The organism is Cupriavidus sp. GW823-FHT07B10 (genome assembly GCF_058794355.1).
In genome coordinates, this window is record NZ_JBXAGS010000002.1 from 56164 (window position 1) to 111795 (window position 55632).

Here is a 55632-nt window from a genome sequence, read left to right on the forward strand (position 1 = left end):
GCGTTGGATTCGAGGCCGCGTTGCGCACATCGGTATCGGGCCAGCCGCCGCCAAGCGCCTTGTACAGGGTGACGGTGTCGGCCAGGATCTGTTGGTGGACCGCCAACAACTGCAGTTGCGCGGCCAGCAGCGAGCGCTCGGTCTCAAACACTTCCAGCTGCGAGACCACGCCCTCCTTCAGTTGCGCCTCGATCTGCGCGGACACGACGCGCAGCTGCTCAACCTGCTGCTGCAACTCGATGCGCTGCTTCTTGTGCGCGTCGACGTTGACCAGCGCGCTCTCCACCTCTTCGAACGCGGTCATCACGGTGCGGCCATATTCGTTTTCCACCACGCCCACCTGCGCCTCGGTGGTCTTCACGCGCGCCCGCACGTTGGGATCGAGCATCGGCAGGTTGATGCTGGGCGCCAAGCCGAAGGTGAAGGACTTGAGCAGGGAGCTCAGCGCAAAGCTTGCGGTGCCGCCGCTCGCGGTCAGGCTGATGGTGGGCAGTTGCGCCAGGCGTGCCTGCCCGACGATGTTGTAGGCCGCCAGCACGCGGTATTCAGCGGCCACCACATCCGGACGGCGCGCCAGCAGCTGCGACGGCAGCCCGGCCGGCACCGCGGGCGGCTGCACGCGGTCCTGCAGGCGCCCTGCCGGAACCTTTAGATCGCCCGCGGGCACGCCGACCAGCGTCGCCAGCGCGTTTTCGGCGACATCGCGCGAACGGCGCAGCTCGAGCAGGTCCTTGTTGAGACGGTTGATTTCCGCCTGCTGCTGCATCACGCGGATCTTGGGCACCAGGCCGTTCTGGTACATCGCCTGAAAGGTGGACAGGATCTGCCCGTTCTTGGCGACGGTGCGCGATTGCTGCTCGATCTGCTCGTCGAACTGCAGGATCTGGAAGTAAGTGGTCGATACATTGGACACCAGCGTCAGGTAGCCGGCACGCCAGTCGGCCTCGGTCGCGTTGAACTCGGCGGTCTGCGCCTGCACGCCCTTCTCGACCTTGCCCCAGATATCGATGTCCCAGTTCAGCTGGGCGGCGGCGTTATAAATCGTAGTGGACTTCTGCCCGGTGGTCTTTTGGAAGTTCGCGCTGGCGCCGATACCGATCACGGGCAGCGCTCCCGCGCGGGCCTCGCCGATCTGCGCGTTGGCCACGCGGATGCGCGCCGCCAGCACCTTGATGTCATAGTTGCCGCCCAGTGCCTGTTCGATCAGCTTGTTCAGGTAGGGATCCTTGAAGCCGTGCCACCAGTTGGGCTGCACCGCTTCGGCCGGCGACACCGTAATCGAACCCTGGCGCGTCCATTCGGCCTTGGCCGGGGTTTCCGGGCGCTGGTACACCGGCGGCCGGAAGTCGGCGCAGCCTGCCAGCAGCGCCGTGCAGGCAGCCAGCGCGGTCAGCCAGGCAGTACGGTGCGGCGCGGCGGTCGACGTAACCCCGGGCGAGGCAATGATGGATTCGGGCACGATGGGTTCCTGCGTGCGACGGCGGCGGGCGGGATGCACTTGAGTTATCCATGGCATGCCGGGGCCGCGAAGTCTGTCTGTATTGTGGTGCGCGCGGACGCGCGCACCAACCCCGATATGCATGGGGTCAGCGGGAGGTGTTGTCTATGGGGTTGGTCTCGAGCATCGGGTTGGAAAGGACAACAGCAGGGAGCGTGCCAGCTCCAGCGCCATGCCCGCGCGGATCACGGAAGTGCCTGTAAACACGGGGGTTTTTCATTGCAGCCGGCGCCGGCCGCGGATGCGCGGCGAGCTGGCGTCACGGCGTACTGGCGGGGCGCAACCAACAGATCGCGCGTCGGTGTTGGATGGCACGCGACACTTGCGGAGCCGGCGCAAAAAAAACGGCGGCACACGCGCGCCGCCGTCACCGCAAGATCCGGGTCACTTCACGTAGATCGTGATCTTCTTCGAATAGACCGGCGGGTTGGTGGGAATGTGCTTGTCATCCCCCATCAAAAGCTGCAGCGTATGCTTGCCAGGCGGCAGCTCGATCATGGTCTCGGTCTCCCCCGCCCCGAAATGCAGGTGATTGCGGTCGTTGGGGATTTCCTTGTCCATCGGCGGCAGATCCGCATCGATCAGCAGATGATGGTGCCCGGTATTGGGATACTTCACATCCTTCGGCGCCACCCCCATATTGCGCAGCCCGAACCACACCTTGAATGGCTTGCCCGCGGGCATCGTCTGCCCGTCGTTGGGCCAGCCGATATACAGGTAGGCGTTGGGCGGCGCCGGCGTCGAACCACCCTGCACCACCGCTGACAGCAGCAGGCTGGCGGCAAAGACAGCCGCGGCAAGTAGTCTGGACATGGTGCTCTCCCCCTGTTTCCTGATCGACCTGGTTCGGCTTCCGCGGCGCGCGCTGCACCGCTATTTCACCGTGATCGTGATCTTCTTCGAATAGATCGGCGGCTCGAACGGCACGTGCTTGGCATCGCCCATCAGCAACTGCAGCGTATGCTTGCCGGGCGGCAACTCAATGCGCGCGTCGGTCTCGCCCGCCCCGAAGTGCAGGTGGTTCTTGTCCGAAGGGATTTCCTTGTCCAGCGGCGGCAGCTCGGTGTCGACCAGCAGGTGGTGGTGCCCGCAGCGCGGCGACTCGACGCCCTTGGGGCAGACGCCCATATTGCGCAGGCCCATGCGCACCCACAACTTGCCGCCGCTGATGACCGTGCCATCGTGCGGCCAGATGATGTAGGCCTCGGCATTGGGCGGGGCTGCCGTCGACAGCGAAAGCGACGGCGCAGCGGCCAGGGTGGCAGCCGCCAGCAGGCGGAACAGGAATCGTCTGGACATACGCGGCGCCTCCCGGAAACAGTCCGAAACCCGATCACGTTGTCCCGAAAGCCCATTCTTGTTGCTTGTTGGTCAGCGCTCGGCGATTCGTCATTCAGGTTAGGTCGCAAGCCCGGAAAAAGCGAACCCGGCGCGTCGCGGCGGCATGGCAATGCCCCGCCGGAGACACAAGCGCTGTGCTATCTTGAAGCAAGCCCGGTCGACGTCTCGGCAACACCACAATGCGCCCCCGACGCATGTGCCGGCAGCTACCGGCATGCAGCGGGATCGCCGCGGCTCCAGCGAGGTGTGAAGATGTGGCGCAATCTACCAGTCGTATGCGCGGCCGCCATGGCCGCCATGGCCGCGATACTCGCCGGCGCGCCGCTGCCTGCGCAGGCGGCCGCCGCTGCCGCAGGCCCCGCGGCCACGGAACCGCTGCTGCTCGCCGGCATCATGCCCAAGAACACCGACGAGCAGTACGAGCTGAGCTTCTGGGAATCGATCAAGAACAGCAATTACGCCGGCGACTACGAGGCCTACCTGAAGCAGTACCCCAACGGACGCTTCGCGGTGCTGGCCAGGGCGCGCCTGGAGCGGCTGGCGGCGTCCGCCTCCGCACCCAAGGCCCAGGCGCCCGCGCCCGCCCCGCCGCCCCGCTCCGGCACCTCTGCCGCGGGCCAGGTCACGCGGCCCCCAGCGCCCGCCGCGGCAGCGCGTCCGGCATCGCCGCCTGCTGCGCCACCGGCAACTGCATCGCCGCGCCCGGGCACGGCGGCGGGCGGCGCGGTCAGCCCCACATTGCGCACCGGCGAGATCCGCGATTGCCCGACCTGCCCGGTGCTGGTTTCCTTGCCGGCGGGCAGCTTCACCATGGGCAGCAGTGCCAGCGATCCCGCCGAGAAGCCCCCGCATCACGTCACCATCGGCCAGCCGTTTGCCATCGGCCGCTATGAGGTCACGGTCGAGCAATGGAATGCCTGCGCCGACGCCGGCGGCTGCCAGCGCGTCCCTACCGTCGCCGACAGCCCGAAGACCGCGCCGGTGCGTGATGTCAGCTGGGACGACGCGCAGCAGTACGTGGCCTGGCTCAGCAAGACCACCGGCAAGGCCTACCGGCTGCCCACCGAGGCGGAATGGGAATACGCAGCGCGCGGCGGCACCGCCAGTGCCTACTGGTGGGGCGACCAGATGCGCAAGGGCAATGCCAACTGCAAGGACTGCGGCGACCCGTGGAGCCAGGATGCGCCGGCCGCGGTCGGGACGTTCGCGGCCAACCCGTACGGCCTGCACGACGTCAACGGCAGCGTGTGGGAATGGGTGGCCGATTGCTGGCACAGCTCATACAAGGGCGCGCCCGCCGACGGGCGCGTGTGGAACGAGAACGCGTGCGGCGCACGCGTGATCCGCGGCGGCTCCTGGCGCGAGGGGGCGAGCTACATGGTGTCGTCGACGCGCTTCAAGTACAGCCCCAGCGTGCGGCAGTCGCAGAACGGCTTTCGCGTGGCGCGCGACATGAAGTAGCGGCTGGCGCAATTGGCAAGCGGCAATCAGCGCGCGCGCGTGGAGATCTGCACCAGGTCCGCGCTGATGCGGTCCCGCCCATAGGTGCGTGCCATCTGCGCCAGCGGCTTTTCCAGTGCCTTCAGGTAGTCCTTGTGCGACTCGACCTCTGCGCGCCGGCCATCGAACAGCGGCGCGGGCGTGGTCAGCAACACCACCAGCTCGGTGCCGAACGGCCCGGAGATGATCCAGTCGCCACCGTCGCCAACCGTGGCGCCATGGCCGGGCGGCGCCTGGTGGGCGGGCACGCGCGCGCTCGGCACCATGTGCGCCACCTTGCCGTCGGCCGCGAAGTAATCGACATAGACATAGGAGTCGCGCGCCGGCGTGCGCAGATCCAGCACCAGCGGTGACCCTTCGGTCAGCTGCGTGCCCTGGCCGCGCAGCCGCAGCGACGAAGCCGTGTCACCCTCGCGGTGGCCCGACCAGTACGGCGCGATCAGGGTGGCCACGTCGCACTTGTCGGCGGCCAGCGGCTGGGTGTCGATCGACACGCCCTTGAGCTCCTTGACGCCCGGCAACGCGCTGAGCTGCTCGCGCAGCCGCACGGCGCCGACGCTCTCGGCCAGGAAGCCGCGCACACGCAACGTCTGCGCCTGCTGGGTGGCGGTGAGCAGCGAGCACGGCACCGCAGCCAGCATCTTCGTGACGTCGGCCATCGACAGCACCGCCGGGCGGGCAGCCGGTGCGGGCGGGATGACCGGCGCTGCGGGCACAGGGGTAGCCGGGGCCTCGACGCGCGCATCGCCAGCCGGTGCTTCGGCCTGGCGCTGCGAATGCCAGGCGTAGTAGCCGATCGCCGACACGCCCGCCAGCACGGCCAGCGCGCCGCCTGCCATCAGCGGCGAGGGGCGCCGCGTGGACACCACCGGCACCGCGCTCATGCCATGCAGGAAGCGCGCGACGGTGGGCGTGCGTGTCTCGCGGTCGAGCGACAGCGCCTCGCGCAGGGTCTTCCACTGCGTGCGGCTCAACTGCGGCGGCTGCGCCGGCTTGAGCCCGGCATCGCGCGCCTGGTTGGCCGAGAGCCGCTGGTAGGGATGCTTGCCGGTCAGCAGTTCATAGGTCACGCAGGCCAGCGCAAAGATGTCGTCGCGCGGGTCGGGCTCGCAATGGTCGAACATCTCCGGGCTGGCGTAGGCTGGCGTCATGCCACCCAGCGAGCCGGGATCGAACACGGTCCGGTCGGACTCGTCGGCCGGCGGCAGGAAGCCGCGCGCGATGCCGAAGTCGATCACCTTGACCTCGCCGTTGGCGGTCAGGAAGACGTTGGCGGGCTTGAAGTCGCAGTGCACGAAGCCGCGCTCGTGCGCGTATGCCAGCGCATTGCCCATGCCGTTGATGATCGACATGGCGCGCGCCATCGGCATGCCGGTGAAGCCCGGGGCCTTGAGCACATGGTTGAGCGAAGAGCCTGACAGGTATTCCATGGTCAGGAAGACCACCGGCCCGTCGCGGTCGAAGTCATAGACGGTGACGATATTCCGGTGCGCCAGCGTCTGCGCCTTGCGCGCCTCGCGCTGCAGCGCCATCAGCGACTTGGGGTGCCCGCTGAACTGCAGGTTCAGCACCTTGATGGCGATATAGGGCTTGCGGTCCGAGGCTTCCAGCTTGCGCAGGTCGAGCGCCTTGTAGACCGTGCCCATGCCGCCCACGCCCAGGCATTCTTCCAGCACGAAGCGGCCGTTCAGCGTATCGCCCACGCCCTTGGTATGCGCCGCCTGCGGCAGCGTGCCCGGCTCGGGCGAGGTCGCATACAGCGAGCCCGTCTGCGTGCCGGCCAGGCGCGTGGCCTCGGTGGCGCCGTCGTACTGCGTGGCGCCGCGGCGCTCGATGCGCCGCATGACTTCGGCATAGACCGCGGGCGGGAACGGGAAGCGCGTGTTTTCCTCGATGACCACGCGCGCGGCCTGGCTGGGCGTGGTGGGATCCTGCGCCAGCGCCGTTTCGAACGACGCAACAAACTCGTCGTCGGAGAGACCGCCGTTCTGGAACTTGCGGATCAGTTCTTTGAGACTGGCCACGGGATGCCCCGACATGGTTGCTGGCACGGCCCATCCCACAGTGCAGATATGCCCTGCCTTCGAGATGGATACTAGTGCGCACCCATGGCATGCGCAAACCGCGCGAGGCCGGCGTGCAACGCGGCGCGCGGGCGCTCTTTGCGAATCGCGTCACCTGTAGCGCGCCACTGTCGCGGCCGCGCCAACACCAGCACGCCGGCTGTTGCCTGCGGCCCGTCACCCGCGGCATGCGGCAGGCCTTACAGCCAGCGGGCGCGAGCCGACATCGAAAATAAATCCCCCATGCTTTCAGGCAGTTGCGCGTGCCTGGCGGGGGCCGGCAACGGCGTTGGCACATTCCCTGCGTTAGTACCTCCCGATGGGCCGGCAATTGCGCCGCCATCTGAGCGCACCGCGCGGCGGTCCGGCGGGCAAGACCGCGGACCGCCTCGCCTATACTGAAGCGGTTCCGCGGCCGCATGGCCGTGGCGCCGCTTGACCGGAGACAGCCATGGCAGTGATCGTCATCAAGGATTTGCCCGACAGCATGGATCTCGACCGGCAGGCCATGACCGCCATCCTGGGCGGCGGGCGTACCGCCGGCGGCCAGGCATGGCATGGCTTGCGGCGCCAGGGCGCCGCGCGCATCGTCGACTACCCGGGCGGATTGCCGGGCAACCGCCATGTGATGCCGCAGGAGCAGCCGCTAGGGCGGCTGCCGCGCAAGGCCGCTGGCAAGGATGCAGAAGACTGAACCGCAACCACAACCGCCAAATGAAAAGCCCGCCATCGCTGGCGGGCTTTGGATGCGGACGGGCCCGGACCACCTGGGTCACGCGGTCAGCAGTTCGGTCATTCTGTTCCAGGCAGGCTTCCCATGATTCCGCCCATGATGCATGAAGCGGACGCCCATCCGGACCACCCGGAGAGTCGCAGGAAGTCTGGCGCGTGGAGTCAATGACCGCAGTGCTCGCCGCGAACAGCGGCCCAATGCCGCTGCAGGAGGTCAAGCGGGAGCGTTTTCGTCCGCCCCGTGCGGGCATCCTGTGTGCTCGCGCCTCCAGTATAGGCGGGGGTTTTCGGCTTTCAACCAGCGTGGCGCGGGGCGCGTCCGGAAGGTGACGAGCGCCTGACATATCCGGTTACGTTTTCGCAGTGCAACAAAAATTCCGTACTCTGCTATAATCCGCGCCGTGAGTTTCGCAACTGTGAGATCCGCCAAACGCCCGGCTTCCTGCCGCGGCGAATCCGCTGCCCTCCCAAGCTCTGTTTCCTCGCTGCCGGACGCCTAGTCATCACTTCATGGCCCCAGCCGCCCAGCAGAACGCACCGCTCACCTGACGTCGCCTCGTCTCCGATCCTGTTGAACAGCCTGAAACCTGAGCTGTTTGCCTGCCAGGGATACGGCCGGACCGCCTAGCGGGACCAGCCACCGCCCTGCCTGCCGCCGTACTGCCAGCTGTGTCTGTCGTAACGGCCTCACCGATTGGCGCCGAAGCCTTTTTAAGACTTTGCACTGCGCCCACCCCATTTTGCTTTGCCGGGGTGCCATGCATTTATTTGACCATTCCGACATGACCCAGCACGACATTCGTGCGGAGCAAGCTATTGCCTCCGCGACCGACGCTTCGATCACTTCCGACGCTGCCCAGAGCCCGCTCGACAAGCTCGACGCCCTGCTCAACCCCAGCCCGGCAGTTGAAGAAGCCCCGGCCGTGGAAAGCGGTTTCGCCACGCTTGGCCTCGATGCGGCCATCCTGCGCGCCCTCTCCGAACTGAACTACAACACGCCCACGCCGGTGCAGGCCCAGGCCATCCCGGCCTTCCTGGCCGGCCGCGACCTGCTGGTCTCGAGCCAGACCGGCTCGGGCAAGACCGCCGCGTTCATGCTGCCCGCGATCCAGCGCATCAGCGAAATGCCGGCGCCGCAGCGCGCGACCGAGCCCGCCAAGCGCATGAAGGGCAAGCGCCCGCGCCCGTCGCCGGCGCAGCCCGCACTGCTGGTGCTGACCCCGACGCGCGAACTGGCCCTGCAGGTGACCGAGGCCGCCGCCAAGTACGGCCGCAACCTGCGCCGCATCGTCTGCGCCAGCATCCTGGGCGGCATGCCCTACCCCAAGCAGCTGGCCGCGCTGGCCAAGATGCCTGACATCCTGGTGGCCACGCCGGGCCGCCTGCTCGACCATATCGACGCCGGCCGCATCGACCTGTCGGCCCTGCAGATGCTGGTGTTCGACGAAGCCGACCGCATGCTCGACATGGGCTTTGCCGACGACATCGACGCCATCGTCAATGCCACCCCGGCCACGCGCCAGACGCTGATGTTCTCGGCCACGCTGGATGCGCGCATTGCCCAGCTGGCCTCGCGCCAGCTGCGCGACCCGCAGCGCATCGAGATCGCCGCGGCCCGCGCCGACCAGAGCCATATCGAGCAGCGCCTGCACTTCACCGACGACATGTCGCACAAGGAACGCCTGCTGGACCACCTGCTGCGCGACGCGACGCTCAAGCAAGCCATCGTCTTCACCGCGACCAAGCGCGATGCCGATTCGCTGGCCGAGCGCCTGTCCGACACCGGCTTTTCGGCCGGCGCGCTGCACGGCGACATGACCCAGGGCGCGCGCAACCGCACCCTGACCGCGCTGCGCCGCGGCAACCTGCGCGTGCTGGTGGCCACCGACGTGGCCGCGCGCGGCATCGACGTGCCCGATATCACCCACGTGGTGAACTTCGACCTGCCCAAGCAGGCCGAGGACTACGTGCACCGCATCGGCCGTACCGGCCGCGCGGGCCGCTCGGGCACCGCCATCAACCTGGTGAACCACAACGACATGTTCCAGTGGAAGCGCATCGAGCGCTTCACCAACCAGCGCATCGACGCTTCGGTGATCGAAGGCCTGGAGCCGCGCCGTTCGCCCAAGCCGCGTTCCAACTTCGGCGGCAAGCCGGGTGGCGGCCGTGGTGACTTCCGCGGCAATGGCGGCGGCTACCGTGGCGGCGAACGCAGCTTCGGCGACCGCAAGTTCGGCGGCGGCGAAAGCCGCACCGGCTTCGGCGAGCGCAAGTTCAGCGGCGAGAGCCGCGGCTTCGGCAACCGCCCGGAAGGCGCACGCCCGTTCGGTGACGACAGCCGCGGCGGCTTCGGCAATCGTGAAGGCGGCTACCGTGGCCAGGGCCAGGGCGGCCAGGGCGCCGGCTACCGCGGCGCCAACGACGGTGCGCGTGGCTTCGGCAACCGCGAAGGTGGCCGCAGCTTCGGCGACGACAACCGCGGTGGTTTCGGCAACCGCGACGGCGCCGCCCCCCGCAGCTTTGGCGACAACAACCGTGGTGGCTTCGGCGACCGCACTGGCGGCGGCTATCGTGGCAACACCGGTGGCAACGGCGACGGCCGCAGCTTCGGCAACCGCGACGGCAACCGTGACGGCAATCGCAGTTTCGGCGGCAATGGCAGCGGCAACCGCAACAGCCGTTCGCGCTACGAGCGTTGATGCGGTGGTGCGCTAAGCGCACCTGCCAGGCAGAAGAAAGGGCACCCTCGGGTGCTCTTTTTTGTTGTCGCGTACAGCCCGCTACGGCGCGCAGGTGCGAAAGCCGATGAAGGACAGGTCGTCCTCCGGCAACCGCGCCCACCTTGCCCGCACATGGCGCAGCCGCGCGGGGCTGGCGAACGACACACCGCGCACCGCCTGGTGCGTGCCGAAGCGCCCCACCACCTCGCTGTCTGACGGCGCGGCGGCAAACCCGGCGTACGGCTCATAGGGCGTGGCAGTCCACTCACGCAGCGTCCCCCACTGCAGGCCGCGGTTCTGCGTCGCGGCAAGCTCCCATTCCGATTCCGCCGGCAGGCGCCGCCCCGCCCACACGCACCACGCCTGCGCCTCGTACAGCGTGACATGGCGCACCGCCTCATCCGGATTGAGCGTGCGCCGCGTTCCGAAGCGCTCCACCATCCAGGCGCGCGATTCCGGATGGCGCGACCAGTAGCGCGGCGCCGAGCGTTCCTGCGTCATCAGCCACTGGCGCCCCGCTGCCGACCACCACGCCGGGTGCTCGTAGCCGCCGTCCTCGACGAACTCGAGAAACTGCGCGTTGCTGACCGGCGCCATGTCCATTTCAAACGCGGGCACGTAGGTGGGCTGCGGCGGCAGCTCATCGGGCCAGGCAAAGCCGTCGGGATCGCTCCAGCCGAGTGTGAAGCGACCGCCCGGGAAATGCAGGGTGCCGCCATGCCCCGCAGGCTGCACCGGACCGGCGCCGATGGCCTCCGCGGGAGCCATGCCCAGCGCCTGCAACAGCGCGGCCACGCCTTCGCCCTGGGCATCCTCATGCAGCAGCGCGCGGCGGTACGGGTACAGGGTCAGGTCGCTGTCGTCGGCCAGCAGCGCAATCCGGCGCAGCACGCCGTCGAGCACGTGGCCGGCGTAGCGCTTGACCACCGCGACGTCGGGCAGCGTGACCTCCCAGCGCTCGTCGGGGCCGATGCGGTCCGGGTCGAACCACTCGTCGGCGCCGTCCAGCAGCGACGGCTCAGATGCCACCGGCACCGGCACGCCGCCGCGGTCCACCTGGCGCACGCCGCGCAGGCACCACCACTCCGCATGCCAGGCCACGTGCCCGAGCGTCCACAACGGCGGATCGGCATCGTACTGATGCGGCACGTCCCAGGCGCGGCGCGTCTGCCCGAACGGTGCCAGCCACGCCAGCGTGCGGTTGCGCGCATCGACCAGCGCCTGCGCCAGCCCTTCACGCGGCAGCCGGCGCGGGTCGGACCAGGTCGCCTTGCCGCCGGTGAAGTAGAGATCGGGAAGCATGGGAAAGCCGCTCATCGGGAAAGTCCGTGCAGGGGAGTGAACAGTGGACAGGCAGTGACCGAAGCAGGCAACTGCTGGCCCGGCGCTCGCACGCCAGGCCGGCCGCGGTCATTATGACACTACCTGCCATCCCCGCCGGATGGCGCCCGCGCGGGCGGATCAGCCGCGCGCGTGGAACACGGCGAACCAGCCGCTCGGGTCGGTCCAGTACACCGGGTCGTCAAACCCGGCGGCTTCCAGCAAGAGCGTGAAGTCCTCCGGGCGGTACTTGTAGGAGTCCTCGGTATGAATCCGTTCGCCGGCGGCAAACTCGCGCGCGCCGCCCTGCCACTGCACGCGCACGTCGCGGCAAGCCTGCAGGTGCATCTGGATGCGCGAGGCCGCGCGGTCGAAGCTCGCCACATGGCGCCAGTCGTCCAGCGAGAAATCCGTGCCGACGATGCGGTTCACGTTGCGCAGCACGTTGCGGTTGAACGCGGCGGTGACGCCCAGCGCATCGTCATAGGCAGACACCAGCGTGGCTTCGTCCTTGTGCAGGTCGACCCCGATCAGCACGCCGTCGCCGCGCCCGGCCGCGCCGCGCATGCGCTGCAGCAACGCCAGGGCCTCGACCGGGGCGAAATTGCCGATGCTCGAGCCCGGATAGAAGAACAGCCGCCTGCCGCGCCTGACGTTGGCGGGCAGATCGAACGGCGCACACAGGTCGGCGCCCAGGCCCAGCATCGGGATGTCGGGATGCTGCTGCTGCAGCGACGACAGCGTCGCGCGCAGGAACTCTATGGAGATATCCAGCGCCACGTACTGCGCCGGGCGCAGGGTGCCAAAGAGCCTGGCAGCCTTTTCGCAATTGCCCGCACCCAGGTCCACCAGCACGCAGCCGCTGCCGGCACGCGCGGCGATGGCGGGCGCCGCGCTGGCAAAGATCGCGGCCTCGGTACGGGTCGGGTAGTACTCTGGCAGGTCGGTGATGGCTTCGAACAGGCGCGAGCCCAGCACGTCGTAGAAGAACTTGGGGCTGATGGCGGCCTGCCCGGCACGCAGCCCGGCCAGCACCTGCTCGCGCAGCGCGCCGCTGTCCTCGCGGTACTGCTGCACGAACTCCGGCTGGGGCGGCTGCCGGTGCGCGCGGCCATTGGCCAGCGCGACCAGGGCGGGCGGTGCGGCCGCATGGCCGTTGTGGTGGTTCAGGGGTGGGAGAGGTGTCTGCGGGGCTTTTTTCTGGAAGGGGGTATTCGGCGGATTCGGGACAGCCGGCATGTCGTTTCCTTGTGTGGTCGCGAATGGTCACTGCTTCACTGCGTATTCCCCAAGGCCGCGCTGTGCATGTCGTGCGCGCCGGTCTCCGCAACGCCTCCCTGTGCCGTCCGGGACGCATCGGGCGAAGCCGAACCTAAAGGATAGGCCCATCCGGCGGATCGCGCACCGCCGATCGCCGGATGCGCCGCACGCAGCACATCAAGAACTTTGAGTCAGTATCTTTCCTAATGGGGCATATCCCTTGCAGTTCGTTTATAATCCCGCCCAGCGCGGCCCCGAAACGGGTCGTGTCCCTCAAAGGGGAGTAGCTCCGGGGCCCATGCCCTTAGCACAATCGTCATTCCGGGACCCTTGTCCCCGGTTGTGCTGACTACCGGCGTGCATACCGCGCCAGTGGTCGAGCAAGACCTTTGCAACCTGGACTTCATGGTTTGCAAAGGCGCCCCCACGCTCCCGTGCTACGTGAAACCAGGCGAACCCGATACGCGCACTTGCGCTGATTTGTACCCTGAGGAGAGTTCATGGAGTGGTTTACCGATCTGTTCACGATGCAGTTCCTGACGGCACTGCTGTCCATCGTCGTCATTGACCTGGTGCTGGCTGGAGACAATGCCATCGTGATCGCCCTGGCGGCGCGCAACCTGCCCGCCCACCTGCAGAAGAAGGCCATCATCTGGGGTACCGTCGGCGCCGTGGTGGTGCGCTCGGCCATGACGATCGGGGTGGTCTGGCTGCTGAAGATTCCGGGGCTGATGCTGATCGGCGGCCTGGCGCTGGTGTGGATTGCCTACAAGCTGCTGTCCGACGAAGGCGACGGCGAGGGGCACGGCTCGGGCGCCTCGACCCTGTGGGGCGCAATGAAGACCATCATCATCGCCGACGCGGTGATGGGCGTGGACAACGTGCTGGCCGTGGCCGGCGCCGCGCACGGCAGCTTCCTGCTGGTGGTGCTGGGCCTGCTGATCAGCATCCCGATCGTGGTGTGGGGCTCGAGCCTGGTGCTCAAGCTGATGAGCCGCTTCCCGATCATCATCTACCTGGGCGCAGGCGTGCTGGCGTTCACGGCAGTCAAGATGATCGTGCACGAGCCGATGATCAAGGCGTTCTTCGAAGCCAACCCGGTGGTCAACTGGGGCCTGTACGTGCTGATCGTCGGCGGCGTGCTGGGCGCCGGCTACCTGGTGCAGAAGCGCCGCGTGCAGCAACCGGCCGGCAGCCACTAAGGCGGCAAGCCGTGCCAGGCATGGCCGGGGCACCCGCCCCGGCCATGCCGCTGAAGGGCCATCCTGAGGGATGGCCCTTTTGCTTTAAAATGCCAGCTTTGCGGGACCAGTACCCGCGTCACTCCCGATCCCGCCCCGCGCCGATGAAACAGTACCTCGACTTCATGCGCCATGTGTACGAGCATGGCACCGACAAGGCCGACCGCACCGGCACCGGCACGCGCTCGGTGTTCGGCTACCAGATGCGCTTCGACCTGCACGCAGGCTTCCCGGTGGTGACCACCAAGAAGCTGCACCTGAAGTCGATCATCTATGAACTGCTGTGGTTCCTGCAGGGCTCGACCAACGTGCGCTGGCTGCAGGAGCACGGCGTCACCATCTGGGACGAGTGGGCCGACGAGAACGGCGAACTGGGCCCGGTCTACGGCTCGCAATGGCGCTCGTGGCCGACGCCGGACGGCCGACATATCGACCAGATCACCGACCTGGTGGCGCAGATCCGCGCCAATCCGGATTCGCGCCGCCTGATCGTGTCGGCCTGGAACGTGGCCGACATCCCGCGCATGAAGCTGCCGCCCTGCCACGCGTTCTTCCAGTTCTACGTGGCCGATGGCCGGCTGTCGTGCCAGCTCTACCAGCGCAGCGCCGATATCTTCCTGGGCGTGCCGTTCAATATCGCCAGCTATGCGCTGCTGACCCACATGATGGCGCAGCAGACCGGGCTGGAAGTGGGCGACTTCGTCTGGACCGGCGGCGACTGCCACCTGTACAACAACCATTTCGAGCAGGTGCAGACCCAGCTGGCGCGCGAGCCGCTGGCGCTGCCGCAGCTGAAGATCCTGCGCAAGCCCGACAGCATCTTCGACTACCGCTACGAAGACTTTGAACTGGCCGGCTACCAGTCGCACGCCGCCATCAAGGCACCGGTGGCCGTATGACGCTGCTGACACTGGTCGTCGCCCGCGCCCGCAACAACACCATCGGCCGCGACAACACGCTGCCGTGGCGCCTGCCGGAAGACCTGGCGCACTTCAAGCGCACCACCATGGGCGCGCCCGTGATCATGGGCCGCAAGACCTGGGACTCGATCGGCCGCCCGCTGCCGGGGCGCCGCAATATCGTGGTCAGCCGCAACCCGGACCTGCGCATCGAGGGCGCCGAGGTGGCGGCCTCGCTGGAAGATGCCCAGCGCCTGTGCGTGGGCGCGGAGCAGATCTTCCTGATCGGCGGCGCGCAGCTCTACGCCGAGGCCATGCCATGCGCGGACCGGCTGGTGGTGACCGAGATCGATGCGGATGTGGAAGGCGATGCCTTCTTCCCGGCGATCGACCGCACCCAATGGGTGGAGACCGCGCGCGAGACGCATCATTCGGAGGCCAATGGCTTCGACTATGCGTTCGTCACGTACGAGCGGCCGCCGTCGGACGAGTCGTAAGCCGTTGCGCGGGCAATAAAAAAGCAGGCCGTCAGGCCTGCTTTTTTTTGGGTGGCGCGCGCCGCTCAGGTGCCGGCAATCGTCATCTGCTCGAGCAGGATCGAGCCGGTTTCCTTGGTGCCGCGCACCAGCGAGTCCGCGCCGATGGCGACGATCTGCTGGAACATCTCGGCCATATTGCCGGCGATGGTGATTTCCTCCACCGGGTACTGGATCACGCCGTTCTCGACCCAGTAGCCCGAGGCGCCGCGCGAATAGTCGCCGGTCACGTAGTTGACGCCCTGCCCCATCAGCTCGGTCACCAGCAGGCCGGTGCCGAGCTTGCGCAGCATCGCCGGGAAGTCGTCGCCGGGCTCGGTCAGCGAGCTGGTCAGTGTCAGGTTGTGCGAGCCGCCGGCGTTGCCGGTGGTCTGCATGCCGAGCTTGCGCGCGGAATAGGTCGACAGGAAATAGCCCTGCACCACGCCGTCGCGGACCACGTCGCGGGCACGGGTGCGCACGCCTTCCTCGTCGAACGGGGCGCTGCCCATGGCGCCGGGGGTGTGCGGCTGCTCATGGATCTGGATATGCGGCGCAAACACGGCCTGGCCCAGCGAATCGCACAGGAACGTGGATTTGCGGTACAGCGCGCCGCCCGACACCGCCTGCACGAAGGCGCCCAGCAGCCCCGCGGCAAGCGGCGCCTCGAACAGCACCGGGCAGCGGCGCGTGGACAGCTGGCGCGCCTGCAGCCGCGCCAGCGCGCGCTCGGCGGCGTAGCGGCCGATGTCCTCGGGCGCGGCCAGCGCCAGCGGCGAGCGCTTGGACGAGTACCAGTCATCGCGCTGCATGCCGCTGCCGCTGCCGGCGATCGGCGCGCACGAGATGAAATGGCGCGAATACGGGTAGCCGCCCGAGAAGCCGCGCGTGGTCGCCAGCACGAACTGCGAATGCTGCGCCGACACGCTGGCGCCGTCGCTGTTGCGGATACGCGGCGACACCGCGAAGGCGGCGGCCTCGGCGCGGGTGGCAATGTCGATGGCGCGCTCGGCGTCAAGCGCCCACGGGTGGAACAGTTCCAGGTCCTGCGGCGCGCGTTCCAGCAGTTCTTCCTCGGCCAGGCCGGCGCAATCGTCCTCGGCCGTGAAGCGGGCGATGTTGTAGGCGGCCTCGGCAGTGGCGCGCAGCGCGGCCGGCGAGAAGTCCGAGGTGCTGGCATTGCCGCGGCGCTTGCCGATCATGACCGTGACCCCGACCACCTTGTCGCGGTTCTGCTCGATGGTTTCCACCTGCCCCTTGCGTACCGATACCGACAGGCCGCTGCCTTCGGAGATCTCGGTGGCGGCGTCGGTCGCCCCAAGTTCGCGTGCAACGCGCAGCACATCGGCGGCCATCTCGCTGAGCTGGGCCTGGGTGTAGGTGAAGTGCGCGGTCTGTTCTGCGATCTGGTCCATGCTGGGCGGGTGTCATCAAAAGTCCAAGCGGCAATCATAGCAAGATAAAATGCCGGGCATGACGCGAAATTCCCGTAATCCGAATGGCTCGCGCTTTCCCGGAGGCTTTGCGCCCGAACCGGAAGACGACGAACCGAAAAGCAAGTCGCAGCGCAAGCGCGAAATGACCGCCCTGCAGGACCTTGGCGCCGAGCTCGAAGCCCTGGCCAAGGACCGCCTGGCGCGCGTGCCCATGCCCGAAGCGCTCGCCGACGCCATCCACCAGGCCCGCCGCATCAACAGCCACGAGGGCAAGCGCCGCCAGATGCAGTTCGTGGGCAAGATCATGCGCGGCCTCGACGACGAAGAGGTCGAGGTGATCCGGCAAGCGCTGGAGGGCTTCAAGGGCACCAGCAAGGCCGAAACCGCCCGCATGCACCTGATCGAGCGCTGGCGCGAGCTGCTGCTGGCCGACGACGCGGCGCTGACGCGCTTCCTCGCCGAGCACCCCGGCATCGACGTGCAGGCGCTGCGCAATACCATCCGCAACGCGCGCAAGGAAAAGGAGCAAGGCAAGCCGCCGCGCTATTTCCGCGAGCTGTTCCAGGCGATCAAGACGGCGCTGGATGCGAAGGACGGCAAGGCCGGCGCCGCCGCGGACCAACCCCCTACCCCGGAGCCCGAGGCATGACCCAGACCACGCAGCCGGTAGTCCGCAACCATCCCGATGAACTCGTTGTCGGCTTCGTTTCGATCTCGGACCGCGCCTCGGCCGGCACCTACCAGGACGAAGGCATCCCGGCGCTGCGCGAGTGGTTCGGGCGCACGCTGACCACGCCCTGGCAGGCGGTGGAGCGGCTGATCCCGGACGAGCAGGCGCAGATCTCGCGCACCCTGATCGACCTGGTCGACGTGGCCGGCTGCGACCTGGTGCTGACCACCGGCGGCACCGGCCCGGCGCGCCGCGACGTGACGCCAGAGGCCACGCTGGCCGTGGGCACCAAGGAAATGCCCGGCTTCGGCGAGCAGATGCGCCAGGTCAGCCTGCATTTCGTGCCGACCGCGATCCTGTCGCGCCAGGTGGCGGTGATCCGCGAGACCGCCAGCCGCGCCGCGCTGATCGTCAACCTGCCCGGCCAGCCGCGCGCCATCCGCGAGACCCTGGAGGGCCTGCGCGATGCCGATGGCAAGGCCGTGGCGCAAGGGATCTTTGCTGCGGTGCCGTATTGCATCGACCTGATCGGCGGCCCCTACATGGAAACCGATGAGGCCGTGGTCAAGGCCTGGCGCCCGAAGAACGCCGTGCGGGCCAAGCCCGCGGCGTAATCGCCAATCCCCGCAGGCGCGCGCCTGCGGGCTCCCCTTCCCCGCGCCTCAGCGCAAGCCCAGGTACAACCCCACCGGCACGAACACCACCGCGGCGATGTTGCCCAGCAGCACGATCGACGCCACCTGGTCCGGCTCCTGCCGGAAATGGTCCGCCACCAGGAAGTTCAGCACCGCCGGCGGCAGCGCGGCAAACACAAAGAGCAGGCCGCGCTGCAATTCGGTCAGCGGCACCCACTGCGCCAGCAGCAGCGCCACCGCGATTCCCGTCAGCGGGCAGGCCGCGGCGCCGACCAGGCCCATGCCCCAGTTGCGCAGGCTCACGTCCTTCATGCGCACGCCCAGCGCAAACAGCATCAGCGGCACGGTGGCGTCGCCCAGCAGCTTGACCGACTGGTATACCGGGTCCGGCAGCGTGAACCATGGCCGCGCCAGCGCCAGCGCCACGCCCGCCACGGTGGCCAGCACCATGGGGTTGCGCGCGATCTGCGCCATCGACGCATGGCGGTTGACGATCTTCATGCCGATGGTGAAGTGCATCAGGTTCGATGCCGCGAACAGCGCCACCGCCGGCGCCAGCCCCGCCGGACCGAAGGCAAATACCGACAGCGGCAGCCCCATGTTGCCGCAGTTGTTGAACATCATCGGCGGCACGAAGGTGCGCGGATCGGCCTTCAGCAGCCGCGCCAGCGCCCACGCCAGCACGCCGGAGCCCAGCACCACCGCCACCGCGCAGCCCAGCAGCACCAGCTGGTCGGCCAGCACGAAATCCTTGCTGACGAAGGCCGACACCACCAGCAGCGGTGCGATCACGTCCAGCGTGGCGCGGTTGATGCCGGCCATGTCCGGATGGGCCTTGCGCCCGTACAGCCACCCGACCAGGATGATCAGGATGACCGGCGTGATGATGGAGACGATGCGCTCAAGCATGGGCAGGCGGGCGGGACGCGCCCCGGCGGCGGCCGCCCCGTGCGGGCGGCCCGTCGCTTGCAGTGGGTTGTTGTTCCGGGAGCAGCCGGCCCCGCTTATTGCGCGGGCGTGTCGGCGGCCGGCGCGTCCGCTGCCGGTGCGGCGCCCGGCGCGGTGTGCCGGATAAAGTGCGTGCGGTAGTAGCGCAGTTCTTCGACCGATTCCAGGATGTCGGCCAGCGCCGTATGCAGCTGGCGCTTGATAAAGCCCTTGTGGATGGCCGGCTCCCAGCGCTTGCACAACTCCTTCAGCGTGGACACGTCCAGGTTGCGGTAGTGGAAGAAGGCCTCCAGCTTGGGCATGTAGCGCGCCATGAAGCGGCGGTCCTGGCAGATCGAGTTGCCGCACATCGGCGACTTGCTGGCCGGCACCCAGCGCTTGAGGAAGGCCAGCAGCTCGGCCTCGGCCTGCTCTTCGGTCAGGGTCGATGCCTTGACCTTGTCGATCAGGCCCGAGCGGCCGTGGGTGCCCTTGTTCCAGTTGTCCATGCCATCGAGCACGGCGTCGCTCTGGTGGATCACCAGCACCGGGCCTTCCGCCAGGATATTGAGTTCGGAGTCGGTAACGACGATCGCGATTTCGATGATGCGATCGGTATCCGGCTGCAGGCCGGTCATTTCCATGTCCAGCCAGATCAGGTTGTTTTCGCTTTTGACGGATTTGGCGGTGGCTTGGCTTGTCATCGGGACTGCGGAAGATAGGGATTTCAGGGAAGCGGCCGCGGCGGGGGCGGGCGCGAACAATTTATAATTCTCGCATATCCGTCCGGAATGGCCGTTTGCGCACCAGCGCCGGGGTGTTTTCCGGATATCCTGGACCACCGCCTGCCCCACCCCGGGGCTCGGCGGTTCCAACGGACGCCCGCCGCGCACAATGCGGGGCGCCCGCACCCACAACAAGGCTCTTGCCGATGTTCACGATTGTCTTTCTCGCCGCCCTGGTGCTGATGGTGCTGACCAGGCTCTGGCTGGCCGCCCGCCAGGTCCGGCATGTGGCGCAGCACCGCAATGCGGTGCCGCCGCGCTTTGCCGACACCATCAGCCTGGCCTCGCACCAGAAGGCCGCGGACTACACCATCGCCCGCACCCGGCTGTCGATGCTCGAGGTGCTGGCCGGGGCCGCGGTGCTGATCGGCTTCACCATGCTGGGCGGGCTGCAGTGGCTCAACCAGTCCTGGCTGGACACTTTCGGCCCAGGCTATGCCTATGGCGTGGCGCTGGTGGCCAGCGTGGCGCTGATCGGCGGGCTGGTGGACCTGCCGTTCTCGCTGTACGGCCAGTTCGGCATCGAGCAGCGCTTCGGCTTCAACAAGATGACGTTCGGCCTGTGGCTGGCCGACATGGCCAAGATGCTGGTGGTGGCCTGCGCGCTGGGCCTGCCGCTGCTGCTGGCGGTGCTGTGGCTGATGGAGCGCGCCGGCTCGCTGTGGTGGGTCTGGACCTGGCTGGTGTGGATGGCCTTCAACCTGTTCCTGCTGGTGGTGTTCCCGACCTTTATCGCACCGCTGTTCAACAAGTTCGAGCCGCTCACCGACGAATCGCTGCGCCAGCGCATCGAGGCCCTGATGAAGCGCTGCGGCTTTGCCAGCAAGGGCCTGTTCGTGATGGACGGCAGCAAGCGCAGCGCCCACGGCAATGCGTATTTCACCGGCTTCGGCGCGGCCAAGCGCATTGTCTTCTTCGACACGCTGCTGGAGCGCCTGTCGGGCGACGAGATCGAGGCGGTGCTGGCACATGAGCTGGGCCACTTCAAGCGCCGCCACGTGACCAAGCGCATCGTCGTCACCTTTGCGCTGAGCCTGGTGTTCCTGGCGCTGCTGGGCTGGCTGGCCACGCGCAGCTGGTTCTACACCGGGCTGGGCGTGGTGCCCAACCTGGGCGTGTCCAACAACGCGCTGGCGCTGGTGCTGTTCTTCCTGGCGCTGCCGGTGTTCACCTTCCTGCTGGGGCCGCTGTCGAGCCTGTCGTCGCGCCGCCATGAGTTCGAGGCCGACGCCTTTGCCGCCGACCAGACCGATGCCGGCAACCTGGTGTCGGCGCTGGTGAAGCTGTACAAGGACAACGCCTCGACGCTGACGCCGGATCCGCTCTACAGCGCCTTCTACTACTCGCATCCGCCCGCCGCGCAGCGGATCGACCGCCTGCTGGCGCACGCATGAGCCGCGCCACGCGTCACCGCAACGCCGGCGGCGGCAGCCATGCCGGCACGGCCACCGAATCCGCGCTGATCATCGCCGCCCATGGCCGCCACTACGTGGTCGAGCTGGGCGACGGCACGCGCATGCATGCCTTCCCGCGCGGCAAGAAGAGCGACTGCGCGGTGGGCGACCATGTCAGCGTGGAACGCGCCGCCGCCGACCAGTGCGTGATCACCGCGGCCTCGCCGCGCAAGAACCTGCTGCACCGCTCCGACCAGTTCAAGTCCAAGCTGCTGGCCGCCAATATCGACCAGGTCGTGATCGTGCTGGCAACCGAGCCGGGCTTCTCCGAAGACCTGCTCGGCCGCGCGCTGGTGTCGGCCGAGGCCATGGAGATCCGGCCGCTGATCGTGCTCAACAAGACCGACCTGCCCGACCGGCTCGAAGAAGCGCGAGGGCGCCTGGCGCTTTACCGCGGGCTGGGCTACGACACGCTGGAGCTGTCGGTCCGCGCCGACCCGGCGCAGGCGCTGGCCGCGCTCAAGCCGCGCCTGGCGGGGCTGGCCAGCATCCTGATCGGGCAATCGGGCATGGGCAAGTCGTCGCTGCTGAACCTGCTGATCCCGGGCGTGGATGCACAGACCCGCGAGATCTCGGCCAAGCTCGACTCCGGCAAGCACACCACCACCTTCACGCGGCTCTATCACCTGCCGGCCGAATGGGGCACCGTGGACGGCCATCAGGGTGCGCTGATCGATTCGCCGGGCTTCCAGGAATTCGGCCTGTACCACCTGAGCGAGGGCATGCTGGAGCGCGCCTTCCCGGAGTTCCGCCCGCTGCTGACCGGGTGCCGCTTCTACAACTGCCACCACGTCAACGAGCCCGGCTGCGGCGTGCTGGCCGCGGTCGCCTCGGGAGCGATCTCCGAGCGCCGCCACCAGCTCTACATGCAGTTGCTGCACGAATCCAACCAGCAGAAGCCGTGGTAAGGTAAGCGCACCTGGGTTACCCGGTGCGCTGCCATGAAACTGCTGCTGTCCGCCACTTCCCTCGTCCATGCAGCCCATTGCCGGAACGTCCTGCGGGCGGCCGGCATCCGGGCGGAATTGCGCAATACCTGGCTGGCCGGCGCGACCGGCGAGATCCCGTTCCGGGAGAGTGCGCCACAGGTGTGGCTGGTCGATGACGAGATGGAAGCGCAGGCGTGGGCGGTGCTCAATGCCGCCGCCAACCCGGCGCCGGGGCCGAGCTGGCAATGCCGCCACTGCCTGGAGTGGCACGAGGCCCAGTTCGGGGCCTGCTGGCGCTGCGGCGCGGCCCGCGACTAGCGCGCCGCCCCCTTTTTAACGCTGGTCAGCCGACCCAGAGCGCCAGCGACAGCATCGCCAGCAGCAGCATCCACAGCACCACCGCGCGCCATACCAGGCCCACGGCCGACTGCAGCGTGCGCACGCCGGGCTCGGTGCCGAATTCGGGCGGCACCGGTTCCGGGCCGCCGTTTTCCTCTTCCATGCCGGGCGCATAGTCCACGGCCGGGCCAGCCACGCTGGCGCGCAGCACCACGGTGGAATCATCCTCGGCCAGCGGCGTGCCCAGGCGCACGCCCAGCGCCCCGCCCCCACTGGCAAGCAGGATGCCGTTGACGGCATCGTTCCACTTGCGCGCATGGTTGCGCCAGGCGTAGACCGCGTCCTCGAAGTTGCCGACGATGGCAAAGCCGATCGCCGTCAGCCGCGACGGAATCCAGTCCAGCAAATAGAAGGCGCGCGCCGCAAAGCGGCCCAGCGCGGGGCTGCGCTCGGTCGAGGGCTGGTTCCAGTGGCGGCTCAGGTATTCGGCGGTGCGGTACAGCACCACCCCGCCGGGGCCGACCGGCACCAGGAACCAGAAGAACACGCCGAACACATGCCGGTGCACGGCGATGATGGCCGCCTCCAGCGTGTGCCGCACGATCTCGGAGACCGGCATCTCGACGGTGTCCAGGCCGGTCCACTCGTGCAGCAGCGTGCGCGCGGTATGGACGTCATCGCGGTTGAGGGCCTCGTGGATGTCGGTGAAGTAGTGGCTGAACTGGCGAAAGCCCAGCGTCATGTACAGCACCAGCACATTCCAGGCGAGCGTCAGCGCCACGCTGATCGAGGCCAGCAGGTAGTGCACCACGATCACCGCCAGGGTCAGCGGCAGGACCACGGTCAGCCAGGCCAGCGCGGCATCGCGCGGGCGGCCGGTGTCGAAGGCGTGTTCCGCGCGGTCGCCGAGTGCGCGCACGATCTCGTGGATCGGGTTGTTGCGGCCCAGGGCGCGGAATTGTTCAGCGATCAGCGCCAGGAGAATGGAAACAAAGGTCATCTTGGTACGGGGTGTTCCAAGGGCACGCCTGGCCCTTCCGGGCTTGCCGGCGATGTGCCGGCGCAGGCGCAATGCATAGCGAGAAGATAGCACAGCGGTACCTGCCGGAGCCCGGCGCGCAATGCAAAAAGCAAAAGCCCGCCGAAGGCGGGCTCTCGCATGCGGCAATGAACGATGCTCAGGGCAGGTCGAACACCAGCACTTCGGCGCCATCGCCGCCGGACAGCGCGACCTCGCCCTCGGCTTCCAGCTTCGCCGCGTCGCCGGCTTCAAGCGCCTTGCCGTTGACCGTCACCCGACCGCGCGCCACGTGGATATAGGCGCGGCGGCCCGGCGCAAGCGCCAGCGTGGCAGCCTCGTCGCCATCGAACAGGCCGGCGTACAGGCGCACGTCCTGGTGGACCACCACCGAGCCCTCGGCACCATCGGCGCTGGCCACCAGGCGCAGCTTGCCACGCTTGTCGGCTGCGTCGAAATGCTTTTCCTCGTAGCCGGGCTCGATGCCATTCTCGGCCGGCATGATCCAGATCTGCAGGAAGTGGGTGGTGTCGTGCGCGGCGTGGTTGTACTCCGAATGGCGCACGCCGGTGCCGGCGCTCATGCGCTGCACATCGCCAGGGCGGATCACGCTGCCGTTGCCGATGCTGTCCTTGTGGGCCAGTTCGCCCTCAAGCACGTAGCTGATGATCTCCATGTCGCGGTGGCCGTGCGTGCCAAAGCCCATGCCCGGCGCGACGCGGTCCTCGTTGATCACTCGCAGTGGCCCAAACTGCACATGCCGCGGGTCATAGTAGTCGGCGAACGAGAACGAATGAAAGGACTTCAGCCAGCCATGATCGGCGTAACCACGCTCTGCAGACTTTCTGATTTCAATCATTTTGATGGCCCTCCTTGAGCCTGTTTGCCCGCAAGCACTGGCTTGGTAACCGTGTCGCGGCATACGTTTTCGCTTTGATGCTAGGAAGTTTAGGGCTTGAGGCGTATATTTACGGGGATCGACTTAGAAGCAGTCATTCAGAATTTCTGAACATGGCCCTCTCGCTAGAATCCCTCGAAGTCCTCGACGCCATCGAACGCAAGGGCAGCTTTGCCGCCGCCGCCCACGAGATGGGCAAGGTCCCTTCCGCGCTGACCTACGTGGTGCGCAAGCTGGAAGAAGACCTGGACGTGCTGCTGTTCGACCGGCGCCGCCACCGCGCCGAGCTGACGCCGGCCGGACGCGCCCTGCTCGATGAGGGCCGCCACCTGCTGCATGCCGCCGATGACCTGGCACGGCGCGTCAAGCGCCTGGCCACCGGCTGGGAGGCTACCCTCACCATCGTGGTCGACGACCTGATCAACTTCCGCGCGCTGCTGCCGGTGATCCACGACTTCTACGCCGAGAACACCGCCACCCGGCTGCGCTTTTCCAAGGAAGTGCTGGGCGGCGCCTGGGATGCGCTGGTCAACAACCGCGCCGACCTGGTGATCGGCGGCGCCTACGATGCGCCCAGCACGCAGGGCTTCCAGATCCGGCCACTGGGCTCGATGCCGTTCGTGTTCGCGGTTGCCGCGCACCATCCGCTGGCCACCGAGGAAGGCCCGCTCACCACCATCCAGATCGCCAGGCACCGCATCGTCGCGGTGGGCGACACCTCGCGCAACCTGCCGGCGCGTACCCATGGCGTGCTGGCCGGGCAAGACGTGCTGGTGGTGCCCACCATGCGCGACAAGCTCGAGGCACAGATCCGTGGGCTGGGCTGCGGCTGGCTGCCGGCGCCGATGGCGCAACCCCATATCGAAAGCGGCGTACTGCAGGCACGCGAGACCGTCGAGGTGCGCGCGCCCGGCAACTTCAAGGTAGCCTGGCGCACCAGCAACCGCGGCAAGGCGCTGCAGTGGTGGGCCAGCAAGCTGGAAGACCCGCGCCTGGCGCAGGCACTGCTGCAGCAACCCGACTTCGCCGGCTGAGGGCAGGTCTCATGGCAGTGACAGCAACGACGGCAGCAATGACGGTTGCCGCGACCGGCTATCGCGGCCGCTTCGCCCCCTCGCCCACCGGGCCGCTGCATATGGGCTCGCTGGTCACCGCGCTGGCGAGCTGGCTGGACGCGCGCGCGCACGGCGGCCAGTGGCTGGTGCGCATCGAGGACATCGACATGCCGCGCTGCGTGCGCGGCGCGGACGACGACATCCTGCTCACGCTGGAACGCCTGGGCATGGCGCCGGACGAGCCGCCGGTATGGCAGAGCCGGCGTGAGCCGTTCTATGCCGATGCGCTGCGCCGCCTCGACGCCGCCGGGCAGCTCTACCCGTGCGGCTGTTCGCGCAAGGAGATCGCCGACTCACTGGTGCACGTGCGCGAGCGGCACCAGACCCTGGGCTATCCCGGCACCTGCCGCCACGGCCTGAACGGCAAGCTGCCGCGCGCCTGGCGCGTGCGCGTGCCGGACGGCCCGGCCGCCACCCTGTGCTTCGACGACCGCTGGCAGGGCCGCCAGTGCCAGGACCTGGAAACCGAGCTGGGCGACTTCGTGCTGCGCCGCGCGGACGGGCTGTGGGCGTATCAACTGGCGGTAGTGGTGGATGACGGCTTGCAGGGCATCACGCATATCGTGCGCGGCGCCGACCTGCTCGACTCCACGCCGCGCCAGATCCACCTGCAGCACCTGCTGGGCCTGCCCACGCCGGCGTACCTGCACGTGCCAGTGGTGGTCAACGAAACCGGCGAGAAGCTGAGCAAGCAAAGCGGTGCGCAGGCAATCGACACCACCGCACCGCTGGACGCGCTGCGCGAAGCCGGCACTCACCTGGGGCTGTCGAACCGCGCGGACAATGTGAAGGACTGGCTTGCGCGCGCCACCGACGGGTGGCGCCAGTTGCTGGCCGATCTGCCGCGACCCCCGCACGGATAGCGCCCCCCCCAAAAGCAAATGGCCCGCGCAGGCGGGCCATTTTCAGCTACGGCAGGATCAGATCAGGACTTGCGCGGCACGCCGCCCAGCAGGGCAGCCACCGGCCGCTTGGGCGCCTGGCGGCCGCGGCTCAGCGCGGCGGCGACTTCATCGGCCGCCTTGGCCTGGGCGACGCTGGCGGCGCTGGGCTCGTACGGGCGCGAGAAGAACGGATCATCCGAGGCACGGAACACCTGGCGGTTGGCGCTGTGCTCGTGGCGGCGCGGACGCTCTTCGCCCTCGCCGTTGCCGCGCGCGCGACGCACGTCGCTACGCTCGCGGCGGCGCTCGGTATCGCCCTGGCGGGCGCGCTCGCCGGTCGGGTCGAAGCCTTCCAGCTTGCCGCGCGGGATGCTGCGCTTGATCAGCTTCTCGATATCGGACAGCAGGCGCTCGTCATTGCCCGGCACGTAGATCGACAGCGCATCGCCGCTGGCGCCGGCCCGGCCGGTACGGCCGATGCGGTGCACATAGTCTTCGGCGCTGTACGGCACGTCGAAGTTGACCACGCACGGCATGTCGGGAATATCCAGCCCGCGCGCGGCCACGTCGGTGGCGACCAGCGCGTCGATGGTGCCGCTCTTGAACCCTTCCAGCGTCTGCATGCGCTCGGTCTGGGTCTTGTCGCCGTGGATGGCGGCGGCGTTGATGCCCTCGCGCTCCAAATGGCGCGCCAGGCGCGAGCAGCCGATCTTGCTGTTGACGAAGACGATGCACTGGCGCGACAGCCCCTGCTCGGCGCGCTGCTTGAGCAGGTGCACGACCGCCGCCTGCTTGTGGCCGTCTTCGACCAGGTACACCATCTGGCGCACGTTCTCGTTGGTCGAGTTGCTGCGTGCCACTTCGATCGTGACCGGGTGCTTCAGGTAGCTGGAGGCAAGCCGCTTGATTTCCGGCGAGAACGTAGCCGAGAACAGCAGCGTCTGGCGATGCGCCGGCAGCAGGTTGATGATGCGCTGCAGGTCCGGCAGGAAGCCCATGTCGAGCATGCGGTCGGCTTCGTCCAGCACCAGCATCTGCACCTGCGACAGGTTGACCGACTTCTGCTGCACGTGGTCCAGCAGGCGGCCGGGCGTTGCCACCAGGATCTCCACGCCGCGGCGCAGGGCGTCGGTCTGCGGGTTCATGTCGACGCCGCCGAACACCACGGTGCTGCGCAGGTCGGTGTGCTTGGCGTAGCGCGCGACGTTGTCATAGACCTGGTCGGCCAGTTCGCGCGTGGGGGTCAGCATCAGCGCGCGCACCGGGTGGCGCGCCGGCGAGGCGCTGGCATTGGCCAGCGGCAGCAGGCGCTGGATGATCGGCAGCGCGAAGCCCGCGGTCTTGCCGGTGCCGGTCTGCGCGGCGCCCATCATGTCCTTGCCTATCAGCACGACCGGGATGGCCTGTGCCTGGATCGGGGTGGGCGTGGTGTAGCCCTGCTCGGACAAGGCGCGCAGGATGCGCGCGTCCAGGCCAAAGCTGTCGAATGTCTGCACGGCGGTCTGCCCCGCGGTAGTGGCTTCTGGTGCGTTCGTAGTGGTCATGGGTATCGGTGTCTGGCGGGAGGCGAACCCGGCACAAACGGATACGCGTCTGGAACTCATCTCGCCCTGACTCTCGCCTGGCGCCGGGAGGGTTCCGGCACGGCCATGCTGGCTGCAGCATTTGGCCAAGAGAATCAAAGACTTACATTTTAGCACCTCTGCCAGCACAGTGGGCATTCTGGCAGCGCCGTGCGACTGGCGCGACAGATGGCGGCACAGGCTGGCGGGATTTCAAGAAACTGTCATATCCACCACGCAAGATGCCGGCGGCGCGGCGGCCACGGCCGGACCGCGCCACCCCAACTCACCGAGACCTACATGGACTTCGAGCTTTTCCGCCAGACCTGCCAGCAGTTCCTGCGCACCTCCAGCCAGTTCCTTGGCCTGGCCGCGGCCGCCTGCCAGCCGGCGCTGCCCTTGCCGGCGCTGCCGGCCAGCCAGGCGCAAGGGCAGCAGCCCGCCTGAGCGCGGCTCAGTGCCGCGCCGGGATGAAGCGACAGCGGTTCAGTAATGTCATGACGGATCCTGGCGAGCCTCCTCGCGAACCGGTCATGGCCGGCCCGTCTGACTGATGCATATGGCGGCGGTGCTTGCCCGGCCGGCCGCGAATGACAGGATTACAGGTGCAGGGGCCCGGCCTGGAACAGCCGCGCATCCATTTCGCGCAGGTCCTGCGCCACGGCGATGGGCGTCGAGCACTGGTCGAGCACGTCGCGCTGCAGGTCCACGCCGGGGGCGATCTCGACCAGCGTGAGGCGGGCTTCGCCGTCTGCGCCAGCGCGCATCTCGAACACCGCGCGCTCGGTGATGTACAGCACCGGGATGCCGAGCGACGCCACATAGGGCCCGTTGAAGCTCAGGTGCGACACCTCAGGCACGATCTTCTTCACGCGGCCTTCGCGCACGATCTGCAGGCCGCCGTCGCCGGCGCGGACTTCCAGCCCGCCCGCCGTCAGCGTGCCCATGAACACCACCGCGCGCGCGCTCTGCGTGATGTTGATAAAGCCGCCGACGCCGGCAATCGATGCGCCCTCGCCTTCGCCGAACTTGCTGACATTGACGTTGCCGTGGCCATCCAGCTCGGCCAGGCCGAGGATGGCCAGGTCGATGCCGCCGCCCTCGTAGAAATCGAACTGCGCGGGCTGATCCACCACCGCCTCCGGGTAGGCCGAGGCACCGAAGCTGAGGCCATCCGCGGGCGTGCCGCCGATGGGGCCGGCCTCGACGGTCAGCGTGAAGCCGTCCAGCCCGGCCTGGTGCGCCAGCATGCCGACCGCTGCCGGCATGCCCACGCCCAGGTTGACCACGCGCGGCGCACGGCGCGCCAGTTCCATCACCGCACGGCGCTGCACGATGGTGCGCGCGTCGAGCGGGCCGGCAGCCACCGGTGCCGCTTCCGCTTCGGCCACCGCTGCCTCGCCCTGCCATGGCGTCACGTAGGCCGGGTTGTAGGATTCGGCAAACGTCATCTGGTGGTTGGCGGGGTTGTCGCAGACCACCACGTAGTCGACCAGGATGCCGGGCACGTGGATGGCCTGCAGGATCTCGTGGTGGTCGACCAGGCTTTCCACCTGCGCGATCACGATGCCGCCCGAGTTGTGGGCCGCCTGCGCCATCGCCAGCAGCTCATGGTGGAAGGCTTCGCGATGGGTGCTGAGGTTGCCGCGGGCGTCGGCCGCGGTGCAGCGGATCAGCGCGCAGTGGATCGGGAAGCTCGGGTAGAACAGGTATTCGTCGCCGCGGAAGTCGACCGCATCGACCCAGCATGCCTTGCCCTCGGCAATGGCCTGGCGCGCGCGCTCGTTGACGGCGCCGCCGTGGTAGCGCGCATCCTGCGCGGTGCGCGGGTCGACGAAGGTGTGCAGGCCGATCTTGGTCATCACGCCGGGCTTGCCGCCGGCGATGGCGCGGTATAGGTGCGTCAGCACGCCCTGCGGCAGGTTGTAGCCCTCGCACTGCTCGGCCATGGCCAGCGTGGCCAGCCGCGTGGCCGAGCGCCAGTGGCCGCCGACGATGCTGGCGGTCATGCCGGCATTGCCGAAGTGGTTCACGCCGCGCGCGCCGCGGTCGCCCTGCCCGGCCGAGTACACCAGCGTCAGGTCGCGCGGCAGCCCGCTCTGCAGGAAGCGCTGCTCCAGCGCCTCGGTCACGGCCTCGGCATGGCCGGCGCCGACAAAGCCCGCGCTGGCCACGGTCCAGCCGTCCTGCACCAGTGCCGCCGCTTCGCGTGCGGTGATCACCTTCATTGCTGTCTCCGGTTTCGTTGTGCCGTCCCGCATCGGTGGCGGCACGTTTTTCCGTGAATTTTGTTTTGCGAACATTTGTTCGGAAAACGCTATCATACGGACATGCCGGCCGCTGGCGCAAGTCCGGCGCGGCATGGAGAATCATGTGATTTCCGCTCCATTTCCCCGTATTGAGCCGAAATGCCGCAAGCCGAAGCCGCCAAGAAAGACGAACTGCTGGAATCGCTGAGCAAGGGCCTGGCGCTGCTGCGCCTGTTCGCCGGCGGCGCGGAACGCCTGACCATGCAGGACGTCGCCGAGCAGCTCGACGTGACCCGCGCCGCCGCGCGCCGGCTGCTGCTGACCCTGGAGCACAACGGCTACGTGGCGCAGGACGGCCGCCACTTTGCGCTGACGCCGCGGGTGATGGAGCTCGGCTATGCCTACTTTGCCTCGATGAGCCTGCCGCAGGTGGCGCGGCCCTACCTGCAGGGGCTGTGCGAGTCCCTGGGCGAAAGCTGCTCGGTGGGCGTGCTCGATGCGGAATCCGTGGTGCTGGTGGCGCGCGAGGAGCCGCGCCAGCTGCTGCGCGTGGACATGGCGCTGGGACGGCGCATGCCGGCCTATGCGCATTCGCTTGGCCGCGTGCTGCTGGCCGGCCTGGACGATGACGCGCTCGAGGCCTACCTGGCAGGCGCCACGCTGCGCAAGCTGACGCCGTTCACGGTCAGCTCGCGCACGGCGCTGGCGCGCACGCTGCGGCAGGTGCGCACCGACGGCTACTGTGTGCTGGTGAGCGAGCTGGTGGACGGCTACGCCGGGATCTCGGTGCCGTTGCGCGACCAGGCCGGCAAGGCGGTGGCCGGGCTGGGCTTCAGCATGGTGCTGGGCAGCCGCGACCAGGCCCAGCTGGAGACGCGCTTCCTGGGGCCGCTGCGCGAGGCCGCCGCCCGCATCGAAACCATCCTGCAGGCGCGCTGAGGCGCCCGCGGCCCATGTAGAAAAGCCCCGCATGCCGGGGAGGCAGCGGGGCTCAAATGGTAGCGGGGCAATCTGCTCGACCACCCACGCCTTGATCCTGGCGCATCGCGCCACGGCGGACATCCCCCAAATGTGGGCCATTGCCATGCCGCGTTGCCGGCAGGCCGCAAACGCGCCCTGCGAAGCCTGTCAATCATGGCCCTGTCACATTCCTGAAGGAATCCGGGTTTTCGCCGAGCGGGTTTTCGCCAGCTTCCGGCCAACGTCCGGATGCGGTCTACTGGACTCACATCGACGGCCTGGCACCGCAAACGCCGGATCGCCGCAGCCGATGGTGCCTCAGAACAAGTCCAATGACCGGGAGACAGACCATGGTGACGAAGAAAGAAGACGCTTTCGTACTGAAGAACCTTCTCGCCCTCGCAGCAGTGGAAACCCTGGGTGGCGCGATTGCCCTGGGCATGGTCTTCCACCTGATCTGAACTCGCTTGCTGCGCGCCGGCGCTGCCACGCCGGCGCCCGGCGCGCTCACTCGTCGACAATCACCTCGAAGCCGCCAAAGATCATCCGCTGGCCGTCGAACGGCATCGGATCCATGCCTTCCTTCAGGCGCGGGTCGGCCATCGCCGCCTTCATGCCAGTGTCGCGCTTCTCGCGTGACGGCCACAGGATCCACGAGAACACCACCGCCTCATCCTCCTTGCGCTGCACCGCCATCGTAAAGGACGTGACCTTGCCTTCCGGCACATCGTCACCCCAGCATTCCACCACCTTCAGCGCGCCGTGCTCCTTGAACACCGCGGCTGCCTTCTGCGCCACCTGGCGATAGGTCTCGCGAGTGGCCTGGGGAACGGCCAGTACAAATCCGTCGATATAGGACATGGGCTTCACTCCTGGTCAGATTGAATCGTGCGAATCGGATCAAACGCGCGATGACTACCATAGTCCATCGCCGCGCCCTCAGCGGGTGGTCCGCTGCCCGCGCCGGTCGACCTCGAACACCATGTTTTCCCGGAAGCGCTGCCGTAGCCACTGCTCGGCCCGGCCCTGCGGCCGGCCCGACTTCGCCCAGATCAGGTCGACGCTGACCAGCCAGTCCGTGTACGGATAGGCCGCCAGGTCCAGTTCCACCAGTTCGCCGCGCTCCAGCGCCGCGCGCACCAGTTGCCGCGGCAGTGTGGCCCAGCCCAGCCCGCTTTTCACCATTTCGACCAGCGCCAGGTAGCTTTCGGCGCGCCACACCCGCGCCGCGCGCAGGTATTCGCTGGTGGGCAGCTTGTCGGCATGCGCGCTGAAGGCCAGGCGCCGATAGGCGTGCAGGTCGGCAAACGAGACCTGTTCGCGCCCGGCCAGCGGGTGTCCCGGGTGCACCACATGCACCATGATCAGCTTGCCCAACTGCACGAAGGCCAGTTCCGGCGCGTAGTGCGGCTGCGCGAAGGCGATGCCGAGCTCGGCCTCGCCCTGCAGCACCAGTTCGCTGACATCGCCGTAGACCGGATTGCGAATGGTCAGGTCGACATACGGAAACTCCCGCTCGAATTCGGCCAGCACCGGCATCACCGCGTGGTACGGGATTTCGATCGCCAGCGTCAGCCCGGGCGGGTTGGCATCGGCCAGGCTGGCGGCATGGGCCTGCAGCGACAGGCAACGCTCCAGCACGGCTTCGGCCTCGGTCAGCAGCTTGCGGCCGGCCCCGGTCAGCGCCGGATTGCGGCTGCTGCGGTCGAACAGCGGCACGCCGAGGTCGATCTCCAGGTTGGCCACCGCCGCACTGACCGTGGACTGGGTCTTGCCCAGGCGCCGCGCGGCGGCGGAAAAGGAGCCTGTCTCAACCACCAGTGCGAATACCTGCAACTGGTCCAGCGAAAAACGCATGGCCACCCTCCCGCGACCCATCGACTGGATCGATAGGTATTGATTTGTTGTACCGATGAAGTTGCGGAGATGATGCCGCAACGGCCGAGGGATCACAAATCCCGGCAATCCCGGCCGGCGCTGCCCAATCCGCCCTGCCAGAGGCGGAAGCGGCTTCCATCGAAAAAGGAGACAAGCCCATGAAGACCCCGACACCGGTACGCCCGGTCGATGAAATCCTGCCGCTGCACCAGCTGGCGAGCTTCGGCCTGCAGCACGCCCTGATCCCTTTCCCCAACCGGAGACCCCAAGCATGACCCGAATCACAGACCCGTCCGGCGCTGAACTGTCGCCGCTCGACCTGGAACTGCTGCGCCAGTCGATCGCGCTGTCCGATGCATCCAGGGCTCGCGGCCGCCATCCGTTCGCCGCGCTGGTGGCCGACCAGGCCGGCAACATCATCGCCAGCGCCGGCAACAACTCGATGCCGCCGGAGGGCGACCCGACCCAGCACGCCGAACTGGTCGCCGCCGCGCAGGCCGCGCGTGCGCTGCCGCCGGAGCAACTGGCCGACTGCACCCTCTACACCAGCGCGGAGCCGTGCTGCATGTGCGCCGGCGCGATCTACTGGACCGGCATCGGGCGCGTGGTCTATGCGCTGTCAGAACACAAGCTGCTGGGCCTGACCGGCGACCACCCGGAGAACCCCACCTTCTCGCTGCCTTGCCGCGAAGTGTTCGCGCGCGGGCAGCGCCAGGTGGACGTGGTCGGGCCGGTGCTCGAGGACGAAGCCGCGGCACCGCACGCGGGCTTCTGGAAGTAGCCATCCTGCCTGCCGTCCGCCCGACGGACGGCACCGATCGGCGTTGGACATTCTGTCATCGACACGTCACCCCGCCTTCCTACACTCGCCTGGCTCCGGCTCCCAGCAGCCGCCACACCCACCCAGCCAGGCGAACCCGATGCTCCCCTGCAAACTTCCAAGAACCCTGGCCGCGACCCTGATCGCGGCGGCATTGCTCACCGCATGCGGTGGCGATGACGGCGGCGGCAACCTGTCGCCGAGTGCGACTGTCACGCCGAACGCACAACCGGAACAGCCCGGCAAGAAGCCGGACCAGCGGCCCGACCCCGTGATCCGCTGCGCCCCCTGACAACGCAAGTCCCGACGCCATCCGACAAGACCATGGTCTCTCGCCGCAACTTCCTGCAAGCCGCAGCCGGCACCGGCTTCGCCGCCGCCGCACTGGCCGCGTTCCCGCCCAGCATCCGCAAGGCCCTGGCCATCCCGGCCAACAATGCCACCGGCACCATCAAGGATGTCGAGCATGTGGTGATCCTGATGCAGGAGAACCGTTCCTTCGACCACTACTTCGGCACGCTCAAGGGTGTGCGCGGGTTCGGCGACCGCTTCACCATCCCCCTGCCCAATGCGCGCAAGGTATGGCAGCAACAGCGCTCCAACGGCGCCGTGCTGACCCCGTATCACCTGGATGGCACCAACAACAACGCGCAGCGCGCGGCCGGCACGCCGCATGCGTGGGTGGACAGCCAGCAGGCCTGGGACCACGGCCGCATGGCCAGTTGGCCGACGTACAAGACCAATACCTCGATGGGCTACTTCAAGGAGAAGGAGATCCCGTTCCAGTTCGCACTGGCCAATGCGTTTACGCTGTGCGACGCGTACCACTGCTCGATGCATACGGGCACTGACGCGAACCGTTCATTCCACCTGACCGGCACCAACGGCCCGACCGCAGCCAACGTCGCCTTCGTCAACAATGAGTGGGACGCGATCGACGGCCTGCCCGCCTCGGCCAACACCGGCTACACCTGGAAGACCTATGCCGAGCGGCTGGAAGCAGCCGGCATCAGCTGGATCTGCTACCAGAACATGCCGGACGAATGGGGCGACAACATGCTGGGCGCGTTCCAGCAGTTCCGCAAGGCCAACCTGGCCTCGGGCTTTCCGGTATCCAGCGGCGGCGCGCCGGGCGCGCCCTATGCCAACACCGGCCAGCCACTGCCGTACCACGCCTACGATGCGGCCACCGACAATGCCGCCAATCCGCTGTACAAGGGCGTGGCCAACACCCTGCCCGGCACCAGACCCGAGGAATACCTCGACGCCTTCCGCCGCGACATCAAGGAAGGCAGGCTGCCGCAGGTATCGTGGATCAATGCACCGTCGATCTACTGCGAGCATCCCGGCCCGTCCAGCCCGGTTCAGGGCGCGTGGTTCCTGCAGGAAGTGCTGGACGCGCTGACCGCCGTGCCCGAGGTCTGGAGCAAGACCGTGCTGCTGGTCAACTTCGACGAGAACGACGGCTACTTCGACCACGTCCCTTCCCCCTCGGCGCCGTCGGTGAACCCCGACAAGACGCTGGCCGGCAAGGCGACGCTGAGCGATGCCGAGATGCAGGCCGAATACTTCAACCATCCGGCGCCACCGGGCAGCCGGACCCAGCCCGCTGCTGACGGCCGCGTCTACGGTCCCGGGCCGCGCGTGCCGCTTTACGCGATCTCGCCGTGGAGCCGCGGCGGCTGGATCAATTCCCAGGTGTTCGACCACACCTCCGTGCTGCGCTTCCTGGAAGCGCGGTTCGGCGTGGCCGAACCCAACATCAGCCCGTTCCGCCGTGCCGTCTGCGGCGACCTGACCAGCGCGTTCAACTTCAAGACGCCCAACTCGGAAGCCCTGCCCACGCTGAGTGGCCGCACCACGCGCAGCGGCGCCGACCAGCTGCGCCAGGCCCAGCAGGCACTGCCCGCGGTGCCGCTGCCGGTCGACATGCAATTGCCGCTGCAAGCCACCGGCACCCGCCCGTCACGCGCGCTGCCGTACGAGCTGCACACCAGCGCGCGCTGCAGCGCCGTGGGGCAGGTCGAACTGGTATTCGCCAACACCGGCACGCAAGCCGCGGTGTTCCACGTCTACGACCGCCACCAGCTGGGCCGCATTCCGCGCCGCTATGTCGTGGAAGCCCGCAAGTCCCTGAGCGACACCTGGAACGTGTTCCAGGACAACGCCGGGCAATACGACCTGTGGGTACTGGGCCCCAACGGCTTCCACCGCCATTTCCGCGGCGATACCAACCGCATCGGCGACACCGGCATCGCACCGGAGATCCGCGTCTGCTACGACATTGCCAATGGCGATGTCTATGTCGACCTGATCAACGCCGGCCGCAAGGCCTGCCACTTCAGCATCCAGGCGCTCGCGTACCGAACCGATGGCCCGTGGCCGGTCACTGTCGGCGCCAATGACAGCAAGTCCGTGCATTGGTCGCTGGAGGAAAGCGGGCAGTGGTATGACTTCGCGGTGACGTGCGACAGCGACCCGGCGTTCTATCGCCGCTTTGCGGGGCGGGTGGAGAACGGCAGGCATACGGTTAGCGATCCGGCGATGGGGATGGTGACGGCGCAGGATTGAGCAGTAGTTCGAGGCAAAAAAAAAGGACTGCAGGTATCAACCTGCAGTCCTTTTTCACATTGGTGGGCCTCCCGTGAGTCGAACACGGCACCAACGGATTATGAGTCCGCTGCTCTAACCAGGCATGAGCTAGAGGCCCTTGGAAGCGTTTAGTTGCCTTCCAGGAAGCTCTTCAGCTTGTCCGAGCGGCTCGGGTGGCGCAGCTTGCGCAGTGCCTTGGCCTCGATCTGGCGGATCCGTTCACGCGTGACGTCGAACTGCTTGCCGACCTCTTCCAGCGTGTGGTCGGTGCTCATTTCGATGCCGAAGCGCATGCGCAGCACCTTGGCTTCGCGCGGCGTGAGCGAGTCCAGCACGTCCTTGACGACGTCGCGCATGGAGCCGTGCAGCGCGGCTTCGGCCGGGGCCAGCGTGTTGGTGTCCTCGATGAAGTCGCCCAGATGGGAGTCGTCGTCGTCACCGATCGGCGTTTCCATGGAGATCGGCTCTTTGGCGATCTTCATGATCTTGCGGATCTTGTCTTCCGGCATCTCCATCTTCTCGGCCAGCGTTGCCGGATCCGGCTCGTTGCCGGTTTCCTGCAGGATCTGGCGCGAGATGCGGTTCATCTTGTTGATGGTCTCGATCATGTGCACCGGGATACGGATGGTGCGCGCCTGGTCGGCGATCGAGCGCGTGATGGCCTGGCGGATCCACCACGTGGCGTAGGTCGAGAACTTGTAGCCGCGGCGGTATTCGAACTTGTCCACCGCCTTCATCAGGCCGATGTTGCCTTCCTGGATCAGGTCGAGGAACTGCAGGCCGCGGTTCGTGTACTTCTTGGCGATCGAAATCACCAGACGCAGGTTGGCCTCGGTCATCTCGCGCTTGGCTTCGCGGGCACGACGCTCGCCCTCGGCCATCTTGCGGTTGACGCCCTTCAGTTCCTTCAGCGGCAGCACCACGCGCGACTGCAGGTCGATCAGCTTCTGCTGCAGCTCATGCACGGCCGGCACGTTGCGCTCGACGATGGTGCTGTAGCCCTTGCCGTCGGCGACGATGGTGTGGACCCACTCGAGGTTGGTCTCGTTGCCCGGGAAGCGGGCGACGAATTCCGAGCGCGGCATGCCGCACTTGTCGACCACGATGTTCAGGATCGAGCGTTCGAGCTTGCGCACTTCGTCGACCTGGCCGCGCAGCGTGTCGCACAGGCGCTCGACATTGCGGGCGGTGAAGCGGATGCCCATCAGCTCGGCCTGGATGGCTTCCTGCGCCTTGACGTAGGGCTTGGAGTTGTAGCCTTCCTTTTCGAACGCGCGGCGCATCTTGTCGAACTGCTCGGCGATCACGCGGAATTTCTCCAGCGCGTTCTGCTTCAGTTCTTCCAGCTGGCGCGCGGAGGCACCGGCGCCGGCGCCGCCTTCGTCGTCATCGTCCTCGTCGCCTTCCTCTTCGTCGTCGGACTCGATATCCTCGTCGTCGGCCGCTGCAGCCGGGGCTGCGGGCGCTTCCGGGGCTTCGTCGGCGTTCGGGTCGATCAGGCCGTCGACGAATTCGTCGATCTTGATCTCGTCGTTGGCCACGCGCTCGGCATGGGCCAGGATCTCGGAGATGGTGACCGGGCAAGCCGAAATCGCCATCACCATGTCCTTCAGGCCGGCCTCGATGCGCTTGGCGATCTCGATTTCGCCTTCGCGCGTGAGCAGCTCGACCGTGCCCATTTCGCGCATGTACATGCGCACCGGGTCGGTGGTGCGGCCGAACTCGGAGTCCACCGTGGACAGGGCCGCTTCGGCCTCTTCCTCGGCTTCTTCCTCGCTGGTGGCGGACGGGGCGTTGTCGTTGAGCAGCAGCGTCTCGGCATCCGGCGCCTGTTCGTAGACAGCGATGCCGATGTCGTTCAGCGTGGCGACCAGCGTGTCGATCGTTTCCGAATCGACCATGTCGTCCGGCAGGTGATCGTTGATTTCCGCGTAGGTCAGGTAGCCGCGCGACTTGCCCAGCTTGATCAGCGCCTTGAGTTTCTGGCGACGCAGCTCAAGCTCTTCCTCGGTACCCTGCTGGGTCGAGGCGAACTCCTTGAGCAGGGCCTTTTCCTTGGCCTTGCGGTCCTTGGCTTTCTGCTTTTCGGTCTTCGGCGCCGCGGCCGGGGTTGCCGCCGGGCGCGCATCGTTCTCGTAAAACTCTTCAGTCACGTCGTCTGTTGTGCTGTCGTCGTGCTGCATCTCGGCCTTGGGCTTGCGGCCACGCTTTTTCGGCTCCGGCTTGATTGCCGGCGCAGCGGGACGCTCGGATGCAACGGATGCAGGTGTCGCGGCACGCGCCTTGGTTGCCGTAGTGGTGGTGCCAGCCTTGGCTTCCCCACTCTTGGCGCCGGCGGCTGCCGCTCGCTTGCTCTCGACTTCGGTATTCTGCTGTTTCGCCACGGTGATACTCTTGCCTTTCACTGGTGCAGATGCGGCGACCTTGCCGCTCGTACTGGCGCTCTTGCCGCTCTCGCGTGCCGAAGTCGAGGCCTTTGTCTTTTCGGATGTGCGAGTCCTGGCGGGAGTCGTCACGGCGGGCGCTTGCGCGCTACGCACGGACTTTGATGGCGCAGACCGGGCTGGTGTCTTGACTGACGCGGTCGATGTCTTCGCCGCCGTTGTTTTCACAGACGCCTTGCCGCTCCCTGATTGGGGAGCTTTAGAGGTAACCCTTTCGGTTGCTTTGGCCTTTGCCATTGGCACGCTCACTTTCACCAGAACTGGAGAGAAAGATTTCGCAATCCAAACCGGCTATTGTAGCACGCCACGCATAGCCGGCTCCCTATCAGGTGAGGTTTTCACCTGAAAAATCAAGGCTTAAGCTCGGCGGGGCCGGGCCCAGTCCCTTATCCAACGCTTACTGCCACCTCCTGGTTGATGACCAGGGCGCACACAGGCACCTCAGCCAAGTTGGCGCCGCCGGTGGATTTCGCCCACCAGCCAGCGCATGCGCTGCTTGGCCGCTTCATCGGCCGTGCCGGCCACTACCTCCGCCTGCAGGCCGTCGAGCTCGCGCCGCAGCGGCTCGGCCAGCAGCTTGGTAATGGCCGCATCGAAATCCTGTATTGCGGGTGCCTCTTCGATCTCTTCTCGCAGCACCGCGGCACGCGCCACGGCATACACCTCGGCATAGGGCGACTGGGCCAGGTGTTCGCTGAAGGCCGCAAAATTGACCTCGCCCTGCACGCTGTCGCACGCCTCCACCAGGTGCGCCAGCACTTCACTGTCGCTGCTCTCGCCGCCCAGCAGCAGCGCGCGCGCATCCTCGTCCAGCCTCGCCGACAGTGCCGGATAGCACATCAGCAGCTGGATCACCCGCTGCTCCAGCCCGGTCGGGGCCTGGCGGCGCGTGCGCGGGCGCGGCTGGGCGAAGCGGCCGACGCGGGCCGGGTCGCTGCGCAGGCCGCAGATGGCTTCGATCTCCGCGGGTGTCGTTCCCGTGGCATCGGCAAGTTCGCGCACAATCTGTAGCCTCAGGCCGCCGGCGGGCATGGCCTGCAGCAGCGGCTTGGCCTCGTACTGGGCCCGGGCGCGGCCCTCGGGCTGGCGCAGGTCCAGGTCTTCGGTGACCGACTGCAGCAGGAAGCGCGACAGCGGCATGGCGTTGCGCACCTGGGTGGCAAAGGCCTCGGTGCCCTCTTCGCGCACATAGCTGTCCGGATCGTGCTCGGCCGGCAGGAACAGGAAGCGGATGGTCTTGTTGTCCGCCACATGCGGCAGGCAGGCTTCCAGCGCGCGCCGGGCCGCGCGGCGCCCGGCAGAGTCGCCGTCGAACGAGAACACCACGGCGTCGGTCTGGCGCAGCAGCTTCTGCACGTGCACAGGGGTGCACGCCGTGCCCAGGGTGGCAACGGCATTGGCAAAACCGAGCTGGGCCAGCGCCACGACGTCCATATACCCTTCGACCACCAGCACGTAGCCGGTTTCCCGGATCGCGTGACGGGCCTCGAACAGCCCGTACAGCTCCGTGCCCTTGCTGAACAGCGGAGTCTCGGGCGAGTTCAGGTACTTGGGCTCGCCCTGCCCCATCACGCGCCCGCCGAAGCCGATCACGGCCCCCTTGGTGTTGCGGATAGGGAACATGATGCGGTCGCGGAAGCGGTCGTAGCGGCGCGGCTTGCCGTCCGCATCGCGCTTGTCGCTTTCGATCAGCAGGCCGCACTCGACCAGCGGCGCCGACACGTTGTCATCACGATAGCTGCCGAATACGGCCTCCAGGCCCTGCCAGTCATCCGGCGCGTAGCCCAGGCCAAAGTTCGCGGCGATCTCGCCGGTCAGGCCACGGCCCTTCAGGTACTGGATCGCCTGCGGCGCGCTTCGCAGCTGGCGGCGGTAGAAATCGGTGGCGCGGGTCATGGCGTCGGACAGCGCCACCGAACGGGCCTGCTGCTCCGCGCGCTGCCCGGGCGGCAGCCGGTCGCGCTCTTCCGGCACGCTCATGCCGACCGACTGGGCCAGCTCGCGCACCGCTTCCGGGTAGGACTGGCCGGAAAACTCCATCAGGAAGCCGATGGCCGAGCCGTGGGCGCCACATCCGAAGCAGTGGTAGAACTGCTTGGTCGGCGACACCGTGAATGACGGCGATTTCTCGTTATGGAAGGGGCACAGCCCCATGAAATTGGCGCCGCCCTTCTTCAGCTGCACATACTTGCCCACCACATCGACAATGTCGACACGGTTGAGCAGGTCCTGAATAAAGGATTGCGGAATCACCCGACTGACCGTCCTGAGGCATGGCCGTCCCGCGGCGGGCGGCTTCTTTTAGGAATGCGTGACCGGTGCGGCGCCCGGCTGCTATCGGAATATTGTAGTGCAGCGTGATAGGGCCGCCCGGACTACGTGACATCTCCGTGCAACTGCACCGAACCACGCGGATCCGGTGCTTATCTTGCCAGCAACCGATTAAATCAGTATTTACTTTGCTGCAAGTGCCGCCTTGACCAGGGCCGATACGGCGGTCATGTCGGCACGGCCGGCCAGCTTGCCCTTGAGCACGCCCATGACCTTGCCCATGTCCTGCGGACCGGCGGCACCAGTGGCGGCAACGGCCTGCTGGACCTCGGCGGCGACTTCCTCGTCCGACAGTGCTGCGGGCATGTAGGCCTGCAGCACTTCGACTTCCGCCGACTCCTTGTCTGCCAGGTCATTGCGGCCCGCCTGCCGGAACTGCGAGATCGAATCCTTGCGCTGCTTGATCAGCTTCTCGACCACGGCCAGCACGGCGGTATCGTCCAGTTCCACGCGCTCATCGACCTCGCGCTGCTTGATGGCGGCCAGCAGCAGGCGGATGGTGCCGAGGCGCTCCGTTTCGCGCGCGCGCATGGCGGTCTTCATGTCTTCGCTGATACGGGCTTTGAGGGACATCGTGATCTTCCAGAAAGTGGGTGGACACTCACAGGTGGCGGCGATGACCGCCCGCTGCAAGGCCCAGAATGCAAAAACCCGCCGAAGCGTAGGCCACAGCGGGTCGGATACAAGCGGGAGCGCCGGGGTCAGTACAGTTTCTTCGGCAGCATCTGGCTGCGGATGCGCTTGTAATGGCGCTTTTCGGCGGCTGCCTTCCTGCGCTTGCGCGCGGCGGTGGGCTTTTCGTAAAACTCGCGTGCCCGCAATTCCGGGAGCAGCCCGTTCTTCTCGATGGTGCGCTTGAAACGGCGCATGGCAACTTCAAAAGGCTCGTTTTCCTTGAGACGGATCGTGGTCATTTGGCCAGAAAATGAGAATTTTCGGGATAAGCGGCTCTACGAAGTTCTGGATTGTAGCACCAACAATCGAGCGCGGAAGTGGCGTGCAACGGACACTTGCCGAGTGCCGCCCACCGCCCTTCCAGCTCTCGCCAGTCTACCCTTGGGCTACCGATTGCCCTGCCGAAGCGGTGCGCGATGCCTCAGCCGCGGCCTGCCCCGCCGCCACCGCGGACGCCCACGCCCACTGGAAGTTGTAGCCGCCCAGCCAGCCGGTCACGTCCACCACCTCGCCGATGAAATACAGGCCCGGCACCTCGCGCGCCATCATGGTGGTTGACGACAGCGCCCGCGTGTCGACCCCGCCAAGCGTGACCTCGGCCTTGCGGTAGCCCTCGGTGCCCGACGGCACGATGCGCCAGCCGTTGAGCGTGGCGCCAAGCTTGCGCAGGGCCTTGTCGGTCACATCATGCAGCGGCATGGCGGCATCCACGCCCGAGGCCGCGCACCAGGCATCGGCCAGCCGCGCCGGCAACCGTTGCGCCAGCAGGTTGCCCAGGTGCTTGCGGCTGCCGGCCTTCTGCTCGAGCAGCCAGGCGGCGGCATCCTCTCCATCAAACAGGTCGATGGCGATCGGCGTGCCGGGACGCCAGTAGCTGGAAATCTGCAGCACGGCGGGTCCGGACAGGCCGCGATGGGTCCACAGCAGGTCTTCGCGGAAGGCTCCGGCCGCCTTGCCGTTGCCGGTGGCGATATCCACTTCCAGCGACACGCCGGCCAGCGGCGCGAACGGCACCCAGTCCTTGCCATCGAAGGTCAGCGGCACCAGCGCCGGCCGGGTTTCGACGATGCCCAGCCCGAACTGCCGGGCGATGCGATAGCCAAAGTCGGTGGCACCGATCTTGGGGATCGACAGGCCGCCGGTGGCCACCACCAGCGCCCCGGCCCGCACCGTGCCGGTAGCGGTGAGCAGCAGGAAGTCGTCGCCCTCGCGCCGGACCTCGGCCACGCTGCAGCCGGTGTGCCAGCGCACATGGCCGGTGTCGCATTCGGCGCGCAGCATGGCGATCACGTCTTCGGCGCTGTCGTTGCAGAACAGCTGGCCACGATGTTTCTCGTGCCAGTCGATGCCGTAGCGGCGCATCAGGCCAAGGAAATCCTGCGGCGTGTAGCGCGCCAGCGCCGAGCGGCAGAAGTGCGGATTGGACGACAGGTAGTTGGCGGGCCCGGCCTGCAGGTTGGTGAAATTGCAGCGCCCGCCGCCCGAGATGCGGATCTTCTCGGCAAGCTTGGTGGCATGGTCGATCAGCACCACGCGCGCGCCGTTCTGGCCGGCCACGGCGGCACACATCATGCCGGCCGCGCCCGCACCCAGCACGGCCACGTCATACCGGCCCGTCCGGGCCGATGTTGCCCCGCTCATTGCACGCCTCGCGCATCCATGTGTATTGCCACCGCCAGAGAAAGGGCAGATTGTAGCGAAAAGCACGCCGCGCGCTGCTGTGCTACCCTGCGCGCTTCCTGCAACCTGTTGTTTCGACAGCCGTTTCCCTGACAGGAGGCGGCCCTATGCGCTCCCCATGCTTGTCCTCGGCATCGAATCCTCCTGCGACGAAACCGGCCTCGCCCTCTATGACACCGGCGCCGGCCTGCTCGCGCACGCGCTGCACTCGCAGATCGCCATGCACCGCGACTACGGCGGCGTGGTGCCGGAACTGGCGTCGCGCGACCATATCCGCCGCGTGCTGCCGCTGCTGGAGCAGGTGCTGGCCGATGCCGGCCGTACCCGCCAGGACATCGACGCCATCGCCTTCACCCAGGGCCCCGGGCTGGCCGGCGCACTGCTGGTGGGCGCCTCGGTGGCCAATGCACTGGGCTTTGCGCTGAACGTGCCGATGGTGGGCGTGCACCACCTGGAAGGCCACCTGCTGTCGCCGCTGCTGACGCGCGAGCCGCCGCCCTTCCCGTTCGTGGCGCTGCTGGTGTCGGGCGGGCATACGCAGTTGATGGAAGTGCGCGGCATCGGCGACTACACGCTGCTGGGCGAAACCCTGGACGACGCCGCCGGCGAAGCCTTCGACAAGACCGCCAAGCTGCTGGGCCTGGGCTATCCGGGCGGCCCCGAAGTGTCGCGGCTGGCCGAATTCGGTATCCCCGGCGCCTTTGCGCTGCCGCGGCCGATGCTGCATTCGGGCAACCTGGATTTCTCCTTCGCCGGACTGAAGACCGCGGTACTGACGCAAACACGCAAGCTCGCCAACACCTGCGAGCAGGATCGCGCCAACCTGGCGCGCGCCTTTGTCGATGCCATTGTCGACGTGCTGGCCGCCAAGTCGATGGCAGCGCTCAAGCAGACCGGCCACAAGCGGCTGGTGGTGGCGGGAGGCGTGGGTGCCAACCGCCAGTTGCGCGAGCGGCTGGACCAGATGGGCAAGCAGCGCAAGATCGACGTGTATTACCCGGATTTGGCGTTCTGCACCGACAACGGCGCGATGATCGCGTTTGCCGGCGCCATGCGGCTGCAGGCAGCGCCCGAACTGGCGCGGCACGAGTATGGCTACGGCGTGACGCCGCGCTGGGACCTGGCGGATATCCGCCTGCCTTCGGCGGCCTGAACCGGACAAAAAAATAGCCACCGCATGCGGTGGCTATTTCTATTGCAGCGACAACGCGGTCAGTCGACCCGCTTGTCCCGCTCGATCACCGCATACGCGCTGTGGTTGTGGATCGACTCAAAGTTCTCCGCCTCCAGCACATAGGCCACGATGCGATCATCCGCATTCAGGCGCATGGCGATATCGCGCACCAGGTCCTCGACGAACTTGGGGTTCTCATAGGCGCGCTCGGTGACGAACTTCTCGTCGGGGCGCTTGAGCAGGCCCCACAGCTCGCACGAGGCCTCTTCCTCGGCCATGCGCACCAGCGCTTCCACCGGCAGCTCGCCGGCCAGTTCCACGTTCATGGTGATATGCGAACGCTGGTTGTGCGCGCCGTACTGCGAGATCTTCTTCGAGCACGGGCACAGGCTGGTCACCGGCACCAGCGCCTTCAGGAACACGCGCGCGGCGCCGTCGCGCACTTCGCCGGTCAGCGTGACCTCGTAGTCCAGCAGCGACTCCACGCCCGACACAGGCGCGGTCTTGCTGATGAAGTACGGGAAGGTGACCTCGATGCGGCCGGCCTCGGCTTCCAGCTTTTCCAGCATCTTGTCCAGCATCAGCCGGAAGCTGGACAGCTCCAGCGGTGCGCGCTCTTCTTCCAGCAGCGCGACGAAGCGCGACATATGCGTGCCCTTCTGGTCCGCCGGCAGGTGCACGTCGAGATTGAAGGTGCCCACGCTCGGCATGATGCCGGCCGGGGTCTTCAGGGTCACGGGGTAACGCACGCCTTTGACACCGACACGCTGGATGGGGATCTGGCGGGTGTCGGGGCTCGACTGGACGTCGGGCATGACGAAGGCGGGATTGATGTCATTCATCTACGGTTTCCTCCAGGGTCGCGCCCAAGGGGGACGGCACGAGCCCTTACGGTCGCGGCAATTTCGCAGTCCATCCATGCCGCGCAACGAGTGTGAAACCACGGGATCCGGCAAGTGGCACGCCGGCCCGCAGCTGCGAACACAAAAAAGGGGAGTTTAAGGGAATTCGGACGCACTCGTGGTGCGAGGGCCGAATCCCCTTCGGGACAGCAGGTGATCAGGCCACGCGCGAGGCGACCGTGACCTTGGGCTGGTCCAGCCCGAAGCGCTCGCGCACCGAGCGCTCGATGCCGGCCGCATCCAGGCCGCATTGCTGCAGCAGATAGGCCGGGTCGCCGTGGTCGACGAAGCGGTCGGGCAGGCCCAGCGTCAGCACCGGCTTGTCGATGCCGGCCTCGGCCAGTGCCTCCAGCACGGCGCTGCCGGCGCCGCCCATCACGCTGCCCTCTTCCACGGTCACCAGGTAGTCGTTCTCCGCGGCCAGGCGCTTGACCAGCTCCACGTCGAGCGGCTTGACGAAACGCATGTCGGCGACCGCGGCATCCAGCGCCTCGGCGGCACCCAGGGCCGGGTGCACCATCGAGCCGAACGCCAGGAAGCCCACGCGATGCCCCGCGCGCGCACCTCCCTCGCGGCGCATCACGCCCTTGCCGACCGGCACAGTGGTGAGCTCGGCGGCAATGGCCGCGCCCGGGCCGGAGCCGCGCGGATAGCGCACGGCGCTCGGGCACGCCTGGTGGAACGCCGTGGTCAGCAGCTGACGGCACTCGTTCTCGTCGGACGGCGTCATCACCATCATGTTGGGGATGCAGCGCAGGTAGGCGATATCGTAGGCACCCGCGTGCGTGGCGCCGTCGGCGCCGACCAGGCCGGCACGGTCCAGCGCGAACACCACCGGCAGGTTCTGCAGCGCCACGTCGTGGATCAGCTGGTCGTAGCCGCGCTGCAGGAAGGTCGAGTAGATCGCCACCACCGGCTTGAGACCCTCGCAGGCCAGGCCGCCGGCAAAGGTCACGGCGTGCTGCTCGGCGATGCCCACGTCGTAGTAGCGGTCCGGGAAGCGCCGCTCGAACTCGACCATGCCCGAGCCCTCGCGCATCGCCGGGGTAATGCCGACCAGGCGCTTGTCGGCTGCGGCCATGTCGCACAGCCAGTCGCCGAACACCTGCGTGTAGGTCTTGCGCGCCGGCTTGGCCGCCGGGCGGATGCCCTCGGCCGGGTTGAACTTGCCCGGGCCGTGGTAGAGGATCGGGTCGGCCTCGGCCAGCTTGTAGCCCTGGCCCTTCTTGGTCACCACGTGCAGGAACTGCGGGCCGGCGCCCTCGAGCGCGCGCTCGCGGATATTCTGCAGCGTCGGCACCAGCGAGTTCAGGTCGTGGCCGTCGATCGGGCCGATGTAGTTGAAGCCGAATTCCTCGAACAGCGTGGCCGGCACCATCATGCCCTTGGCATGTTCCTCGAAGCGCTTGGCGAACTCCAGCACCGGCGGCGCCACCGACAGGACCTTCTCGATGCCCTTCTTGGTGGCCGCGTAGAACTGGCCGCTCAAGAGCCGCGCCAGGTGGCGGTTGAGCGCGCCCACCGGCGGCGAGATCGACATGTCGTTGTCGTTGAGCACCACCACCAGCGGCAGGTCCTTGTAGACGCCGGCGTTGTTCAGGGCCTCGAAGGCCATGCCCGCGGTCATGGCGCCGTCGCCGATCACCGCCACCGAGACGCGCTTCTCGCCCAGCGTGCGCGCACCGAGCGCCATGCCCAGCGCGGCCGAGATCGAGGTCGACGAATGCGCCGTGCCGAAGGTGTCGTATTCGCTCTCGCTGCGGCGCGGGAAGCCAGAGATGCCGCCCCACTGGCGCAGCGTGCCCATGCGCTCGCGGCGTCCGGTCAGGATCTTGTGCGGGTAGCTCTGGTGGCCCACGTCCCACACCAGCCGGTCGTCCGGGGTGTTGAAGACGTAGTGCAGCGCGATGGTCAGCTCGACCGTGCCCAGGTTGGACGACAGGTGGCCGCCGGTCTGCGAGACCGACTCCAGCACATAGGCGCGCAGTTCGTCCGCCAGGGTCCGGAGCTCACGCCGGTCGAGCTTGCGCAGGTCTGCGGGGGCGTCAATCTTGTTGAGGAGTGCGTAGGTCATGATGTCCGTTCGGCCGGCTCTCTGTTTAGTGTGTGCGCAGCACGATCAGGTCCGCCAGGTCCCGCAGGCGGTCCGCGCGCTCGCCAAAGCCGGCCAGCGCCTCGTGTGCGTCGGCGCGCAGCGTCCCGGCCAGTGCGCGTGCCGGGTCAAGCCCCATCAGCGACACATAGGTCGGCTTGTCATGGGCGGCGTCCTTGCCGGCGGTCTTGCCCAGCGTGGCGGTATCGGCAGTGACGTCCAGAATATCGTCAACCACCTGGAACGCCAATCCCACTGCCGCCGCATAGCGATCCAGCGCGGCCAGGCCCTCGGCGTCGATTTCACCACATAGCGCACCCATGCGCACACTGGCGCGCAACAGCGCGCCGGTCTTCATGCGATGCATGGCCTCGAGCGCCTCGCGCGTCATGGCGCGGCCCACGTTCTGCAGGTCGATCGCCTGGCCGCCGGCCATTCCGGTCGAGCCCGACGCCAGCGCCAGCTCGGCCACCAGCTGCAGCCGCGCCGCGGGCGCGATCGCCCCGGCACCGGCCAGCACGATAAAGGCCTGGGTCTGCAGCGCGTCGCCAACCAGCAATGCGGTGGCCTCGTCATAGGCCTTGTGCACGGTGGGCCGGCCGCGGCGCAGGTCGTCGTCGTCCATGCAGGGCATGTCGTCGTGCACCAGCGAATAGGCGTGGATCATCTCCACCGCACAGGCCGCCGCGTCGCAGGCGGCCGGAGCCGCCCCGCTGACCTCGCCGGCGGCATGCACCAGCAGCGGCCGCACGCGCTTGCCGCCGCTCAGTGCAGCATAGCGCATGGCTTCGTGCAGCGTATGCGGCACGGTCTCGGCAGCGGGCAGCGCCGCCTGCAGGGCGGCCTCGGTACGGGCGCCCTGGGCCTGCATCCATTGGGCAAAGTCACTCATGCCTCGTCCGCCCCCAGTGCACCGTTGGCGCCATTGCCCTCGCCGGCCAGCGGCTTGAGCACGTCACCTTCCAGCACGCGGACCTGCTGCTCGACCCGCTCCAGCTTCTGCTGGCAGTAGCGCACCAGCTCGGCGCCGCGGCGGTAGGCCGCCAGCGATGCCTCCAGCGGCAGTTCGCCGCTTTCCATGCTGGCCACCAGCGTTTCCAGCTCGGCCATCGCCGCTTCGTAGGAAGCGGGCGGCGCCGATGCGCTGGTGTCGGCGGTGTTGTCGGTCTGGACCGGAGCGGTCGTCGTTTTTGGCATATCAGGACCTGGAATCAAGGACCCCGGGGGAAACCCGGATGGGGAAGCCCGGATTTTACGCCAAAGCGGGAGCTTGCCCCATCCTTGCGCACGGTCGGCGTGGACCTATCGGGGTGCACAAACCACAGAAGTGACTTGTGCGCTCGGGTCGTCTTTCCGAATGCGCCCGGTACGGCACCCCGATGACGACCCGGGTCGACTTTTTCGCTAAAAAGGCAAAAAAATCAGTCCCTTAACTTTTTGGGTCGGGTACAATCTCCCCCTCGCCGCCAGGGGGCTACCGGACCTTGCCGACCTGGCGGAAGTCTTTCCCAAATCGATTCAATTTTCGATGGTTGGGTTGTTCACTGCTTTCACCTGTTCATCTGGGAGTGGGGATAATGTCCAATCTCAGCACCGCGCTCAACCTGGCGCCGGCTGATTCGCAACTGCCCGTCGGCGTCTATTTCGACGAAGCGCTGCATCAACAAGAACTCGAACTGCTGTTCAGGAATGGCCCGGGCTATATCGGCCACGAGCTGATGGTTCCGGAAGTCGGCGACTACCACACGCTCAGGGCAGAGGACGAAGGCCGCATGCTGGTACGCAACGCCGCCGGCATCGAACTGATGTCCAACGTCTGCCGCCACCGCCAGGCCATCATGCTCAACGGCCGCGGCAATGCGCACAACATCGTCTGCCCCCTGCACCGCTGGACCTACGACCTGAAGGGCGAGCTGCTCGGCGCGCCGCATTTCGACAAGCAACCCTGCCTGCACCTGAAGCGCTCGCCGCTGCAAAACTGGAATGGGCTGCTGTTCGACGGCAAGCGCGACGTGCGCGCCGACCTGGCCAGGCTGGGCGTGGCCCAGGACCTGAACTTCGACGGCTACATGCTGGACCACGTCGAGGTGCACGAGTGCGACTACAACTGGAAGACCTTTATCGAGGTCTACCTGGAGGACTACCACGTCGTGCCGTTCCACCCGGGGCTGGGCAGCTTCGTCTCGTGCGACGACCTCAAGTGGGAGTTCGGCGAGTGGCACAGCGTGCAGACCGTGGGCCTGCATGCCGGCCTGAAGCGCCCCGGCAGCCCGACCTACCAGAAATGGCACGACGCGGTGCTGCGCTTCAACGACGGCGTGCTGCCCAAGCACGGCGCGATCTGGCTGACCTACTACCCCAACATCATGGTGGAGTGGTACCCCAACGTGCTGGTGATCTCGACGCTGCACCCGGTCGGCCCGCGCAAGACGCGCAATGTGGTGGAGTTCTACTACCCCGAGGAAATCGCGCTGTTCGAGCGCGAGTTCGTCGAGGCCGAGCGCGCCGCCTACATGGAAACCTGCATCGAGGACGACGAGATCGCCGAACGCATGGATGCCGGCCGGCTGGCGCTGCTCAAGCGCGGCACCAGCGAAGTCGGACCGTACCAGTCGCCGATGGAAGACGGCATGCAGCATTTCCATGAGTGGTATCGCCGCGCCATGGCTTACGCCGGCTAGTCCGGCGGACTAGTGCGATAACCGCACAACGCACGCAAGAACGGACCGCCCTGGCGGTCCGCTTTCCTTTGGGACGCGAAGTGCGCTGCTAGAATCATTGTCCGGTGCCGGCAGCCACACCGCTTGCGCGACGAGGCCAGACACGAAGCCCGCCCGCGCGCCGGACGCCTCTCTTTCCCGCTTCGTTTCGCTTCACCGCGCCCCTCGCCATGCAATCGCTCTGGATGCTGTTCGCCGCCTTCGCCTTCTCGTTGATGGGGGTTGGCGTCAAGCTGGCATCCGATCTCTACACCACCGGCGAGATCGTCTTCTACCGCGGCCTGATCAGCGTGGTCATCATGTGGGTGCTGCTGTCCTCGCGCGGGATCCCGGTGCGCACGCCCTACATGCTGTCGCACATCAAGCGCAGCGTGTTCGGCGTGACCGCGCTGATGCTGTGGTTCACCTCGATCTCGCTGCTGCCGCTGGCCACCGCGATGACGCTGAACTACATGTCGCCGGTGTGGATCGCGCTGATCCTGGGCGCCGGCGCGGCGCTGGCCGGCACCGGCGGCAATGCCGACCGGCGCCTGGTGCTGGCGATCCTGCTGTCCTTTGCCGGCGTGATCTGCCTGCTGCAGCCTTCGGTCGGCAAGGACCAGCTGACCGGCGGCCTGGTCGGACTGATCTCGGGCATGTTCACGGCGCTGGCCTATGTCGAGGTGCGCCAGCTCGGCCAGCTGGGCGAGCCCGAGGGCCGCATCGTGTTCTATTTCTCGCTGGTCGGCATGATCGCCGGGCTAGTGTGGATGCTGCTGGGCGGCGTCAGCGCGCATACCTGGTACGGCGCCGGCCTGCTGCTGGCCATCGGCATCCTGGCCACGCTGGGCCAGACCGCGATGACGCGCGCCTACAAGCGCGGCAACACGCTGCTGACCGCCAACCTGCAATACGCCGGCATCGTCTTTTCCAGCGTGTGGGGCATGCTGATCTGGTCCGACCGGCTGAACTGGCTGTCGTGGCTGGGCATGGGGCTGATCATCGCCAGCGGCATCGCCACCACGCTGATGCGCGCGCGCCAGGGCACCGATGCCAAGCCCACGCCGGCCACGCCGGTCAAGTCGCCGGAGGCGGAAGTCCATCCCGAGGTGTAGCATCCCCTGGTGAACTAGACCCCTTTCCATCGATCGCAACAGGATTCCCATGCAGAAACCGCTGATTTCCGTCACCGCGCTGCAATCGCTGCTGGCCACCCCCGGCGGCTGCGTCGTGATCGACTGCAGCTTCGACCTGGCCGACCCGGCCGCCGGCCGCGAGGCCTACCGCACCGGCCACCTGCCCGGCGCCTTCTACCTGCACCTGGACAACGAGCTGTCCGGCCCCAAGACCGGCAGCAACGGCCGCCACCCCCTGCCCGACGCCGACGACCTGGTGGCGCGCCTGCAGGCGCTGGGCGTGGACGACGACACCCCGGTAGTGGCCTACGATGCGCAGGGCGGCATGTTCGCCGCGCGGCTGTGGTGGCTGTTGCGCTGGCTCGGCCACGATGCCGTGGCCGTGCTCGACGGCGGCAAGGACGCCTGGGTCAAGGCCGGCCTGCCGCTCGAACACGATGCCACGGAAGAGCCGGAATTGCCCGGCAAGTTCCAACGCCGCAAGTCGCTGGCGCCGACCGTCGACGCCGCCGCGCTGGTGGACAACCTCGAGCGCGCCTCGCTGCTGGTGGTGGATGCGCGCGCGCCCGACCGCTTCCGCGGCGAGAACGAGACGCTGGACCCGGTTGGCGGCCATATCCCCGGCGCGGTCAACCGCTTCTTCAAGGACAACCTGGGCGCGGACGGCCGCTTCAAGCCGGCCGAGACCCTGCGCGCGGAATTCGGCGCAGTGCTGGGTGCGCGCGCCCCGGCGCAGGCAGTGATGCAGTGCGGCTCCGGTGTCACGGCCTGCCACAACCTGCTGGCGCTGGAAGCGGCCGGCCTGGGCGGCGCGGCGCTGTACCCGGGATCATGGAGCGAATGGTGCGCCGATCCGGCGCGCCCGGTCGCTACCGGGGCCGCCTGAGGTCAGCGTGACGAGGCAATGGGCGCGGCGGGCGCAATATGGCCGTGCCCGCCGTGGCTGTGGCTCTCGTGCACGCCGTTGGTGATGAAGACGATCGCCGAGATGCCCGCGGCCACCAGCACCACCTGGATCGCCGACTCGCGCCAGCGCGGCTTGCGCTGCATCTGGGGCATCAGGTCGCTGACCGCGATATAGAGGAAGCTGCTGGCGGCAATCACCAGCACGTACGGAATCCAGCCGCTCAGCTGGTCGAGCAGGAAATACCCGACCACGCCGCCGGCGATGGCCGCCAGGCTCGACAGCAGGTTGAAGGCAAAGGCACGGGCCTTGGAGAAGCCGGCATTGAGCAGCACGATGAAGTCGCCGACTTCCTGCGGGATCTCGTGCGCCGCGATTGCCAGCGCGGTGACCACGCCGATATGCGGATCGGCCAGGAAGGCCGCCGCGATCACGATGCCGTCGGCAAAATTGTGGAAGGTGTCGCCGACCAGGATGGTCAGGCCGCTGCGCCCCGCTTCCTCGCGGTCATGGCCGTGGTGGTGGTGGTGCCCGTCGCCCTCGTGGTGGTGCGAGTGGCGCAGCAGCGAGATCTTTTCCAGCAGGAAGAAGCCGAGCAGCCCCGCCAGCAGCGTGCCGAACAGCGCGCGCGGGTCGGCGCCGGACTCGAACGCCTCGGGCAGCGAATGCAGCAGCGCGGTGGCCAGCAGCACGCCCACTGAAAAGCTCACCATGCGCTCGACCACGCGGGACGCCACCGTCAGCGACAGCAGCGCCGCCCCGAAGATGCTGCCCACCCCCGAGATCGTGGCGGCGAGCAGGATATACAAAAGCGTCGAATGGATGATGGGCTCCCGGGGTGGCGGTACCGGGCGGCCCCGCCGTTCCGCCCGCATCGCGCCGGGCGGCTAACGCAACAATGTTGCAATAACTCAAAGGCCGCATTGTACGTATCCGCCGGGACTTTGCAATCCTGCTGTCGGGCGAGAGGCGCCTCGCGGCGCCGGGACGGCCGGATCAGGCCACGCCGTGCTGCCTGAACCAGTCCAGGCACTTCTGCCAGCCATCCCTGGCATCGGCTTCACGGTAGCTGGGCCGGTAATCGGCATGGAAGGCATGGCCGGACTCGGGATAGACGATAAAGCGCGAGGCCTTGGCGTCCGGGTCGGACGACGCCGCCAGCGCGGACTTCATCCTCTCCACCTGCTCCTGCGGGATGCCGGTGTCCTTGCCGCCATACAGGCCGAGTACCGGGGCATGGAGCTGGCCGACCAGGTCGATGGGATTCTTCGGCTTGAGCGGGGTCGGCTCGGGCGCCAGCTGGCCATACCAGGCCACGCCGGCCTTCAGGCGCTTGCTGTGCGCTGCATAGAGCCAGGTCATGCGCCCGCCCCAGCAGAAGCCGGTGATGGCCAGGCGCGACACGTCGCCGCCGTTGGCACCGGCCCAGGCCACCGCGGCGTCCAGGTCGCCCATCACCTGCGCGTCAGGCACCTTGGCAATCACCTCGCGCTGCAGCTCCTGGATGGTGCCGAAGCTCTGCGGATCGCCCTGGCGCGCGAACAGTTCCGGCCCGATCGCCAGGTAGCCCAGCTTGGCAAAGCGCCGGCACACGTCGGCGATATGCTCGTGCACGCCGAAGATCTCGCTGACCACCAGCACCACCGGCAGGTTCTTCTTGCCTTCGGGCTGGGCGCGGTAGGCCGGCATGCTGAAGCCGCCCGAGGGGATGGTGACCTCGCCGGCGCTCAGGCCGGCAAAGTCGGTCTTGATGGCCTGCTGGGCCATCACCGGCAGCGCGGCCGCCGCAAAGGCGGAACCCAGCGCCGTCTTGACAAAGCCGCGGCGGTCGAACGTCTGGCCGGGGACGAGGCTATCCACTTCCGGTTTGAGCATGCGTGTCTCCAGGATCGTTGGTGGCTGGGCCGGGATGCGGCGCCAGCGGCAGATTTTAAGCAGACATGGAGAAAACATGGGGCGGCCTTGCAGCCACCTCCGCACGCCACCAGCCCGCGCGGCATGGTGCAGCACGGGAAGCCCCGGCCCGGCGCGCGTCAGTGCAGCTTGACGCGCGGGCTGGTCTTGCGGCGCAGCCAGTGCGAAACCGTGTCCAGCGCCATGCCCACGGCGCCGTGCAACGCCATCACATGCATCCGGTACAGCGACGTGTACATGACGCGCGCCATCAGCCCTTCGATGAACATCGAGCCGCCGATCAGCCCGCCCATCAGGCTGCCCACTGCGCTGAAATGCCCCAGCGACACCAGCGAGCCGAGATCCTTGAAGGCGAACGACGGCAGCGGGCGCCCGTCCAGCCGCGCGCGCAGCGCGCTGTAGAGGAAGGTGGCCTGCTGGTGCGCGGCCTGTGCGCGCGGCGGCACCGTAGTCTGCTTCTCGGCCCACGGGCAGCTGGCGCAGTCGCCGAAGGCGAAGATGTCCGGGTCGCCCTCGCTCTGCAGCGTCGGGCCGACCACGATCTGGCCCTGGCGGCTGACCGGCAGCCCCAGTGTGGCCAGCACCGGCGGCGCGGTGATGCCCGCCGCCCATACCGTCAGGTCGGCATCGATATGCTTGCCGCTGGCGGTCAGCACCGCCTGCGGCGTGACCTCGGTCACGCGCTCGCTGGTCAGGACATCGACGTCGAGCTTCTTCAGCAGCTTGGCGGTCTCGACCGAGACCCGCTCGGACAGCGCCGGCAGGATGCGCGGGCCGGCCTCGATCACGTGGATATGCACATCGCGGCGCGGATCAAGCTGGTGCAGGCCGTAGGCGCTGAGCACGTGCGCGGTGTTGCGCAGTTCGGCCGACAGCTCCACGCCGGTGGCGCCCGCGCCAATGATGGCCACGTCAACGCGCGGCCGGCCGTCCGCGCCCACGCGCCCGCGCCCGTTCTGGGCCCGCACGCAGGCCGCGATCAGGCGCTTGCGGAAGCGCTCGGCCTGCGCCACGACGTCCAGTGCGATGGCATTCTCGGCCGCGCCGGGCACGCCGAAGAAATGCGTGACGCAGCCGATCGCCAGCACCAGCGTGTCATAGGGCAGCTCGCGCGCCGGCAGCAGTTCGGCGCCGTCCTCGTCGAAGCTGGCCGACACCGAGATGGTCTTGCGGATGCGGTCGATGCCGGTCAGCTCGCCCAGCTGGAACTCGAAGTGATGCCAGCGCGCCTGCGCCGCGTATTCCAGCTGGTGCGTGTTGGGGTCCATGCTGCCGGCTGCCACTTCATGCAGCAGCGGCTTCCAGATGTGGGTGGGCAGGCGGTCCACCAGCACCACCTGCGCCTGCCCCTTGCGGCCGAGCTTGTCGCCCAGCTTCGTTACCAGTTCCAGCCCCCCTGCTCCCCCACCGACGACAACGATGCGAGGCGTCCTTGTTTCTG

The 55632-nt window shown here is 67.6% G+C and carries 50 protein-coding genes and 1 tRNA gene (2 of these 51 cut by a window edge); 23 read left to right on the forward strand and 28 right to left on the reverse strand.

The features are described 5' to 3' along the window. The 3 genes from AC1Q6V_RS05085 to AC1Q6V_RS05095 all read right to left on the reverse strand — a co-directional run. Nucleotides 1–1516, reverse strand: the 5' portion of a protein-coding gene (locus AC1Q6V_RS05085; protein ID WP_454751406.1) for an efflux transporter outer membrane subunit. Its footprint begins 5 nt before the window's first position; only the first 1516 of its 1521 coding nucleotides appear in the window; its start codon is at nt 1514–1516; its stop codon lies off the left edge, out of view. Between the two features lie 366 nt (nt 1517–1882). After that, nucleotides 1883–2311, reverse strand: a complete 429-nt coding sequence (locus tag AC1Q6V_RS05090) for a DUF4399 domain-containing protein (protein ID WP_010813600.1) — start codon at nt 2309–2311, stop codon at nt 1883–1885. Between the two features lie 60 nt (nt 2312–2371). Next, complete coding sequence (locus tag AC1Q6V_RS05095) at nt 2372–2797, reverse strand: DUF4399 domain-containing protein (protein WP_010813601.1); 426 nt, start codon at nt 2795–2797, stop codon at nt 2372–2374. A 435-nt stretch (nt 2798–3232) separates the two neighbouring features. Here AC1Q6V_RS05095 and AC1Q6V_RS05100 point away from each other — a divergent pair, with 435 nt between their 5' ends. Then, nucleotides 3233–4300: a formylglycine-generating enzyme family protein gene (locus AC1Q6V_RS05100; protein ID WP_412459382.1), complete on the forward strand. Its 1068-nt coding sequence runs from the start codon at nt 3233–3235 to the stop codon at nt 4298–4300. Nucleotides 4301–4326: 26 nt separating this feature from the next. Here AC1Q6V_RS05100 and AC1Q6V_RS05105 read toward each other — a convergent pair whose 3' ends face one another. Next, the gene (locus AC1Q6V_RS05105; protein WP_454751418.1) at nt 4327–6378 is read right to left on the reverse strand and encodes a serine/threonine-protein kinase; all 2052 of its coding nucleotides are present in this window, start codon (nt 6376–6378) and stop codon (nt 4327–4329) included. Between the two features lie 475 nt (nt 6379–6853). On the opposite strand from AC1Q6V_RS05105, the gene AC1Q6V_RS05110 reads away from it, so the two are divergent. Then, nucleotides 6854–7096 carry a hypothetical protein gene (locus tag AC1Q6V_RS05110; protein ID WP_058696648.1) on the forward strand — a complete coding sequence of 81 codons (243 nt, stop codon included), beginning with the start codon at nt 6854–6856 and terminating at the stop codon, nt 7094–7096. Between the two features lie 820 nt (nt 7097–7916). Further along, the gene (locus AC1Q6V_RS05115) at nt 7917–9833 is read left to right on the forward strand and encodes a DEAD/DEAH box helicase (protein WP_454751405.1); all 1917 of its coding nucleotides are present in this window, start codon (nt 7917–7919) and stop codon (nt 9831–9833) included. A gap of 81 nt (nt 9834–9914) precedes the next feature. Here the strand turns inward: AC1Q6V_RS05115 and AC1Q6V_RS05120 are convergent, their stop codons facing one another. Both AC1Q6V_RS05120 and egtD read right to left on the reverse strand, forming a co-directional pair. After that, entirely contained in the window at nt 9915–11171 is a 1257-nt protein-coding gene (locus AC1Q6V_RS05120) for an SUMF1/EgtB/PvdO family nonheme iron enzyme (RefSeq protein ID WP_010813606.1), read from the reverse strand. A gap of 144 nt (nt 11172–11315) precedes the next feature. Continuing rightward, nucleotides 11316–12413 carry an L-histidine N(alpha)-methyltransferase gene (egtD, locus tag AC1Q6V_RS05125; RefSeq protein ID WP_010813607.1) on the reverse strand — a complete coding sequence of 366 codons (1098 nt, stop codon included), beginning with the start codon at nt 12411–12413 and terminating at the stop codon, nt 11316–11318. A 521-nt stretch (nt 12414–12934) separates the two neighbouring features. On the opposite strand from egtD, the gene AC1Q6V_RS05130 reads away from it, so the two are divergent. The 3 genes from AC1Q6V_RS05130 to AC1Q6V_RS05140 all read left to right on the forward strand — a co-directional run bounded on the left by AC1Q6V_RS05130 (nt 12935) and on the right by AC1Q6V_RS05140 (nt 15071). Then, nucleotides 12935–13636, forward strand: a complete 702-nt coding sequence (locus AC1Q6V_RS05130) for a TerC family protein (protein WP_010813608.1) — start codon at nt 12935–12937, stop codon at nt 13634–13636. 143 nt (nt 13637–13779) lie between these two features. Next, nucleotides 13780–14574, forward strand: a complete 795-nt coding sequence (locus AC1Q6V_RS05135) for a thymidylate synthase (protein WP_454751404.1) — start codon at nt 13780–13782, stop codon at nt 14572–14574. Beyond that, nucleotides 14571–15071, forward strand: coding sequence for a dihydrofolate reductase (locus tag AC1Q6V_RS05140; RefSeq protein WP_010813610.1), 501 nt, complete (start codon nt 14571–14573; stop codon nt 15069–15071). The genes AC1Q6V_RS05135 and AC1Q6V_RS05140 overlap by 4 nt, the downstream gene beginning before the upstream one ends. A gap of 65 nt (nt 15072–15136) precedes the next feature. Here AC1Q6V_RS05140 and pmbA read toward each other — a convergent pair whose 3' ends face one another. After that, nucleotides 15137–16504 (reverse strand): metalloprotease PmbA, encoded by a 1368-nt coding sequence (pmbA, locus tag AC1Q6V_RS05145; RefSeq protein ID WP_010813611.1) that lies wholly within the window; start codon nt 16502–16504, stop codon nt 15137–15139. Nucleotides 16505–16553: 49 nt separating this feature from the next. Between pmbA and yjgA the strand changes: the two genes are divergently transcribed. Together yjgA and mog are read left to right on the forward strand one after the other, a co-directional pair. After that, nucleotides 16554–17174: a ribosome biogenesis factor YjgA gene (gene yjgA, locus AC1Q6V_RS05150; RefSeq protein WP_010813612.1), complete on the forward strand. Its 621-nt coding sequence runs from the start codon at nt 16554–16556 to the stop codon at nt 17172–17174. Further along, entirely contained in the window at nt 17171–17809 is a 639-nt protein-coding gene (mog, locus tag AC1Q6V_RS05155) for a molybdopterin adenylyltransferase (protein ID WP_010813613.1), read from the forward strand. Before yjgA ends, mog begins: the two co-directional genes overlap by 4 nt. Before the next feature lie 48 nt (nt 17810–17857). On the opposite strand, the gene AC1Q6V_RS05160 is transcribed toward mog, so the two are convergent. Together AC1Q6V_RS05160 and orn are read right to left on the reverse strand one after the other, a co-directional pair. Next, the gene (locus AC1Q6V_RS05160; protein ID WP_010813614.1) at nt 17858–18739 is read right to left on the reverse strand and encodes an AEC family transporter; all 882 of its coding nucleotides are present in this window, start codon (nt 18737–18739) and stop codon (nt 17858–17860) included. 95 nt (nt 18740–18834) lie between these two features. Then, on the reverse strand, nt 18835–19461 hold the full coding sequence (gene orn / locus AC1Q6V_RS05165; RefSeq protein ID WP_058696652.1) for an oligoribonuclease: 627 nt from the start codon (nt 19459–19461) through the stop codon (nt 18835–18837). 227 nt (nt 19462–19688) lie between these two features. On the opposite strand from orn, the gene AC1Q6V_RS05170 reads away from it, so the two are divergent. From AC1Q6V_RS05170 to AC1Q6V_RS05180, 3 genes are read left to right on the forward strand one after another with little or no spacing between them, the layout of a single operon-like run. Further along, a complete protein-coding gene (locus AC1Q6V_RS05170; protein WP_010813616.1) occupies nt 19689–20936 on the forward strand; it encodes a M48 family metallopeptidase in 1248 nt (415 codons plus the stop codon). After that, nucleotides 20933–21904 (forward strand): ribosome small subunit-dependent GTPase A, encoded by a 972-nt coding sequence (gene rsgA / locus AC1Q6V_RS05175; RefSeq protein WP_010813617.1) that lies wholly within the window; start codon nt 20933–20935, stop codon nt 21902–21904. Before AC1Q6V_RS05170 ends, rsgA begins: the two co-directional genes overlap by 4 nt. Before the next feature lie 33 nt (nt 21905–21937). Then, the gene (locus AC1Q6V_RS05180; RefSeq protein WP_010813618.1) at nt 21938–22243 is read left to right on the forward strand and encodes a putative signal transducing protein; all 306 of its coding nucleotides are present in this window, start codon (nt 21938–21940) and stop codon (nt 22241–22243) included. A gap of 25 nt (nt 22244–22268) precedes the next feature. Here the strand turns inward: AC1Q6V_RS05180 and AC1Q6V_RS05185 are convergent, their stop codons facing one another. Further along, nucleotides 22269–23264, reverse strand: coding sequence for a CobD/CbiB family protein (locus AC1Q6V_RS05185; RefSeq protein WP_010813619.1), 996 nt, complete (start codon nt 23262–23264; stop codon nt 22269–22271). A 178-nt stretch (nt 23265–23442) separates the two neighbouring features. Continuing rightward, on the reverse strand, nt 23443–24141 hold the full coding sequence (locus AC1Q6V_RS05190) for a pirin family protein (RefSeq protein WP_058696653.1): 699 nt from the start codon (nt 24139–24141) through the stop codon (nt 23443–23445). 152 nt (nt 24142–24293) lie between these two features. Between AC1Q6V_RS05190 and AC1Q6V_RS05195 the strand changes: the two genes are divergently transcribed. Both AC1Q6V_RS05195 and gluQRS read left to right on the forward strand, forming a co-directional pair. Further along, nucleotides 24294–25214, forward strand: coding sequence for a LysR family transcriptional regulator (locus AC1Q6V_RS05195; RefSeq protein ID WP_010813621.1), 921 nt, complete (start codon nt 24294–24296; stop codon nt 25212–25214). Nucleotides 25215–25225: 11 nt separating this feature from the next. Next, nucleotides 25226–26158: a tRNA glutamyl-Q(34) synthetase GluQRS gene (gene gluQRS / locus AC1Q6V_RS05200; protein WP_454751403.1), complete on the forward strand. Its 933-nt coding sequence runs from the start codon at nt 25226–25228 to the stop codon at nt 26156–26158. Between the two features lie 62 nt (nt 26159–26220). On the opposite strand, the gene AC1Q6V_RS05205 is transcribed toward gluQRS, so the two are convergent. After that, entirely contained in the window at nt 26221–27723 is a 1503-nt protein-coding gene (locus AC1Q6V_RS05205) for a DEAD/DEAH box helicase (RefSeq protein WP_176844223.1), read from the reverse strand. 318 nt (nt 27724–28041) lie between these two features. Here AC1Q6V_RS05205 and AC1Q6V_RS05210 point away from each other — a divergent pair, with 318 nt between their 5' ends. Continuing rightward, the gene (locus AC1Q6V_RS05210) at nt 28042–28188 is read left to right on the forward strand and encodes a hypothetical protein (protein ID WP_010813624.1); all 147 of its coding nucleotides are present in this window, start codon (nt 28042–28044) and stop codon (nt 28186–28188) included. Between the two features lie 152 nt (nt 28189–28340). On the opposite strand, the gene AC1Q6V_RS05215 is transcribed toward AC1Q6V_RS05210, so the two are convergent. Next, complete coding sequence (locus tag AC1Q6V_RS05215; RefSeq protein ID WP_010813625.1) at nt 28341–29969, reverse strand: acyl CoA:acetate/3-ketoacid CoA transferase; 1629 nt, start codon at nt 29967–29969, stop codon at nt 28341–28343. Nucleotides 29970–30149: 180 nt separating this feature from the next. Here AC1Q6V_RS05215 and AC1Q6V_RS05220 point away from each other — a divergent pair, with 180 nt between their 5' ends. Next, a complete protein-coding gene (locus AC1Q6V_RS05220) occupies nt 30150–30929 on the forward strand; it encodes an IclR family transcriptional regulator domain-containing protein (protein WP_454751402.1) in 780 nt (259 codons plus the stop codon). Nucleotides 30930–31457: 528 nt separating this feature from the next. Here the strand turns inward: AC1Q6V_RS05220 and AC1Q6V_RS05225 are convergent. Both AC1Q6V_RS05225 and AC1Q6V_RS05230 read right to left on the reverse strand, forming a co-directional pair. Beyond that, nucleotides 31458–31811: a DUF1428 domain-containing protein gene (locus tag AC1Q6V_RS05225; protein ID WP_010813628.1), complete on the reverse strand. Its 354-nt coding sequence runs from the start codon at nt 31809–31811 to the stop codon at nt 31458–31460. A gap of 78 nt (nt 31812–31889) precedes the next feature. Next, a complete protein-coding gene (locus AC1Q6V_RS05230; protein WP_439670825.1) occupies nt 31890–32807 on the reverse strand; it encodes a LysR family transcriptional regulator in 918 nt (305 codons plus the stop codon). 292 nt (nt 32808–33099) lie between these two features. Between AC1Q6V_RS05230 and AC1Q6V_RS05235 the strand changes: the two genes are divergently transcribed. From AC1Q6V_RS05235 to AC1Q6V_RS05245, 3 genes are all read left to right on the forward strand, one after another. Then, the gene (locus tag AC1Q6V_RS05235; RefSeq protein WP_454751401.1) at nt 33100–33609 is read left to right on the forward strand and encodes a nucleoside deaminase; all 510 of its coding nucleotides are present in this window, start codon (nt 33100–33102) and stop codon (nt 33607–33609) included. A 139-nt stretch (nt 33610–33748) separates the two neighbouring features. Beyond that, complete coding sequence (locus AC1Q6V_RS05240; RefSeq protein ID WP_454751400.1) at nt 33749–33940, forward strand: hypothetical protein; 192 nt, start codon at nt 33749–33751, stop codon at nt 33938–33940. Nucleotides 33941–33972: 32 nt separating this feature from the next. After that, nucleotides 33973–36219 (forward strand): phosphocholine-specific phospholipase C, encoded by a 2247-nt coding sequence (locus AC1Q6V_RS05245; RefSeq protein ID WP_010813632.1) that lies wholly within the window; start codon nt 33973–33975, stop codon nt 36217–36219. A 60-nt stretch (nt 36220–36279) separates the two neighbouring features. Here AC1Q6V_RS05245 and AC1Q6V_RS05250 read toward each other — a convergent pair. After that, nucleotides 36280–36358: transfer RNA gene (locus AC1Q6V_RS05250), tRNA-Ile, on the reverse strand. 10 nt (nt 36359–36368) lie between these two features. Beyond that, the gene (rpoD, locus tag AC1Q6V_RS05255; protein WP_037023603.1) at nt 36369–38645 is read right to left on the reverse strand and encodes an RNA polymerase sigma factor RpoD; all 2277 of its coding nucleotides are present in this window, start codon (nt 38643–38645) and stop codon (nt 36369–36371) included. On the opposite strand from rpoD, the gene AC1Q6V_RS05260 reads away from it, so the two are divergent. After that, a complete protein-coding gene (locus AC1Q6V_RS05260) occupies nt 38635–39030 on the forward strand; it encodes a hypothetical protein (RefSeq protein ID WP_231881360.1) in 396 nt (131 codons plus the stop codon). The genes rpoD and AC1Q6V_RS05260 overlap by 11 nt on opposite strands. 95 nt (nt 39031–39125) lie before the next feature. Here AC1Q6V_RS05260 and dnaG read toward each other — a convergent pair whose 3' ends face one another. From dnaG to AC1Q6V_RS05280, 4 genes are all read right to left on the reverse strand, one after another. Beyond that, nucleotides 39126–40937, reverse strand: coding sequence for a DNA primase (dnaG, locus tag AC1Q6V_RS05265; protein WP_011615801.1), 1812 nt, complete (start codon nt 40935–40937; stop codon nt 39126–39128). Nucleotides 40938–41138: 201 nt separating this feature from the next. After that, nucleotides 41139–41588: a GatB/YqeY domain-containing protein gene (locus AC1Q6V_RS05270; protein WP_010813636.1), complete on the reverse strand. Its 450-nt coding sequence runs from the start codon at nt 41586–41588 to the stop codon at nt 41139–41141. 128 nt (nt 41589–41716) lie between these two features. Beyond that, entirely contained in the window at nt 41717–41929 is a 213-nt protein-coding gene (gene rpsU / locus AC1Q6V_RS05275; protein WP_010813637.1) for a 30S ribosomal protein S21, read from the reverse strand. Nucleotides 41930–42065: 136 nt separating this feature from the next. After that, nucleotides 42066–43331: a BaiN/RdsA family NAD(P)/FAD-dependent oxidoreductase gene (locus AC1Q6V_RS05280; RefSeq protein ID WP_010813638.1), complete on the reverse strand. Its 1266-nt coding sequence runs from the start codon at nt 43329–43331 to the stop codon at nt 42066–42068. A gap of 157 nt (nt 43332–43488) precedes the next feature. Here AC1Q6V_RS05280 and tsaD point away from each other — a divergent pair, with 157 nt between their 5' ends. After that, the gene (gene tsaD, locus AC1Q6V_RS05285; RefSeq protein WP_010813639.1) at nt 43489–44523 is read left to right on the forward strand and encodes a tRNA (adenosine(37)-N6)-threonylcarbamoyltransferase complex transferase subunit TsaD; all 1035 of its coding nucleotides are present in this window, start codon (nt 43489–43491) and stop codon (nt 44521–44523) included. Between the two features lie 59 nt (nt 44524–44582). Here the strand turns inward: tsaD and folE2 are convergent, their stop codons facing one another. The 4 genes from folE2 to AC1Q6V_RS05305 all read right to left on the reverse strand — a co-directional run bounded on the left by folE2 (nt 44583) and on the right by AC1Q6V_RS05305 (nt 48735). Continuing rightward, a complete protein-coding gene (gene folE2, locus AC1Q6V_RS05290) occupies nt 44583–45386 on the reverse strand; it encodes a GTP cyclohydrolase FolE2 (RefSeq protein ID WP_010813640.1) in 804 nt (267 codons plus the stop codon). Nucleotides 45387–45603: 217 nt separating this feature from the next. Beyond that, nucleotides 45604–47520, reverse strand: coding sequence for a 1-deoxy-D-xylulose-5-phosphate synthase (gene dxs / locus AC1Q6V_RS05295; protein WP_010813641.1), 1917 nt, complete (start codon nt 47518–47520; stop codon nt 45604–45606). Nucleotides 47521–47545: 25 nt separating this feature from the next. Then, nucleotides 47546–48430: a polyprenyl synthetase family protein gene (locus AC1Q6V_RS05300; RefSeq protein ID WP_010813642.1), complete on the reverse strand. Its 885-nt coding sequence runs from the start codon at nt 48428–48430 to the stop codon at nt 47546–47548. Further along, nucleotides 48427–48735: an exodeoxyribonuclease VII small subunit gene (locus AC1Q6V_RS05305; protein ID WP_010813643.1), complete on the reverse strand. Its 309-nt coding sequence runs from the start codon at nt 48733–48735 to the stop codon at nt 48427–48429. The genes AC1Q6V_RS05300 and AC1Q6V_RS05305 overlap by 4 nt, the downstream gene beginning before the upstream one ends. Before the next feature lie 380 nt (nt 48736–49115). On the opposite strand from AC1Q6V_RS05305, the gene AC1Q6V_RS05310 reads away from it, so the two are divergent. From AC1Q6V_RS05310 to AC1Q6V_RS05320, 3 genes are all read left to right on the forward strand, one after another. Next, nucleotides 49116–50219: an aromatic ring-hydroxylating oxygenase subunit alpha gene (locus AC1Q6V_RS05310; protein ID WP_010813644.1), complete on the forward strand. Its 1104-nt coding sequence runs from the start codon at nt 49116–49118 to the stop codon at nt 50217–50219. A 209-nt stretch (nt 50220–50428) separates the two neighbouring features. Beyond that, nucleotides 50429–51352 carry a DMT family transporter gene (locus tag AC1Q6V_RS05315; protein WP_010813645.1) on the forward strand — a complete coding sequence of 308 codons (924 nt, stop codon included), beginning with the start codon at nt 50429–50431 and terminating at the stop codon, nt 51350–51352. A 49-nt stretch (nt 51353–51401) separates the two neighbouring features. Further along, a complete protein-coding gene (locus AC1Q6V_RS05320) occupies nt 51402–52259 on the forward strand; it encodes a sulfurtransferase (protein WP_010813646.1) in 858 nt (285 codons plus the stop codon). A gap of 2 nt (nt 52260–52261) precedes the next feature. Here the strand turns inward: AC1Q6V_RS05320 and AC1Q6V_RS05325 are convergent, their stop codons facing one another. The 3 genes from AC1Q6V_RS05325 to AC1Q6V_RS05335 all read right to left on the reverse strand — a co-directional run. Further along, nucleotides 52262–53152: a ZIP family metal transporter gene (locus tag AC1Q6V_RS05325; protein WP_011615804.1), complete on the reverse strand. Its 891-nt coding sequence runs from the start codon at nt 53150–53152 to the stop codon at nt 52262–52264. Between the two features lie 121 nt (nt 53153–53273). Beyond that, nucleotides 53274–54152, reverse strand: a complete 879-nt coding sequence (locus AC1Q6V_RS05330; protein WP_010813648.1) for a dienelactone hydrolase family protein — start codon at nt 54150–54152, stop codon at nt 53274–53276. Between the two features lie 158 nt (nt 54153–54310). Further along, nucleotides 54311–55632, reverse strand: the 3' portion of a protein-coding gene (locus tag AC1Q6V_RS05335) for an NAD(P)/FAD-dependent oxidoreductase (RefSeq protein WP_058696656.1). 4 nt of this gene lie beyond the right edge of the window; only the last 1322 of its 1326 coding nucleotides appear in the window; its start codon lies beyond the right edge, outside the window; its stop codon occupies nt 54311–54313.

Bases quoted from the DNA above. Each gene is read 5' to 3' on its own strand.
- AC1Q6V_RS05090 (WP_010813600.1), bottom strand. From the start codon at position 2,311: ATGTCCAGACTACTTGCCGCGGCTGTCTTTGCCGCCAGCCTGCTGCTG.
- AC1Q6V_RS05095 (WP_010813601.1), bottom strand. From the start codon at position 2,797: ATGTCCAGACGATTCCTGTTCCGCCTGCTGGCGGCTGCCACCCTGGCC.
- AC1Q6V_RS05100 (WP_412459382.1), top strand. From the start codon at position 3,233: ATGCCCAAGAACACCGACGAGCAGTACGAGCTGAGCTTCTGGGAATCG.
- AC1Q6V_RS05105 (WP_454751418.1), bottom strand. From the start codon at position 6,378: ATGTCGGGGCATCCCGTGGCCAGTCTCAAAGAACTGATCCGCAAGTTC.
- AC1Q6V_RS05110 (WP_058696648.1), top strand. From the start codon at position 6,854: ATGGCAGTGATCGTCATCAAGGATTTGCCCGACAGCATGGATCTCGAC.
- AC1Q6V_RS05115 (WP_454751405.1), top strand. From the start codon at position 7,917: ATGACCCAGCACGACATTCGTGCGGAGCAAGCTATTGCCTCCGCGACC.
- AC1Q6V_RS05120 (WP_010813606.1), bottom strand. From the start codon at position 11,171: ATGAGCGGCTTTCCCATGCTTCCCGATCTCTACTTCACCGGCGGCAAG.
- egtD (WP_010813607.1), bottom strand. From the start codon at position 12,413: ATGCCGGCTGTCCCGAATCCGCCGAATACCCCCTTCCAGAAAAAAGCC.
- AC1Q6V_RS05130 (WP_010813608.1), top strand. From the start codon at position 12,935: ATGGAGTGGTTTACCGATCTGTTCACGATGCAGTTCCTGACGGCACTG.
- AC1Q6V_RS05135 (WP_454751404.1), top strand. From the start codon at position 13,780: ATGAAACAGTACCTCGACTTCATGCGCCATGTGTACGAGCATGGCACC.
- AC1Q6V_RS05140 (WP_010813610.1), top strand. From the start codon at position 14,571: ATGACGCTGCTGACACTGGTCGTCGCCCGCGCCCGCAACAACACCATC.
- pmbA (WP_010813611.1), bottom strand. From the start codon at position 16,504: ATGGACCAGATCGCAGAACAGACCGCGCACTTCACCTACACCCAGGCC.
- yjgA (WP_010813612.1), top strand. From the start codon at position 16,554: ATGCCGGGCATGACGCGAAATTCCCGTAATCCGAATGGCTCGCGCTTT.
- mog (WP_010813613.1), top strand. From the start codon at position 17,171: ATGACCCAGACCACGCAGCCGGTAGTCCGCAACCATCCCGATGAACTC.
- AC1Q6V_RS05160 (WP_010813614.1), bottom strand. From the start codon at position 18,739: ATGCTTGAGCGCATCGTCTCCATCATCACGCCGGTCATCCTGATCATC.
- orn (WP_058696652.1), bottom strand. From the start codon at position 19,461: ATGACAAGCCAAGCCACCGCCAAATCCGTCAAAAGCGAAAACAACCTG.
- AC1Q6V_RS05170 (WP_010813616.1), top strand. From the start codon at position 19,689: ATGTTCACGATTGTCTTTCTCGCCGCCCTGGTGCTGATGGTGCTGACC.
- rsgA (WP_010813617.1), top strand. From the start codon at position 20,933: ATGAGCCGCGCCACGCGTCACCGCAACGCCGGCGGCGGCAGCCATGCC.
- AC1Q6V_RS05180 (WP_010813618.1), top strand. From the start codon at position 21,938: ATGAAACTGCTGCTGTCCGCCACTTCCCTCGTCCATGCAGCCCATTGC.
- AC1Q6V_RS05185 (WP_010813619.1), bottom strand. From the start codon at position 23,264: ATGACCTTTGTTTCCATTCTCCTGGCGCTGATCGCTGAACAATTCCGC.
- AC1Q6V_RS05190 (WP_058696653.1), bottom strand. From the start codon at position 24,141: ATGATTGAAATCAGAAAGTCTGCAGAGCGTGGTTACGCCGATCATGGC.
- AC1Q6V_RS05195 (WP_010813621.1), top strand. From the start codon at position 24,294: ATGGCCCTCTCGCTAGAATCCCTCGAAGTCCTCGACGCCATCGAACGC.
- gluQRS (WP_454751403.1), top strand. From the start codon at position 25,226: ATGGCAGTGACAGCAACGACGGCAGCAATGACGGTTGCCGCGACCGGC.
- AC1Q6V_RS05205 (WP_176844223.1), bottom strand. From the start codon at position 27,723: ATGACCACTACGAACGCACCAGAAGCCACTACCGCGGGGCAGACCGCC.
- AC1Q6V_RS05210 (WP_010813624.1), top strand. From the start codon at position 28,042: ATGGACTTCGAGCTTTTCCGCCAGACCTGCCAGCAGTTCCTGCGCACC.
- AC1Q6V_RS05215 (WP_010813625.1), bottom strand. From the start codon at position 29,969: ATGAAGGTGATCACCGCACGCGAAGCGGCGGCACTGGTGCAGGACGGC.
- AC1Q6V_RS05220 (WP_454751402.1), top strand. From the start codon at position 30,150: ATGCCGCAAGCCGAAGCCGCCAAGAAAGACGAACTGCTGGAATCGCTG.
- AC1Q6V_RS05225 (WP_010813628.1), bottom strand. From the start codon at position 31,811: ATGTCCTATATCGACGGATTTGTACTGGCCGTTCCCCAGGCCACTCGC.
- AC1Q6V_RS05230 (WP_439670825.1), bottom strand. From the start codon at position 32,807: ATGCGTTTTTCGCTGGACCAGTTGCAGGTATTCGCACTGGTGGTTGAG.
- AC1Q6V_RS05235 (WP_454751401.1), top strand. From the start codon at position 33,100: ATGACCCGAATCACAGACCCGTCCGGCGCTGAACTGTCGCCGCTCGAC.
- AC1Q6V_RS05240 (WP_454751400.1), top strand. From the start codon at position 33,749: ATGCTCCCCTGCAAACTTCCAAGAACCCTGGCCGCGACCCTGATCGCG.
- AC1Q6V_RS05245 (WP_010813632.1), top strand. From the start codon at position 33,973: ATGGTCTCTCGCCGCAACTTCCTGCAAGCCGCAGCCGGCACCGGCTTC.
- AC1Q6V_RS05270 (WP_010813636.1), bottom strand. From the start codon at position 41,588: ATGTCCCTCAAAGCCCGTATCAGCGAAGACATGAAGACCGCCATGCGC.
- rpsU (WP_010813637.1), bottom strand. From the start codon at position 41,929: ATGACCACGATCCGTCTCAAGGAAAACGAGCCTTTTGAAGTTGCCATG.
- AC1Q6V_RS05280 (WP_010813638.1), bottom strand. From the start codon at position 43,331: ATGAGCGGGGCAACATCGGCCCGGACGGGCCGGTATGACGTGGCCGTG.
- tsaD (WP_010813639.1), top strand. From the start codon at position 43,489: ATGCTTGTCCTCGGCATCGAATCCTCCTGCGACGAAACCGGCCTCGCC.
- folE2 (WP_010813640.1), bottom strand. From the start codon at position 45,386: ATGAATGACATCAATCCCGCCTTCGTCATGCCCGACGTCCAGTCGAGC.
- dxs (WP_010813641.1), bottom strand. From the start codon at position 47,520: ATGACCTACGCACTCCTCAACAAGATTGACGCCCCCGCAGACCTGCGC.
- AC1Q6V_RS05300 (WP_010813642.1), bottom strand. From the start codon at position 48,430: ATGAGTGACTTTGCCCAATGGATGCAGGCCCAGGGCGCCCGTACCGAG.
- AC1Q6V_RS05305 (WP_010813643.1), bottom strand. From the start codon at position 48,735: ATGCCAAAAACGACGACCGCTCCGGTCCAGACCGACAACACCGCCGAC.
- AC1Q6V_RS05310 (WP_010813644.1), top strand. From the start codon at position 49,116: ATGTCCAATCTCAGCACCGCGCTCAACCTGGCGCCGGCTGATTCGCAA.
- AC1Q6V_RS05315 (WP_010813645.1), top strand. From the start codon at position 50,429: ATGCAATCGCTCTGGATGCTGTTCGCCGCCTTCGCCTTCTCGTTGATG.
- AC1Q6V_RS05320 (WP_010813646.1), top strand. From the start codon at position 51,402: ATGCAGAAACCGCTGATTTCCGTCACCGCGCTGCAATCGCTGCTGGCC.
- AC1Q6V_RS05325 (WP_011615804.1), bottom strand. From the start codon at position 53,152: ATGCGGGCGGAACGGCGGGGCCGCCCGGTACCGCCACCCCGGGAGCCC.
- AC1Q6V_RS05330 (WP_010813648.1), bottom strand. From the start codon at position 54,152: ATGCTCAAACCGGAAGTGGATAGCCTCGTCCCCGGCCAGACGTTCGAC.